This window comes from uncultured Desulfovibrio sp. (assembly GCF_944327235.1).
Lineage (GTDB): Bacteria > Desulfobacterota > Desulfovibrionia > Desulfovibrionales > Desulfovibrionaceae > Desulfovibrio.
In genome coordinates this window covers 1-44156 of the sequence record NZ_CALVHE010000012.1, presented here as the reverse complement: position 1 = coordinate 44156, position 44156 = coordinate 1, and the positions used below count along the sequence as shown (strand labels likewise).

53 protein-coding genes and 2 tRNA genes are annotated in these 44156 nt (G+C 62.2%); 11 read left to right on the top strand and 44 right to left on the bottom strand.

Annotated features, from left to right (window positions below):
• Positions 1-233: 233 nt before the first annotated feature.
• The 40 genes from lon to queF all read right to left on the bottom strand — a co-directional run bounded on the left by lon (position 234) and on the right by queF (position 28718).
• Positions 234-2681, bottom strand: coding sequence for an endopeptidase La (gene lon / locus Q0K00_RS03485; protein WP_297227390.1), 2448 nt, complete (start codon positions 2679-2681; stop codon positions 234-236).
• Between the two features lie 118 nt (positions 2682-2799).
• On the bottom strand, positions 2800-4080 hold the full coding sequence (gene clpX / locus Q0K00_RS03480; RefSeq protein WP_297227388.1) for an ATP-dependent Clp protease ATP-binding subunit ClpX: 1281 nt from the start codon (positions 4078-4080) through the stop codon (positions 2800-2802).
• A 2-nt stretch (positions 4081-4082) separates the two neighbouring features.
• Complete coding sequence (gene clpP, locus Q0K00_RS03475) at positions 4083-4691, bottom strand: ATP-dependent Clp endopeptidase proteolytic subunit ClpP (RefSeq protein WP_297227386.1); 609 nt, start codon at positions 4689-4691, stop codon at positions 4083-4085.
• 127 nt (positions 4692-4818) lie between these two features.
• Positions 4819-6159, bottom strand: a complete 1341-nt coding sequence (gene tig, locus Q0K00_RS03470; protein ID WP_297227385.1) for a trigger factor — start codon at positions 6157-6159, stop codon at positions 4819-4821.
• Positions 6160-6555: 396 nt separating this feature from the next.
• A tRNA-Leu gene (locus tag Q0K00_RS03465) sits at positions 6556-6639 on the bottom strand.
• A gap of 44 nt (positions 6640-6683) precedes the next feature.
• A complete protein-coding gene (gene selD, locus Q0K00_RS03460) occupies positions 6684-7742 on the bottom strand; it encodes a selenide, water dikinase SelD (RefSeq protein WP_297227384.1) in 1059 nt (352 codons plus the stop codon).
• Between the two features lie 64 nt (positions 7743-7806).
• Complete coding sequence (rplQ, locus tag Q0K00_RS03455; protein WP_297227383.1) at positions 7807-8208, bottom strand: 50S ribosomal protein L17; 402 nt, start codon at positions 8206-8208, stop codon at positions 7807-7809.
• Complete coding sequence (locus Q0K00_RS03450) at positions 8198-9241, bottom strand: DNA-directed RNA polymerase subunit alpha (protein WP_297227382.1); 1044 nt, start codon at positions 9239-9241, stop codon at positions 8198-8200. Before Q0K00_RS03450 ends, rplQ begins: the two co-directional genes overlap by 11 nt.
• Positions 9242-9253: 12 nt before the next feature.
• Positions 9254-9880, bottom strand: a complete 627-nt coding sequence (gene rpsD / locus Q0K00_RS03445; protein WP_297227380.1) for a 30S ribosomal protein S4 — start codon at positions 9878-9880, stop codon at positions 9254-9256.
• A gap of 34 nt (positions 9881-9914) precedes the next feature.
• Positions 9915-10304 carry a 30S ribosomal protein S11 gene (gene rpsK / locus Q0K00_RS03440; protein ID WP_296304666.1) on the bottom strand — a complete coding sequence of 130 codons (390 nt, stop codon included), beginning with the start codon at positions 10302-10304 and terminating at the stop codon, positions 9915-9917.
• 37 nt (positions 10305-10341) lie between these two features.
• The gene (rpsM, locus tag Q0K00_RS03435) at positions 10342-10710 is read right to left on the bottom strand and encodes a 30S ribosomal protein S13 (protein ID WP_297227379.1); all 369 of its coding nucleotides are present in this window, start codon (positions 10708-10710) and stop codon (positions 10342-10344) included.
• A 14-nt stretch (positions 10711-10724) separates the two neighbouring features.
• The gene (rpmJ, locus tag Q0K00_RS03430; RefSeq protein ID WP_005027799.1) at positions 10725-10838 is read right to left on the bottom strand and encodes a 50S ribosomal protein L36; all 114 of its coding nucleotides are present in this window, start codon (positions 10836-10838) and stop codon (positions 10725-10727) included.
• 147 nt (positions 10839-10985) lie between these two features.
• On the bottom strand, positions 10986-11780 hold the full coding sequence (gene map, locus Q0K00_RS03425) for a type I methionyl aminopeptidase (protein WP_297227378.1): 795 nt from the start codon (positions 11778-11780) through the stop codon (positions 10986-10988).
• Between the two features lie 16 nt (positions 11781-11796).
• Positions 11797-13110, bottom strand: coding sequence for a preprotein translocase subunit SecY (secY, locus tag Q0K00_RS03420; protein ID WP_297227377.1), 1314 nt, complete (start codon positions 13108-13110; stop codon positions 11797-11799).
• Between the two features lie 97 nt (positions 13111-13207).
• On the bottom strand, positions 13208-13672 hold the full coding sequence (gene rplO, locus Q0K00_RS03415; protein WP_297227376.1) for a 50S ribosomal protein L15: 465 nt from the start codon (positions 13670-13672) through the stop codon (positions 13208-13210).
• A gap of 25 nt (positions 13673-13697) precedes the next feature.
• Positions 13698-13874 carry a 50S ribosomal protein L30 gene (rpmD, locus tag Q0K00_RS03410; RefSeq protein ID WP_297227374.1) on the bottom strand — a complete coding sequence of 59 codons (177 nt, stop codon included), beginning with the start codon at positions 13872-13874 and terminating at the stop codon, positions 13698-13700.
• Between the two features lie 2 nt (positions 13875-13876).
• The gene (gene rpsE / locus Q0K00_RS03405) at positions 13877-14362 is read right to left on the bottom strand and encodes a 30S ribosomal protein S5 (RefSeq protein ID WP_297227394.1); all 486 of its coding nucleotides are present in this window, start codon (positions 14360-14362) and stop codon (positions 13877-13879) included.
• Positions 14363-14387: 25 nt separating this feature from the next.
• Positions 14388-14747, bottom strand: coding sequence for a 50S ribosomal protein L18 (gene rplR / locus Q0K00_RS03400; protein ID WP_297227371.1), 360 nt, complete (start codon positions 14745-14747; stop codon positions 14388-14390).
• Between the two features lie 13 nt (positions 14748-14760).
• On the bottom strand, positions 14761-15300 hold the full coding sequence (rplF, locus tag Q0K00_RS03395) for a 50S ribosomal protein L6 (RefSeq protein ID WP_297227369.1): 540 nt from the start codon (positions 15298-15300) through the stop codon (positions 14761-14763).
• A 10-nt stretch (positions 15301-15310) separates the two neighbouring features.
• On the bottom strand, positions 15311-15691 hold the full coding sequence (gene rpsH / locus Q0K00_RS03390) for a 30S ribosomal protein S8 (RefSeq protein ID WP_296304674.1): 381 nt from the start codon (positions 15689-15691) through the stop codon (positions 15311-15313).
• Positions 15692-15874: 183 nt separating this feature from the next.
• Entirely contained in the window at positions 15875-16060 is a 186-nt protein-coding gene (locus tag Q0K00_RS03385) for a type Z 30S ribosomal protein S14 (RefSeq protein ID WP_297227368.1), read from the bottom strand.
• A 9-nt stretch (positions 16061-16069) separates the two neighbouring features.
• Positions 16070-16609 (bottom strand): 50S ribosomal protein L5, encoded by a 540-nt coding sequence (gene rplE, locus Q0K00_RS03380; protein ID WP_297227366.1) that lies wholly within the window; start codon positions 16607-16609, stop codon positions 16070-16072.
• 9 nt (positions 16610-16618) lie between these two features.
• Positions 16619-16951: a 50S ribosomal protein L24 gene (gene rplX / locus Q0K00_RS03375; protein ID WP_297227364.1), complete on the bottom strand. Its 333-nt coding sequence runs from the start codon at positions 16949-16951 to the stop codon at positions 16619-16621.
• A gap of 9 nt (positions 16952-16960) precedes the next feature.
• Positions 16961-17329 carry a 50S ribosomal protein L14 gene (gene rplN, locus Q0K00_RS03370; protein WP_006008423.1) on the bottom strand — a complete coding sequence of 123 codons (369 nt, stop codon included), beginning with the start codon at positions 17327-17329 and terminating at the stop codon, positions 16961-16963.
• Positions 17330-17340: 11 nt separating this feature from the next.
• A complete protein-coding gene (gene rpsQ, locus Q0K00_RS03365; RefSeq protein WP_296304678.1) occupies positions 17341-17604 on the bottom strand; it encodes a 30S ribosomal protein S17 in 264 nt (87 codons plus the stop codon).
• Between the two features lie 11 nt (positions 17605-17615).
• A complete protein-coding gene (gene rpmC / locus Q0K00_RS03360) occupies positions 17616-17837 on the bottom strand; it encodes a 50S ribosomal protein L29 (RefSeq protein WP_297227362.1) in 222 nt (73 codons plus the stop codon).
• Positions 17837-18250, bottom strand: a complete 414-nt coding sequence (gene rplP / locus Q0K00_RS03355; protein ID WP_297227361.1) for a 50S ribosomal protein L16 — start codon at positions 18248-18250, stop codon at positions 17837-17839. The genes rpmC and rplP overlap by 1 nt, the downstream gene beginning before the upstream one ends.
• Entirely contained in the window at positions 18250-18891 is a 642-nt protein-coding gene (gene rpsC / locus Q0K00_RS03350; RefSeq protein ID WP_297227360.1) for a 30S ribosomal protein S3, read from the bottom strand. Before rpsC ends, rplP begins: the two co-directional genes overlap by 1 nt.
• Positions 18892-18894: 3 nt before the next feature.
• Positions 18895-19233 carry a 50S ribosomal protein L22 gene (gene rplV, locus Q0K00_RS03345; RefSeq protein ID WP_296304682.1) on the bottom strand — a complete coding sequence of 113 codons (339 nt, stop codon included), beginning with the start codon at positions 19231-19233 and terminating at the stop codon, positions 18895-18897.
• A gap of 9 nt (positions 19234-19242) precedes the next feature.
• Positions 19243-19527: a 30S ribosomal protein S19 gene (gene rpsS / locus Q0K00_RS03340; RefSeq protein WP_297227358.1), complete on the bottom strand. Its 285-nt coding sequence runs from the start codon at positions 19525-19527 to the stop codon at positions 19243-19245.
• Between the two features lie 9 nt (positions 19528-19536).
• Positions 19537-20367 (bottom strand): 50S ribosomal protein L2, encoded by an 831-nt coding sequence (rplB, locus tag Q0K00_RS03335; protein ID WP_297227356.1) that lies wholly within the window; start codon positions 20365-20367, stop codon positions 19537-19539.
• Positions 20368-20369: 2 nt separating this feature from the next.
• Entirely contained in the window at positions 20370-20660 is a 291-nt protein-coding gene (rplW, locus tag Q0K00_RS03330) for a 50S ribosomal protein L23 (protein ID WP_297227355.1), read from the bottom strand.
• A 2-nt stretch (positions 20661-20662) separates the two neighbouring features.
• Positions 20663-21295: a 50S ribosomal protein L4 gene (gene rplD, locus Q0K00_RS03325; RefSeq protein WP_297227354.1), complete on the bottom strand. Its 633-nt coding sequence runs from the start codon at positions 21293-21295 to the stop codon at positions 20663-20665.
• Positions 21296-21305: 10 nt separating this feature from the next.
• Entirely contained in the window at positions 21306-21935 is a 630-nt protein-coding gene (gene rplC, locus Q0K00_RS03320; RefSeq protein ID WP_297227353.1) for a 50S ribosomal protein L3, read from the bottom strand.
• A 12-nt stretch (positions 21936-21947) separates the two neighbouring features.
• The gene (gene rpsJ / locus Q0K00_RS03315) at positions 21948-22265 is read right to left on the bottom strand and encodes a 30S ribosomal protein S10 (protein ID WP_296304688.1); all 318 of its coding nucleotides are present in this window, start codon (positions 22263-22265) and stop codon (positions 21948-21950) included.
• 571 nt (positions 22266-22836) lie between these two features.
• A complete protein-coding gene (locus Q0K00_RS03310) occupies positions 22837-23913 on the bottom strand; it encodes a glycosyltransferase family 92 protein (RefSeq protein WP_297227352.1) in 1077 nt (358 codons plus the stop codon).
• Positions 23903-25387, bottom strand: a complete 1485-nt coding sequence (gene ftsY / locus Q0K00_RS03305) for a signal recognition particle-docking protein FtsY (protein ID WP_297227351.1) — start codon at positions 25385-25387, stop codon at positions 23903-23905. The genes Q0K00_RS03310 and ftsY overlap by 11 nt, the downstream gene beginning before the upstream one ends.
• 8 nt (positions 25388-25395) lie before the next feature.
• Positions 25396-26460, bottom strand: a complete 1065-nt coding sequence (locus tag Q0K00_RS03300) for a hypothetical protein (protein ID WP_297227349.1) — start codon at positions 26458-26460, stop codon at positions 25396-25398.
• On the bottom strand, positions 26457-28085 hold the full coding sequence (murJ, locus tag Q0K00_RS03295) for a murein biosynthesis integral membrane protein MurJ (RefSeq protein ID WP_297227348.1): 1629 nt from the start codon (positions 28083-28085) through the stop codon (positions 26457-26459). The genes Q0K00_RS03300 and murJ overlap by 4 nt, the downstream gene beginning before the upstream one ends.
• Positions 28086-28208: 123 nt before the next feature.
• Positions 28209-28718: a preQ(1) synthase gene (gene queF / locus Q0K00_RS03290; RefSeq protein WP_297227346.1), complete on the bottom strand. Its 510-nt coding sequence runs from the start codon at positions 28716-28718 to the stop codon at positions 28209-28211.
• 172 nt (positions 28719-28890) lie between these two features.
• Between queF and Q0K00_RS03285 the strand changes: the two genes are divergently transcribed.
• The 7 genes from Q0K00_RS03285 to Q0K00_RS03255 all read left to right on the top strand — a co-directional run bounded on the left by Q0K00_RS03285 (position 28891) and on the right by Q0K00_RS03255 (position 33451).
• On the top strand, positions 28891-29679 hold the full coding sequence (locus tag Q0K00_RS03285; protein WP_297227344.1) for a MogA/MoaB family molybdenum cofactor biosynthesis protein: 789 nt from the start codon (positions 28891-28893) through the stop codon (positions 29677-29679).
• A gap of 2 nt (positions 29680-29681) precedes the next feature.
• The gene (locus Q0K00_RS03280) at positions 29682-30545 is read left to right on the top strand and encodes a UbiA-like polyprenyltransferase (protein ID WP_297227342.1); all 864 of its coding nucleotides are present in this window, start codon (positions 29682-29684) and stop codon (positions 30543-30545) included.
• Complete coding sequence (gene yjgA, locus Q0K00_RS03275) at positions 30545-31093, top strand: ribosome biogenesis factor YjgA (protein WP_297227340.1); 549 nt, start codon at positions 30545-30547, stop codon at positions 31091-31093. Before Q0K00_RS03280 ends, yjgA begins: the two co-directional genes overlap by 1 nt.
• An 85-nt stretch (positions 31094-31178) precedes the next feature.
• Positions 31179-31254, top strand: a tRNA-Thr gene (locus Q0K00_RS03270).
• A gap of 53 nt (positions 31255-31307) precedes the next feature.
• Positions 31308-31655, top strand: a complete 348-nt coding sequence (locus Q0K00_RS03265) for a DMT family protein (RefSeq protein ID WP_297227339.1) — start codon at positions 31308-31310, stop codon at positions 31653-31655.
• A gap of 7 nt (positions 31656-31662) precedes the next feature.
• Positions 31663-32436: a TSUP family transporter gene (locus tag Q0K00_RS03260; protein ID WP_297227337.1), complete on the top strand. Its 774-nt coding sequence runs from the start codon at positions 31663-31665 to the stop codon at positions 32434-32436.
• 532 nt (positions 32437-32968) lie between these two features.
• Complete coding sequence (locus Q0K00_RS03255; protein ID WP_297227336.1) at positions 32969-33451, top strand: heme-binding protein; 483 nt, start codon at positions 32969-32971, stop codon at positions 33449-33451.
• A gap of 40 nt (positions 33452-33491) precedes the next feature.
• Here Q0K00_RS03255 and Q0K00_RS03250 read toward each other — a convergent pair whose 3' ends face one another.
• The 4 genes from Q0K00_RS03250 to Q0K00_RS03235 form a co-directional block, all read right to left on the bottom strand.
• Positions 33492-34193, bottom strand: coding sequence for a DNA-3-methyladenine glycosylase 2 family protein (locus tag Q0K00_RS03250; RefSeq protein ID WP_297227334.1), 702 nt, complete (start codon positions 34191-34193; stop codon positions 33492-33494).
• A gap of 526 nt (positions 34194-34719) precedes the next feature.
• Positions 34720-36105, bottom strand: coding sequence for a PFL family protein (locus Q0K00_RS03245; RefSeq protein ID WP_297227333.1), 1386 nt, complete (start codon positions 36103-36105; stop codon positions 34720-34722).
• Between the two features lie 72 nt (positions 36106-36177).
• The gene (locus Q0K00_RS03240) at positions 36178-37008 is read right to left on the bottom strand and encodes a hypothetical protein (RefSeq protein WP_297227332.1); all 831 of its coding nucleotides are present in this window, start codon (positions 37006-37008) and stop codon (positions 36178-36180) included.
• An 8-nt stretch (positions 37009-37016) separates the two neighbouring features.
• Positions 37017-37580: an ACT domain-containing protein gene (locus Q0K00_RS03235; RefSeq protein ID WP_297227331.1), complete on the bottom strand. Its 564-nt coding sequence runs from the start codon at positions 37578-37580 to the stop codon at positions 37017-37019.
• 272 nt (positions 37581-37852) lie between these two features.
• On the opposite strand from Q0K00_RS03235, the gene lysS reads away from it, so the two are divergent.
• From lysS to bamA, 4 genes are read left to right on the top strand one after another with little or no spacing between them, the layout of a single operon-like run.
• Positions 37853-39358: a lysine--tRNA ligase gene (lysS, locus tag Q0K00_RS03230; protein ID WP_297227392.1), complete on the top strand. Its 1506-nt coding sequence runs from the start codon at positions 37853-37855 to the stop codon at positions 39356-39358.
• A complete protein-coding gene (locus Q0K00_RS03225) occupies positions 39359-40594 on the top strand; it encodes a lipoprotein-releasing ABC transporter permease subunit (protein WP_297227330.1) in 1236 nt (411 codons plus the stop codon).
• A 5-nt stretch (positions 40595-40599) separates the two neighbouring features.
• Positions 40600-41283 carry an ABC transporter ATP-binding protein gene (locus Q0K00_RS03220; RefSeq protein ID WP_297227329.1) on the top strand — a complete coding sequence of 228 codons (684 nt, stop codon included), beginning with the start codon at positions 40600-40602 and terminating at the stop codon, positions 41281-41283.
• The gene (bamA, locus tag Q0K00_RS03215) at positions 41264-44023 is read left to right on the top strand and encodes an outer membrane protein assembly factor BamA (RefSeq protein WP_297227328.1); all 2760 of its coding nucleotides are present in this window, start codon (positions 41264-41266) and stop codon (positions 44021-44023) included. The genes Q0K00_RS03220 and bamA overlap by 20 nt, the downstream gene beginning before the upstream one ends.
• The last annotated feature ends 133 nt before the right edge of the window (positions 44024-44156 follow it).

Here is a 44156-nt window from a genome sequence, read left to right as displayed (position 1 = left end):
TTGTTGGTTTGTCTGCTAACTTCCAACTTACCGAATGAGGAAAGGGTGAACAACCTATCGGAACACAACACCTAGAGAGTCTGGCTGGCTTGCGGTCAGGCGACGCCTTCCCATGCTGCGAGGCTCTGCGTCTGGACAAGTAAGGTTTTTTGGAAGGGTGGGGATCGGGGAGGGGAACCTTTTGTCCACAAAAGGTTCCCCTCCCCGAAAAAAACGCAACGAAGGCTTATGCCTTACTGCGCGGGCTGGTGCTTGTCGCCGCTTTCGTGCTTCATGGCACCGGCGCGCAGCGACAGATAGAGCGGCTGCGCCGTGCCCTCGCCGGAAAAGATGGCCTCGCGCGGCGCGTCCAGCGCATGAGGCAGCACCTCGTCCACATGCTCCACAAAGATGATCTCCAGGTCCTTGAGCACCTCGTCCGGCACTTCCTTGAGATCCTTTTCATTGTCGCGAGGCATGATGACGCAGCGGATGCCGCTGCGCCGCGCGGCCAGCAACTTTTCCCGCAGGCCGCCGATGGGCAGCACGCGACCGCGCAGGGAGATCTCTCCGGTCATGGCCACGTCGTTACGCACGGCGATGCCGAGCAAGGCCGAAGTGATGGAGGTCGCCAGCGTGATGCCGGCCGACGGCCCGTCCTTGGGCGTGGCCCCTGCCGGCACATGCACATGGATGTCCACCTTGCGATGGAAACGCGGATCCAGCCCGAAGACCTCGGCCCGCGAACGCACATAGCTCAGGGCGGCGCGCGCCGACTCCTTCATGACATCGCCAAGCTGTCCGGTGGTCACCACCTGCCCGGAACCGCTCATGAGGCTGGTCTCCACCAGCAGGATCTCCCCGCCGCGCTGATTGTAGGCCAGACCGGCGCACACCCCCACCTGCGGCTCGCTTTCCCGCTCTTCGTGACGGTAACGCTTGACGCCCAGCATGGCGGGCAGACTCTGGCGGGAGATGGTCACGCACTTGTTCAGGTCGCCCTCTTCCACCAGTCGGATGGCCGTCTTGCGGCAAAGAGCGCCTATCTCACGCTCCAGATTGCGCACGCCCGCCTCGCGGGTATACGAGCGGATGATCTCCAGCAGCGCGTTCTCGGAAAGACGGATATTGTGCTCCTTGAGGCCGTGTTCCTCGATCTGTCGCGGCAGCAGGAAATTGCGGGCGATATGGCGCTTTTCCGTCTCCAGATAGCTGTTCAGCTCGATGATCTCCATACGGTCCAGCAGAGGGGCCGGGATGGAGTGCAGGGAGTTGGCCGTGGTGATGAAAAAGACCTTGGACAGGTCGTATTCCAGATCAAGGTAATGATCCATGAACGTGGCGTTCTGTTCCGGGTCCAGCACCTCCAGCAGCGCCGAGGCCGGATCGCCGCGATAGTCGGAACTCATCTTGTCGATCTCGTCCAGACAGAACAGCGGATTGTTGAACTTGACCCGCTTGAGGGACTGGATGATCTTGCCCGGCAAGGCCCCCACATAGGTACGGCGATGCCCGCGGATCTCTGCCTCGTCCCGCACGCCGCCCAGCGCCAGCCGCACATAGTCGCGCCCGGTAGCCTTGGCGACGGACTTGGCCAGCGAGGTCTTGCCTACGCCGGGCGGGCCCACGAGGCAGAGGATGGGGCCTTTCAGGCCGTTGGACAACTTCTGCACGGCCAGATATTCGAGGATGCGCTCCTTGGGCTTTTCCAGACCAAAATGGTCGCCGTCAAGGATGGCGCGGGCCTTCTCGATGTCGATATCGACTTCCTTGAGGTCGCACCACGGTAGATCCAGTATCCAGTCCACATAGTTGCGCACCACGGTATATTCCGCGGCGGAAGGAGGCATGGCACGCAGCTTCTTGACTTCGGAGAGGGCTTTTTCCCGCGCCTCCTCAGGCATGTTCCGCTCGCGCAGCTTCTGCTCCAGCTCGTCCATCTCGGCCTGCGGATCGTCGTCGCGGCCCATCTCCTTGTTGATGGCCTTGATCTGCTCGCTGAGGTAGTACTCGCGCTGGTTGCGCTCCATCTGCACCTTGACGCGGTTCTTGATGCGTTTTTCCATGCTGACGAGCGCCACCTCGCCCTGCAGCAGCTCATACACCTTTTCCAGCCGCTCGGTGACGTCCGTCAGCTCCAGCGCCTCCTGCTTGCGGCGATAGTCCACCTTGAGATGCGGCAACACGGCGTCCGCCAGCGCACCGGGATCGCGCTGGGCCAGGATGGCCAGTACGGCTTCCTGAGAGATCTTCTTGTTGCCCTTGGCATACTCTTCCAGCGACTCATGCACGGCCCGGACCAACGCCTCCCGCTCTTCGGGACGGCTTTCCGTCTCCGGCAGCTCCTCCACCTGCACGAGCGGGCAGGAAGCCGAATCCAGAAGGCTGCGCCAGACGGCCCGATTCATGCCTTCAAACAGCACCTTGATGGTGCCGTCCGGCAGGCGCAACATCTGCAACACCTTGCAGACGACTCCCACGGCATACAGATCGTCGCCGCCGGGGCGCTCCACCTCCGCTTCCTTCTGCGAGACCAGAAAGATATATTTGCCGTACTTCGCCTGCGCTTCCTCGATGGCCTTGATGGAAGCCTCCCGCCCCACGAAGAGCGGCATGATGGAGCGGGGGAACATCACCACTTCCCGCAGGGGCATGAACGGCAGGGTTTGCGCCGGGCCGACGCCGTACTGGAATGCGGACATAGATTATCCTCATGATCCCTCACGCTGCGGAAGGCTCCACGCCGTCCGCGCGTGTTCATCGCAACGGAAAAGCCACCGCGCCGGAGCCATGCTCACGCACGCCCCGGCGCAAAAGATGTCATACAGCCTGATCGTCCAGCGCGTCGGCAGGGAAATCGCCGTCATCCGCATACAGGAGGACGGGTTCCTTGCCTTTCTCGATGACGGCCTGATTGATGAGGCAGCCCTTGACGTTGGGCAGGGACGGCAGCTTGAACATGATGTCCAGCATGATGCGTTCCATCACGTTGCGCAGACCGCGTGCCCCCGTCTTGCGCTCGATAGCCTTGTGCGCGATGGCCTTGAGAGCATTGGTCGTGAAACGCAGCTGCACGTTGTCCAGCTCGAACAGCTTCTGATACTGCCGCACCAGCGCGTTTTTGGGCTCGGTGAGGATGCGTACCAGATCCGGCTCGTCCAGCTCGTCCACATGGGTGATGATGGGGATACGGCCCACGAATTCGGGGATGAGACCGAATTTCACCAGATCCTGCGGATGGATCTTTTCCAGCAGTTCCGAAAGCGGCATCCCCTTGCTGCTGCGCACATGCGCGCCGAAGCCCATGGCCCCGCCGCTCACGCGCGACTCCACGATCTTGTCGAGCCCCACAAAAGCCCCGCCCACGATGAACAGGATATTGCTCGTGTTCATGCGGATGAATTCCTGCTGGGGGTGCTTGCGGCCCCCCTTGGGCGGGATGTTGGCCTCGGTGCCTTCGATGATCTTGAGCAGGGCCTGCTGCACCCCTTCCCCGGATACGTCGCGAGTGATGGAAGGACCGTCGCTCTTGCGGGAGATCTTGTCGATCTCGTCGATATAGATGATGCCCTTGCTGGCCGCCTCCAGATCATAGTCGGCATTCTGCAGGAGCTGCACGAGGATGTTCTCCACGTCCTCGCCCACATAGCCCGCCTCGGTCAGCGTCGTGGCGTCCGCTATGGCGAAGGGCACGCGCAGCACCTTGGCCAGCGTCTTGGCCAGCAGGGTCTTGCCGCTACCGGAGGGGCCCACCAGCAGGATATTGCTTTTTTCCAGCTCGACGTCGTCGCCCAGAGCATCGGCGTAGAATACCCGCTTGTAGTGATTGTGGACAGCGACCGAAAGGATCTTCTTGGCGTCATGCTGCCCGATGACGTACTCGTCAAGGCGTTCCTTGATCTCCTGCGGCGAGAGCAGACGCTCCGGCGAATCGTCATGCTGCAGCCTGTCGCGGGCGATGAGCTCCCCGCAGGCCTTGATGCACTGATCGCAGATGCAGGCATGTTCCTGCGTGATCATGTTGCTGACTTCACTTTCGGGGCGGCCGCAGAAAGAGCAGCGCAGCTCCTGCCTCGTATCGGACGACGTGGTGTCGGACATGGCTAGTTCTTTTCCTCCAGATCGCGGCGGGAGACCAGCACGCGGTCGATGATGCCCAGCTCGAGCGCCTCCTCGGGCGTGAGGAACTTGTCGCGCTCCGTGGCGCTGACGATGGTTTCATAACTCTGGCCGGAATGCTCGGCCAGCAGTCTGTTGAGGCGTTCCTTGATGCGCAGGATCTCGCGGGCATGGATCTCGATATCCGTAGCCTGCCCCTGATAGCCGCCCAGCGGCTGATGGATCATGATCTGGCTGTTGGGCAGCGCGAAGCGCATCCCCGGCTTGCCGGCGGACAGCAGGAAGGCCCCCATGCTGGCGGCCCGCCCCATGCACACCGTGGTCACGGGCGAGGTGATGTACCGCATGGTATCGTAGATGGCGAGCCCCGCCGTCACGGAGCCGCCCGGCGAATTGATGTAGAGGTTGATCTCCTGCTCAGGGTCCTGCGACTCCAGGAAAAGCAGCTGCGCGCAGATCAGCGAAGCCACGGCATCTGTCACCTCGCTGCTCAAGAGGACGATGCGGTCCTTGAGCAGACGGGAATAAATGTCGTAGGAGCGCTCTCCCCTACCCGTGTTTTCGATGACAAAGGGAATTTGATAGGCCTGCATGAAACTTCCTCGCTCGTGGGAAAGTAGTGTCCGCCGGATACCGGGGCCGCTCCGCCGGAAGGCTGAAAACTCCGACAACGCCGCACCTTGCGGTGCGACGTTGTCTATACCGGTGCGGCACTGACGCCTAGTCGGCGGTCCGGGCCGTATCTTTCTTGACGGGGGTGATCTCCTTCATGGGCTCCACTTCCTTGACCGTCGCCTTGGCAAAGGCGGCATCCATGGCCTTGTCGGCCAGCAGGCGGTCGCGCATGGTGTGGATCATGCCGGTGCGTTCATAGGCTTCCCGGACCTTGCGGTAATCTTCGCCAGTCTGGATGCAGATGCGGTACAGCTGGTTGTCCAGCTCGCCCTGCGTGACGCTCAGACCTTCCTTGCGGGCGATGGAGAGCAGGAGCACCTGGATGCGCGTCAGCTCCTCGGCCTGCTTGTACATGTCCTTGCGGAGTTCGTCTTCGGTCTTGCCCAGATCGGCAAGCTTCCTGCCCTGCTGCTCGAGGCGGGCCGCCGTCTCAGCGATGAGCGTACGGATCTGCATGTCGAGCAGGCTTTCCGGCAGCGGGAATTCCAGACCGGACAGCATCTTGTCCAGCATCTTTTTCTGCGCGGCGCTGCGCACGGCGTTCTCACGGCTGTGGGCATAGCTGTCGCGGATGCTCGCGCGCAGCTTCTCCATGCTTTCCGCACCCACCTGCTTGGCGAGTTCGTCATTGGCTTCGGGCAGCTTGCGCTGCTTGATGGCGTGGACAGTCACCCGGATCTTCAGGGTCTTGCCGGCAAGATTCTCCGCCGGGAAGTTGGCCGGGAACGCGATATCGCCTTCGCCGGTCTGACCGGTCTTCACGGTCTTGACCAACTTTTCAAAATCTTCGAGCGCCTGCCCTTCGCCCAACGGAAGGTCGAAATTCTCGGTCTTGAGATCGTCGACCGGCTTGCCGTCCTCAAAAGCTTCAAAACTGATGCGGGCCACCTGGCCGTCCACGGCGGGACCGTCGCCTTCAGCGTCCAGCAGTTCGGCCCTGTCGCGGCGGATACGTTCGATGACGGCATCCACTTCCTCATCCGTCACGACGGCCTTTTCCTTCTCCACTTCCATACCTTCATAGACCGGAAGCTCGAAGGCGGGCAGCACTTCAAATTCGACGCTGAAGCTGAGTCCCTTGCCGCGTGTCAGCGCGCCGCCATCGTCGGCAAACTGGATGCCGGAGACCGGTTCCAGCGCGGCCTTGGCCAGCGCTTCACCGACCTTGGCATTGACCAGCGCCTGATGCGCCTCCTGATAGATATGATCGTGGAAGCGCTTTTCCACCACCGAAGCCGGCACCTTGCCCTTGCGGAAACCGTCGATCTGCACGGATTTGCGGTAGTAGGCCACGGAACGCGCTATGGCGTCATCCACGTCACTGGCTTCGGCGACAATGCTGATTTTCCTTTTTACCGGGGAAAGTTCTTCAATGGTGTATTCCACAGGGCGCTCCTTGGGCGATTTTTTCTCCCGTCTGCCACGCTCGCTGCGATCCCGCAGGTCTTGACGGCTTTCTGCAGAGGGAACCGTCTCTGCTACCACAAAGAGCAGGGCAACACAAGCCCACCGGGTAACGGCTCCCGGCGCGGCCTGCGACGCTCGTCGGAACCGCAGGACAAAGCGCGTCGTTCCCTTTCGTTACAAGGGAGGAGAGCCTTTCAGCAATAGCGTCCAGGCGTGGGAATCGGCGGAAAAGGATGGGGGACCGCTGTCGCTTACGAAGTGGACCGGCAGCTGATCTATGAAACAGAGGCAGCACACCAGCCGTGCGGACCGGAGTCTGGCGAAAAGCTTCTGAGGGGGTGGTATGAGGCAAGCGAGATTGCGGCCTCATGCGGCTGGTGCGAGAGGGGGGAATTGAACCCCCACGGATGAACCGCTGGATTCTAAGTCCAGTGCGTCTACCAGTTCCGCCACTCTCGCCCGCCCAAGACCTCTAGCACAGAGAACGCACGCTCGCAAGATTCTCAGCGCAGCAGCAACCCAGGCTGTACGTCGGCTGTCGGCAGGACTTCCCCGATGCAGGCTGCGAGATCGCCCGCAGCCAGCAATTCATCGCTTACCGCATCAAGCTGGTCAGCCGATACCGCCAGCACGAGCCCTCCCGAAGTCTGCGCGTCGAACAGCAGACTTTCGAGCGCCTCGTCCAGCTGCTGGGCGCATTCAGTATACGGTGCGCAGTACAGGCGGTTAGCGTGGCTCCCCGAAGGTATGAAGCCCAGCCGTGCATATTCGAGCGCCCTCGGCATGAGAGGGACGCTTTCCACGTCTATGGCGACCCGCACAGCCGACGCGCGGGCCATTTCCAAAAGATGCCCACCAAGACCAAAGCCGGTGATGTCCGTTGCGGCCGTCAGTCGGCGTGAGGCGATGATGCCCCCCCCCGTCTTGTTCAATTTTCCACACCAGTGAGAAAGTTGTGCTTCAGCCTCCTCCCAACCATCCCAAAGCGCTTTGACCGCTGTGGATAGAACTCCTGTGCCGATAGGCTTGGTCAAAAGAAGCTTCTGGCCGGGTCGCAACCCCGAGTTGACGGCAATATGCTCAGGGTCGATGAGTCCGCTCACGGCCAGACCAAACTTGAGTTCGTCGTCCTGCACCGAGTGCCCGCCAGCCAACACGGCTCCTGCCTCAATGATCGCATCAAGACCGCCCCGCAGGATGCTGGCCAGGATCTCTTCGGCGTCATCTTGCAGCAAGTAGGCAGGAAAACAGCAGATGTTCATTGCCGACCACGGCTCGCCGCCCACGGCGTAGACGTCGGAAAGCGCATTGGCCGCTGCTATCCGCCCGAATGCGTACGGGTCATTGACCACAGGCGCCAGGACATCCACCGTCTGCACCAGTGCACGCCCCGGGGGCAACCGCAGCACGACCGCGTCTTCATTGCGGGCCCGTCCGGCAAGCACACGCGATTCGAGATCGGGAGGCATGGCGGTCATCAGCCCGCAAAGGATACGCTCCAGAGCCTCTGGAGCCACTTTGGCTGCTCAGCCGGCGGCCTTGGCCTTGTCCAAAAGACGCATGATACCACCTGTAATAAAAAAAGGGGCCAAAAGGCCCCTTGAAGATACTCAGTTTTCCAACCGTCTAGGCATTGGCGGCAGCAGCTTCAGGAGCGGCCGCAGCTTCTTCGAGACGGGTCAGTTCAATGATCGCCATGGGGGCATTATCGCCCTTGCGGGGCATGGCCAGCTTCATGATACGGGTATAGCCGCCGGGGACACCGGCAAACTTGGGCCCGATCTCATCAAACAGGCGCTTGACAAGCGCATAGTCACACAGCACGCGGTAAGCCTGACGGCGAGCATGCATGTCGTTACGCTTGGCAAGGGTGATCAGAGGTTCCACCACGCCGCGCAGTTCCTTGGCCTTCATCTCCGTGGTGCGGATACGGCCATGAATAAGAAGCGCCTTGGCGAGATTGTGGAGCAGAGCCTTGCGATGCGACGGCGTGCGCGAAAGTTTTCTGCCGGAGTTGCTATGCCTCATTTTGCTGCTTCCTTTTCCATTCCTGGTATTTCTTCTCGAAACCGTCGACGCGCATACCGAAGTCAAGGCCCATATCGAGCAGCACGCTCTTGATCTCGTCAAGAGATTTGCGCCCGAAGTTCTTGGTCTTGAGCATATCGGACTCGCTGCGCTGCACCAGCTCACCGACAAGAGAGATGTTGGCACTGCGCAGGCAGTTGGTCGCACGCACGGAAAGTTCGAGATCATCAATGTTTTTGAAGAGATGCTCATTCAGCTCACCGCTGTCGGTGCTGCCTGAATGGCAATCGCCGGAAATCCGCTCATCAAAGTTGATGAAAACGGAGATCTGATCCTTGATGATCTTGGCGCTGTAGGCAATGGCATCTTCAGGCGTGAGAGAGCCATCCGTCCAAACTTCAAGGATGAGCCGGTCATAGTTGGTCATCTGACCAACGCGAGCCTGCTCCACCGTATAGGCAACCTTGCGCACCGGCGAAAAACTCGAATCCAACTTGATCAGGCCGATCTCGTCGGCAAGGCCCTCGTGCATGTCGGCAGGGACATAGCCCTTGCCCATACGCACTTCGAGCTCCATCTCAAGCGTGATGTCCTCGGTCAGGGTGGCAATGTGCTGTTCGGGATTCAGCACGGTAACGTGCTGGTTCTCCTGAATGTCGGCGGCTGTCACCGCGCCCTTGCGATCCACCCGGAGCGTGAGGCGCTGCGGTTCGTCGGTATCCATGCGCAGGCGTACCTGCTTGAGGTTGAGCACAAGATCCGTCACATCCTCAAGCACGCCGTGGATGGTCGTGAACTCGTGCTGTACTCCGGAAATCTTCGCAGAGACAAAGGCCGCTCCCTGAAGAGAAGCCAGGAGCACACGACGCATGGCGTTGCCGATGGTAGTGCCGTATCCGCGCTCCAGCGGCTCGCACACGAACTTGCCGTGGGAGCTGCTGGCCGTCTCATCCTCGCGCACGATCTGATCAGGCTTGACCAGTTCGTTCCAGTTACGCGAATTGATGAGGCGTTCGCCCTGTTTGTTAAGCATGGCTCACCCGCCTTATTTCGAGTAAAGTTCGACGATCAGCTGTTCGTTGACCGGGAACTGGATGTCATCACGCTGCGGCAGGGCTTTCACCGTACCCTTGAACGCGGCGCCGTCGGCTTCCAGCCAGCTGGGGCACCCGCGACGCGCCAGCACTTCCTGCGCTTCAGCGATCACGGGGATCTTGCGGTTCTTTTCGGGAACTTCAACCGTATCACCCACGCGGACCTGCAGCGAGGGGATGTTCACCTTGCGGCCGTTCAGCGTGAAGATGCCGTGACGAACGAGTTGGCGGGCCTGGTTGCGGGAATTGGCAAAGCCCATACGGTAGACGACATTGTCAAGACGACGCTCGAGGATGACCAGCAGGTTGGTACCGGTCACGCCCTTCTGCATTTCCGCCTTCTCAAAGTAGCCGCGGAACTGGCGTTCCAGAATGCCGTAGGTACGACGGGTCTTCTGCTTCTCGCGCAGCTGCACCGCGTATTCGCTCACTTTCTTGCGAGCGCGGCCATGCTGACCAGGCGCATAGGGACGACGATCCTGAGCACATTTATCAGTGAAGCAGCGGTCACCCTTGAGGAACAGCTTGCAGCCCTCACGGCGACAGATGCGACATTTGGCTTCGGTATATTTGGCCATGAATCAATCCTCTTGTAGCTGAAGCGTTCCGCAACTAGACGCGACGGCGCTTGGGCGGCCGGCATCCGTTATGCGGGATGGGCGTCACGTCACGAATGAAAGCCACACGGAAACCGACTGCGGCAATGGCGCGCATGGCGGCTTCACGACCGGAACCGGGGCCCTTCACATACACGCCGACGGTGCGCATACCGTTTTCCTGAGCCTTGCGGGCCGCGGTTTCGGCTGCCACCTGAGCGGCGAAGGGCGTGGACTTACGCGACCCCTTGAAGCCGCTCTGGCCGGAAGAAGCCCAGCTCACAGCGTTGCCGCGGGTGTCGGTAAACGTAATGATGGTATTATTGAAAGAAGCCTGGATGTGAGCGATGCCCACAGGAATGTTCTTCTTTTCCCTTTTCTTGACCGCTTTCTTGGGTCTGGCCATGACTACTATCCCTCAATCTCGTTTGCGCGAATCAATGTTACTTTTTCTTGCCCACAGCGCCGCGACGGGGCCCCTTGCGGGTACGGGCGTTGGTGTGGGTACGCTGACCGTGCACGGGCAGACCGCGACGATGACGAAGTCCGCGGTAGCAGCCGATGTCCATGAGACGCTTGATATTGCTGGAAACTTCACGGCGGAGATCGCCTTCCACCTTGTAGTTCTGTTCGAGTTCCTTACGGATCTCGTTCACTTCATCGGCAGAAAGATCGTCGATATTGCGTTCCCAGTTGACACCCGTGGTGTCGAGGATCTTGAGGGCCGTCGTACGGCCGATGCCATAAATATAGGTGAGAGCAATGTCCACCCGTTTGCCGCGCGGCAAATCAACACCTGCAATTCTCGCCACAGTACGTCTCCTGCCTAGCCCTGGCGCTGCTTGTGCCGGGGGTTTTCGCAGATAACTCGAAGAACGCCCTTGCGCCGGATAACTTTGCACTTGGGGCATATTTTCTTGACGGAAGGTCTGACTTTCATAACTCGTCTCCAATTGGCGGCAAGGCCTTGCCTTGCATGCCCGAATTTACTTGCCGCAATCCCGGCCAGAAATCCGGGCCAGTGGGCTGCTCCTCCCCCGGTTGGGGCGGCAGGAACAGAAACCTTTATCCATCTTTCGTTCGACTGTCAACTACCAATGGTCTGCCGGTTGAGTCCGCGATCCGATATGCTCAGGATGCGCGGGCCGTCATGGGTTATGGCGACGCTGTGCTCGAAGTGAGCGGCCCACTTGCCATCCCGCGTCACGGCAGTCCATTTATCTTCCAGAATGTCCACTTCATATGTGCCGATGGTCACCATGGGTTCGATGGCGATCACCATGCCGTTCTGCAGGGTAAGTCCCCGCATCCCGGGCTTGAAGTTGGGCACTTCCGGTTTTTCGTGCATCTTGGCGCCGACCCCGTGGCCGACGAAACGACGCACGACATTGAAACCGGCTGCCTCCACATAGGCCTGAACGGCAGCGCCGATGGCATAGACATCATTGCCTGCCCTGGCCTGCTCGATACCGACGTAGAGACTTTCTTCAGTCACCTGCATGAGACGGTGCGCTTCCGGGCTCACCTGACCTACGGGGAACGTCCGTGCGGCGTCACCCACGAACCCCTCATACACCACACCCATATCCACGCTCACAATATCGCCTTCCTCAAGCAGCCGCGGGGAAGGAAAACCGTGAACAACCTGCTCATTGACGGAACAGCAGGTGGCATAGGGGTAGCCGCAGTAACCGAGAAATGCCGGTTTCACCTTGTAGCTCGCGCACATATCGCGCGCGATCTCTTCAAAGCGCATGGTCGGCACCCCGGGGACCACAGCGTCCCCGATGGCGTCAAGAATATTGGCAACCATGCGGTTCGCCTCCCGAAGGCAGGCGATTTCACGGTCATTCTTGATAAATGCGCCCTGGTATTTTTTCATGTACGTATCCTTGGGCCTAGAGCCTGCCGGTCTTGCGTGCCTTGTTCATGAGTCCCTGATATTGCGTGGAAATCACGTGCGACTCGATCTGATTCATGAAGTCCATCGCCACACCCACAAGGATGAGCAGGCTCGTGCCGCCGAAATAGAACGGCACGTTGAACCAGCTGTACATGAGCATGGGCAGAACCGATACGATGGAAATGTACACGCCGCCCGAAAGGGTGAGGCGGGACAGGACCGTATCGATGTACTCCTGCGTCTTCTCGCCGGGACGAATGCCGGGGATGAAGCCGCCGTTCTTCTTGAGGTTCTCGGCCATGTCCTTGGGATCGAAGATGATGGCCGTGTAGAAGTAGCAGAAGAAGAAGATCAGGGCCACATAGATGACATTGTACATTATCGTATGCGGCGCAAAGAAGTCAGCGACACGCTTGACGTATTCATTGGTGGCAAACTGACCGACCGTAGCCGGGAACAGGAGCAGGGACGAGGCGAAGATGGGCGGGATCACCCCGGCCGTGTTCAAACGCAACGGCAAGTGTGTGTTCTGTCCGCCGAACATCTTGCGCCCGATCTGGCGCTTGGCATAGCTCACCGGTATGCGCCGCTGCGCACGCTCGATGAAGACGATGGCCGTCAGCACGACCGCCATGAGCAGCAGGACGGAAACCGCCACGAAAATGGACATGCTTCCCGAACTGATCAGCTCGACGGACTGCATGATGCCGCGAGGGATGCCCACGACGATACCGCAGAAGATGATGAGCGAGATACCGTTGCCGATGCCGCGTTCCGTGATCTGTTCGCCAAACCACATCACCAGCATGGAGCCGGTCGTGAAGGTCACCATCGTCATCATGCGGAACTGCCAGCCCGGATCCAACACGATGGACGCGCCGGACGGGCTGCGCATGGCCTCAAGCCCCACGGAAATGCCCAAACCCTGCACGAGGGTGATGAGTACCGTGAGGTAGCGGGTATATTGCGTGATCTTTCGCCGTCCGGCCTGGCCTTCCTCCTTGGCCATACGCTTGATGTCAGGGCTGACCACCTGCAGGAGCTGCATGATGATCGACGCCGAGATGTACGGCATGACGCCAAGGGCAAAGACCGACACGTTGGACAGCGCACCGCCCGAAAACATGTCGAACATGCCGAAAAGCGTGCCCTGCATACTGTCGATGTAGGCCTTGAGGGCTTCGGTGTTCACGCCCGGCACCGGCACGTGAACGCCGATGCGGTAGCAACACAGAAGCAGGAACGTCCAGCCAAGACGTTTGACGAGCGAACGCTGCCCGTCCATGTTGTTCACGGTTCCAGATGCCATGCAATACTCGTTCTTTTTGCTCCCGGAGTGTGAATGCGCCCGCCATTGCCCTCTCCGGGCAATGGCGCGGCGCGTACTCGCGGTCGGACGTGTTTACTTAGTTATTCGCGGAAGCCGCTTCCAGTTCGATCACTTCGCCGCCGGCGTTGCGGATCTTTTCCGCGGCAGCCTGGCTGAACTTGTGCGCCTGCACCTTGACGGCCACGCTGACTTCGCCGCGGGAGAGCACCTTCACAGGAGCACCCATGCGGGCGAGGCCGCGAGCGTAGATGTCGTCAAGCGTGATCGCGCCCCTGCCGGCAAAGGCTTCCAGCAGACGGTCAAGATTGACGACGTCGTAGGTCACCTTGAACAGGAAGTTCTTGAAGCCGTGCTTGGGCAGACGGCGCTGCAAGGGCATCTGACCGCCTTCGAAGCCGGGACGCACACCGCCGCCGGCGCGGGCATTCTGGCCCTTGTGGCCCTTGCCCGAGGTGCAGCCAAGGCCGGAACCGGCGCCACGGCCCACACGACGGCGGGTTTTGCGCTCTTCCGGGAAGGGAAAGAGATTGTGCAACTGCATGATCTATACTCCTCCGGTTCCGTGACTACTCGACCACGGCTACCAGGTGCGAAACTTTGGCAATGATGCCCCGGATGGCCGGGGTGTCCTGGAACGTCCTGACCTTTTCGCGACGCTTGAGGCCAAGGGAGTCCAACAGCTTGCGCTGCGCAGGGGTGCTGCCGATGCGCGAACGCACGAGTTTGACCTTGATTTCCGCCATGACTACTTCCTCGGGGCTTCCAGCTTCTTGCCGCGCAGCTCGGAGACTTCGTCAGCGCTCCGCAGGGAGACGAGGCCCTGCATGGTCGCACGCAGCACGTTGTGGGGATTGTTGGTGCCGATGGCCTTGGCGAGCACGTCGCGCACGCCCACGGCTTCCATGACGGCGCGCACGGCACCGCCGGCAATGATGCCCGTACCTTCGGAAGCCGGCTTGAGCATGACGCGACCAGCGCCGAAGCGGCCCAGCACTTCGTACGGCAGAGTGCCGTCCACCAGCGGGATCTGCACGCGGCTCTTGCGAGCGCGTTCAGTGGCCTTGCGCAGGGCCTCAGGCACTTCCTGCGCCTTGCCCAGGCCAAAGCCCACGCCGCCCTTGCCGTCACCGACGACCACAAGCGCGCTGAAGCTGAAACGGCGACCGCCCTTGACGACCTTGGCCACGCGATTCAGGGCGACGATCTTTTCGATTTCGCCCAGTTCGTTCATCGGGGTTTCGGTATTTTCACGCATATTAGAACTCCAGGCCGCCTTCGCGCGCGCCGTCTGCCACGGCTTTCACGCGGCCGTGGTAAAGGTAACCGTTGCGATCGAACACCACCTGGCTGATATTCTTTTCCTTGGCCAGACGGGCGATTTCCTTGCCGACCTTGGTGGCGCCTTCAAGATTGCAGTGCACGCCGGCTTCGGTCTTGGCAAGCTGCAGGGTGGAGGCGGAAACAAGGGTCGCGCCTTCGATGTCGTTCACGATCTGCGCATAGATGTGCATGTTGGAACGATACACCACGAGACGCGGACGTTCAGGCGTACCGTTGACCTTCTTGCGGATGCGGATCTTGCGGCGCTGACGGGATTCATTCTTGGAAAGTTTCATGTGCGCCCCCTACCTACTTCTTGCCGCCCGACTTGCCGACCTTGCGGCGAATCGTCTCGGTGGTATACTTGATGCCCTTGCCCTTGTAAGGTTCAGGCTTGCGGATACGGCGGATCTTGGCGGCCATTTCGCCCACGAGTTCCTTATTGACGCCGGTGAGCGTAAGGACCTGACCTTCCGCGCTGGCCTTGATGCCTTCGGGCAGCTCAATGATTACGGGGTGGGAATAGCCCACGGAGAGCTCGACCATATTTCCCTTGACGGCAACGCGGTAACCCACGCCGACGACTTCCAGGGACTTGGAAAAACCCTTGGTCACGCCCTCGATGCAGTTGGCCAGCAGCGTGCGGCGCAGCCCGTGCTGCGCACGGCACTGACGGGTCTCTTCACGGCGGGTGATGACCACATGCCCGTCGGCCAGTTCATAGTTGAGCAGGCTGCAGATAGGCGTGCTGATGGTGCCCTTGGGTCCCTTCACTTCCACAACGTCCGTGCCGATCTTGACTTCAACGCCGGAAGGCACGGCAATAGGCTGTTTTCCAATACGAGACATGGTGCACCGCCTACCAGATTTCACACAGAAGTTCGCCGCCCACCTTCTTTTCGTGAGCGGTCATGCCGTCCAGCACGCCGCTGGACGTGGACAGAATGCAAATGCCGAGGCCGTTCTGCACCTTGGGGATGTGATGGGCGCCCACGTACACACGACGGCCGGGGGTGCTCACACGCTTGAGGCCGGAAATGGCGGCCTTGCCCTTGAGGTACTTCAGGGTGATGGTGATGTTCCGCTCATCCATGGCCACGTCTTCGACGTAACCTTCCCGCTTGAGGATGTCGGCCAGAGCCACTTTCATCTTCGAGCGCGGCACATTCACTTCCTTGTGCAGGGCCAAATGTGCGTTGCGGATACGGGTCAGCATATCCGCAATAGGATCTGTCATCATCGATAGCTCCTAACTACATGTTTTATCGTCGGGGTTACCGGCCCTATACCGGCACTTCCCGACGTGAATCTGTAGTCTTTACCCCAGGAATGCAGAAAAGGCAAGTCCTGAGCGCCGGGGCCAGCACAGCAAAAAGGGGACGGACCGGAGTCCGTCCCCTTGTCGTCGATACGGGCGAGAGACTTACCAGCTCGACTTGCGAACGCCGGGAAGCTCGCCACGAAGGGCCATGTTGCGGAAGCAGATACGGCAGATGCCGAACTGGCGCATGAAGGCGCGCGGACGACCGCAGATGGGGCAGCGATTGTAGGCGCGAGAGCTGAACTTGGCCTTGCGCCGAGCTTTGACTTCAAGAGAGGTGCGCGACATAGCTTACTCCTACTTGCGGAAGGGCATACCCAGCTGATCAAGAAGGAACTTGCCTTCCTTGTCGGTGCTGGCGGTGGTCACGATGGTGATGTTCATGCCCTTGGGATTTTCCACACGGTCCACTTCCAGTTCGGGGAAGATGGTGTGTTCCTTGATGCCGAGGGTGAAGTTGCCGCGACCGTCGAAGCCGCGATCCGGGATGCCGCGGAAGTCGCGCACGCGGGGCAGGGCAAAGTTCATCAACTTGTCCAGGAAGTCCCACATGCGATCCTTGCGCAGGGTGACGCGAGCACCGATGGGCATACCTTCGCGCAGCTTGAAGGAAGCGATGGACTTCTTGGCACGGGTCACCACGGCCTTCTGACCGGCGATGGCGCTCAGTTCGGCCACAGCTTCTTCCATCAGCTTGTTGTTCTGGCTGGCGGCGCCCAGACCGATATTCAGAGAGATCTTCTGGATCCCGGGCAGTTGCATGGGGGAGCTGTAATTGAACTCCTTCTGCAGTACCGGAATCACCTTCTCCCGATAAATCTTTTCAAGGCGGGTCATCGTATCACCTTATTCCATGACTTCGTTGCACTCTTTGCAGAAGCGCACTTTCTTGGTTTTGCCCTCGGACTCAATGTACTTGTAGCCCACGCGGGTAGGCTTGGCGCACGCCGAGCAGACCACCATCACATTGGAAACGTGGATGGGCATTTCCTTTTCCACGATGCCGCCGGGCTGCTGCGCGTAGGGGTTGGGGCGCATATGGCGCTTGACCATGTTCACCTTCTCCACCAGCACGCGATCCTTCTTGCGCAGGATCTTCAGCACCTTGCCGACCTTGCCCTTGTCCTTGCCGGTGATGACCATCACCTTGTCGTCCTTGCGGATGCGATACGCTTTCATAGTCATCTCCTACAGCACTTCCGGAGCAAGGGAAATGATCTTCATGAAGTTGGCGGCACGCAGCTCACGGGCCACGGGTCCGAAGATACGGGTACCCACGGGCTCGCCCTGGTTGGAGAGCAGCACGGCGGCGTTGCCGTCAAACTTGATGTAGCTGCCATCCATGCGGCGCACTTCCTTGGCGGTACGCACGATGACGGCCTTCATCACGTCACCTTTCTTGACCTTGCTGTGGGGCATGGCTTCCTTCACGGACACAACGATGATGTCGCCCACGGAAGCGTAACGACGGTGCGAACCGCCGAGCACCTTGATGCAGGCCACCTTTTTGGCGCCGGAATTATCGGCAACCTGAAGCGTAGATTCTACCTGGATCATGGCGATTACCCTTACACAGCCTTTTCAATGATGGAGACCAGATGCCAGCGCTTGTTGCGCGACATGGGACGGAACTCCACGATCTTGACCTTGTCACCCATACCGCATTCGTTCATGGGGTCATGAGCCGTGAACTTTTTGCGGCGCCTCACATACTTCTTGAGCAGAGGATGCTTCACCAGCGTCTCAACGCGCACGACAATGGTCTTGTCGTTCTTGTCGCTGACCACGATGCCGGTAAGCGTTCTGCCCTTGCGATCTTCCAGAGCTTGCATGGTTCAGCCCTCTAGTCCTTTTCGTTCAGTACGGTGGAAATGCGCGCCACCAGTCGGCGGGCAGCCTTGAGCTCGGAGGTCTTCTCAAGCTGCGCGGTGGCGTGCTTGAAACGAGCCGTCATCAGGGCTTCGCGCTCTTCGGCCAGCTTGGAACGCAGTTCCTCGGCGCTCAGCTTGCGCAGATCGGCAGCCTTGAGCACAGTGGCCTTCTTTTCGGTCTTCTTGGCAGCCATTACAGCCCCTCCCTCACCACGATGATGGTCTTCACGGGCAGTTTGTGGGCGGCGCGGGTCAGAGCCTCGCGGGCCAGCTCAAGGCTGACGCCCTTGATTTCATAGAGGACGCGGCCGGGCTTGACCGGCGCGCACCAGCCCACCGGGGCACCCTTACCGGAACCCTGACGGGTTTCCAGAGGCTTGGCGGTCACAGGACGGTCGGGGAAAACGCGGATCCACACTTTGCCGCCACGCTTGATGTGACGCATCATGGCAATACGGGCGGCTTCGATCTGCTGGCTGGAGAGCTGGCCGTGCTGCACGGCCTTGAGGCCGATATCGCCAAAGGCAATGGTGGCGCCACGGGTGGCGAGGCCGCGCAGACGGCCCTTCTGCCATTTACGGAATTTTACTTTCTTGGGCGCGAGCATTACTGATCAACCTCTTTGTCAAGGATTTCACCCTTGTAGATCCAGACCTTGACGCCAATGATGCCATAGGTGGTGCGCGCTTCGGCAAAGCCGTAGTCGATGTCGGCGCGCAGGGTCTGCAAGGGCACGCGGCCATCACGGTACCATTCGGTACGGGCGATTTCCGCACCGGCAAGACGGCCGGCGCAGGTCACCTTGATGCCTTCGCCGCCGAATTTGCGGGCCATGGTCACCGTGCGCTTCATGGCGCGACGGAAGGCCACGCGGCGCTCCAGCTGCTGGGCGATATTTTCGGCCACCAGCTGGGCTTCGATCTCGGGACGGCGGATTTCATTCACTTCCAGCGAGAATTCGCGACCGAACTTCTGGCGCAGGTCATTGCGCAGCTTTTCGATTTCCACGCCCTTGCGGCCGATGACGATGCCGGGACGAGCGGTGGAAAGAATCAGGCGCACCTTGCCGCCGGCGCGTTCGATCTCGATCTTCGCCAGGCCCGCATGGTAAAGGAGCTTCTTGACGAAGGCGCGAATCTTGCTGTCCTCGTAGACAAAGGCAGGGTATTCCTTCTTGCTGAACCAGCGGGACTGCCAGTTCTTGTTATACCCAAGCCGGAAGCCAAACGGATGTACTTTCTGACCCATAGCCTATTCCTGCCCTTCTGCGAGTATGACGGTAACGTGACTGGTACGCTTGTGAATCTTGGTGGCGCGGCCCTGAGCGCGGGGCATGAAGCGCTTCCAGGTCGGGCCTTCGTTCACGATGACTTCCTTGACCACCATGGCGTCCACATTCACGCCGCCGAGCTGGGAGGCATTGGCCAGCGCGCTTTTCAGCACGTTGAGCAGCACACCAGCGGGCTTGTTGGGGGTGAAGCGCAGGATGTTGAGCGCCTCTTCCACACCGCGGCCCTGCACGTTCTTGGCCACAAGACGGGTCTTGCGGGGCGACACCCGCTGGAACTTTGCGATAGCTTTCGATTCCATATCCCTACCCTACTTCTTGCCGGCCTTGGCCTTTTTGTCGGCAGCATGACCATGGAAGGTACGGGTGGGCGAGAATTCGCCCAGCTTATGGCCCACCATGTTTTCGGTCACGAACACCGGCACAAACTTCTTGCCATTGTGCACCGCAAAGGTCAGCCCCACCATTTCGGGCAGGATGGTCGAGCGGCGCGACCAGGTCTTGACGACGCGGCGGTCATTGTTGGCCACGGCGGTTTCGACCTTCTTCATCAGATGGCCGTCAACGAACGGCCCTTTTTTCAGCGATCTGGGCATGTGCTACTCCTACTTCTGGCCGCGGCGCTTGATGATAAGACGCGAGGACGCCTTGTTGCGGTCGCGGGTCTTGAAGCCCTTGGCAGGCATACCCCAGGGCGACACGGGGTGACGACCACCGGAGCTGCGGCCTTCGCCACCGCCCAGGGGATGGTCGATGGGGTTCATGGCCACGCCGCGAACCTTGGGACGGCGACCGAGCCAGCGATTGCGGCCGGCCTTGCCCAGCGAGATGTTCTCGTGCTGGATATTGCCCACCTGGCCCACGGTCGCCACGCAGGCGGCGAGCACCTTGCGCACTTCACCGGAGGGCAGACGCAGCAAGGCGTACTTGCCTTCCTTGGCGATGAGCTGGGCGTAGGTACCGGCGGCGCGGCAGAGCTGGCCGCCCTTGCCGGGGTAGAGTTCCACATTGTGGATGACCGTACCCACGGGGATGCGGGCCATCTGCATGGCGTTGCCGGGCTTGATGTCCGCGCCTTCGCCGGAGATGACCACATCGCCCTGGTTCAGACCCACGGGGGCGATGATGTAGCGCTTCTCGCCGTCGGCATAGTGCAGCAGGGCGATGCGGGCAGTACGGTTGGGGTCGTACTCGATGTGCGCCACCTTGGCCTGGATGCCCAGCTTGTTGCGCTTGAAGTCGATGATACGATACAGGCGCTTGACGCCGCCGCCGCGACGGCGGCTGGTCACGCGGCCACTATTGTTACGGCCGGCCTTCTTGGTCAGGCCGACAGTCAGCGACTTCTCCGGAGTGGAGCGGGTGATTTCCTCAAAATCGGAAACCGTCTGGAAACGGCGCCCCGCGGAGGTCGGTTTCAGCTTGCGGACAGCCATGGTTACACTCCCTCGAAGAACTCGATTTTATCGCCCTGACGCAGGGTCACGTAGGCTTTCTTGTAGCCGGGCTTGCGACCGACCACGCGGCCCTGGCGCTCACGATCGGAGGGCGCCTTGCGAACCACGTTGACGGATTCCACTTTCACATTGAACGCCTTTTCCACAGCCTGCTGGATCTCCAGCTTGTTGGCCTTGGGATGGACGTAAAAAGCCACCTGATTGGACGCTTCCTTGAGCAGGGTCGTCTTTTCGGTCAGCAGGGGCTTGATAAGAACCTGAGTATATTCCATGACTACGCCCCTTTCTTCTCGAAGCGGGCCTGCACGGGGCTGACGGCGCCTTCCAGCAGCACGAGCTGCTTGTGGCGGAGCACTTCCAGCACGCTCAGGCGGTCGGGAGTGGTCAGCGTGAGGCCGGGGATGTTGCGGGCCGAACGGGTCAGCGCCTCGTTGTCCTCGGGGGTCACGATGAGCGCCTTGGTCAGGCCCAGGGTGTCAGCCACCTTGGCAAAGTGCTTGGTCTTGGCTTCGGGCAGTTCGATGGCCTTGACAACCATGAGGTTCTCGGCAGCCAGACGGCTGGAGAGCGCCATCTTCAGCGCCAGAGCACGGACCTTGCTGTTCACCTTGAAGCTGTAGTCGCGGGGCTGAGGGCCGAACACGATGGCCCCGCCGCGCCAGATGGGCGAACGGTTGGAGCCGGAACGGGCACGACCGGTGCCCTTCTGCTTCCAGGGCTTGTTGCCGCCGCCGGAAACGAAGGCGCGGGTCTTGGTCTGATGCGTACCGGCGCGCTTGGCGGCCATCTGGGCGCGCACCACGAGATTGAGGATCTCGGGGCGGGCCTCCACTTCAAACACTTCGGGAGCCAGCGTCACTTCGCCGGCTTTCACCTTGTTCTGGTCAAAAACTGTAATGGTAGCCATGCTGCTTCTCCTACTGCTTGCGGATCAGCACCAGCCCGTTCTTGGGGCCGGGCACGGAACCTTTGACCAGAATGACGTTATCCTCGGGACGCACGTCAACAATCATAAGGCCCATTTCCGTCACGGTTTCATTGCCCCAGTGGCCGGCCATCTTACGGCCCTTGAACACGTGGCCGGGGAAGGTGTTGTTACCGATGGAGCCGTTGTTGCGGTGCACCTTTTCGCAGCCGTGCGTGTCCTTGGAACCGGCAAAGTTCCAGCGGCGCATCCGGCCCTGATAGCCCTTACCGAGGCTCGTGCCGGTCACTTTCACCTTGTCGCCGGCGGCGAACATCTCAACGGTGAGCTGCTGCCCGGCTTCCATTTCCGGGGCGCCTTCGAGACGGATCTCGCGCAGGTGCCGGTACAGGCCGGTGCCGGCCTTGGCAAAATGGCCGCGCATGGCCTTGCCCACGTGCTTTTCCTTGGCTTCGGTCAGCGCGATCTGCAACGCGTTGTAGCCGTCCTTTTCCACCGTTTTCACCTGGGTGACGGGGCAGGGGCCAGCCTGTATCACGGTAACGGGCACAGCGGCGCCGTCACCGGCGAAAATACGGGTCATGCCAAGCTTGCGACCCAAAATTCCCATTTTCTCAGCCATGACTGCCTCTCACTAGAGCTTGATTTCCACGTCCACGCCGGCGGGCAGAGAAAGCTTGCCAAGGGCGTCGACGGTCTGCTGCGTGGGTTCAAGAATATCCATAAGCCGTTTGTGGATGCGCATTTCAAACTGCTCGCGGGACTTCTTGTCCACATGCACGGAACGCTGGATGGTATATTTATGGATGTTGGTGGGCAGGGGGATGGGTCCCGCCACACCGGCACCGGTATTGCGCGCCGTGTCCACGATTTCCGCAACAGCCTTGTCCAGGATGCGGAAGTCGTAGGCCTTGAGCTTGATCCGAATGCGATCGCTGCCAACTGTCGTCATGTTGCCTACTCCGTTTGAAAAAACATCCCGCGCCGGTTGGGTGCAACGCAGGTTCCTTCACAACTTACAACGAGCCATACCCATGGCCCGATGGGCCGCCTACCCGGCGGACGTCGTAGGGCTTTCAACGAGGGAGATGCGCTTGATCAGCGCTCATCACAGGACCGGTTTCCCGGAATTCGGAGGAGTGAGGACGCATGAGCGTGCCGCATCATCCGTGTGATGCTCCCCGGCGTCGCCCATGCCTGCCGCTCCAGGAAGGAGCAGCGAGGAGGTCCCGCAGGGTCACCAAATGGGGGTATCCCCCCTTACCTTTACAGCCCCGGGTCGCTGCACGCGGCAGCGGGATCCGTCATCGGGCTGGAACGGCTCGACATTGTCCGGCATCTGGTAACGCCTGCACATGTCAAAGTCTCCCCTTGCGGGGAAATACAGCAGGACAGACTCGATCTGCCCTTCCCTGCCGTCCAGGGATTTGCCCCGTATGTGGGGCAGGGGTCTTAAATAGCCTTATCACCGAAAAAGGTCAAGCCTTTTCTCCGTTCATTTCGACCGAAAGCGCCCGGCCTGCCTATCCCTTGCCGGTCAGCTCCCGCCAGTAGGCCGACGCCGCGCCGGCGGCCTCCCTTACCCCGCGCGCGACATACAGGCGGCAGAGCTGCTGCCACAAGCGCTGCCGGAGCGGAAACACGGTCTCTTCCGGCACGCCCCGGCGGCAAAGCTCGTCGATCTGCTGCCACAGCTGCCGCAGGGCCTGCATCTCGGGGCAATGGCCCAGACGGATGGGCGAGCCGGCGGAAGCGCCCTCTTCCGGCAGGGACTGGGACGGATAGTCCCAGCCTGCCTGAGCGGCCCATGCCGCGCCGACCTCCAGCCAGCGCAGCGCCGCCGTGTCCCTGGCGGCAGGCAGGCGGCTGCCCGCATAGAAGATGTCCAGCGTACGGAAACCACCCGGCACAGGCGTGGCCAGACCGCGCGCGATCTTGGCCTCGAAATCCTGCTGCGACTTGTAATAGTAGTGATTGATCCGCAGATGACGGGCCGTGGGATAGGAACAAGGTCCGGGCACGGGAAAGCCGTCCTCATTGACCGCGAAGGCTCCTTCCCGGTAGGCGAAGTGATGCGGGGACAGCGGCCGGGCAGCCAATTCGGGCCGGACGATGCTCTTGACGTGGCTGTCCAGCCCCAGCGCCTCGTCGTAGTTGGCCAGCGTGCCGCCCGGCGGCCGCCGCAGATGCCCGCCGCTGCCCATCATCATCCAGTGCAGGACGACGCCGCCGAAGCGTTCGTAGGGACGGAGCAGACGGCTCAGGGCCTGACCGGAAGCATCGGGCACGATCCCGGCCAGCGGCACGAGGAATTCGTCGATATCAAGGAAGGCCAGCCAGAACACCCGGCCGCGCCAGAGCCTGAGGGCGTGGAAATAGGCGGACAGCTGCGGCGCGTCCCGCAACGGGATATCCGTCACGCTGACCACGCCCCGCGCCACGAGGGGCGCAAGGACCTCCCGCAACGGTTCGCGGCTGCCGTTGTCATAAAGGGCCACATGCGAGAAGCCGAGCCCCAGATGGTAACAGACCCACTCCCGCACATCGGCCGCCGCTTCATCCCGGGCGATGCCGCAGAGACAGGCCGTCCTAAGCGTCACGCGAACGCCCGCCCACCGGCTCGCTTTCTCCGAGCAAGGCCCGGGCGTAATCTTCGCCATTGAAGGGGCGCAGATCTTCCAGCTTCTCGCCCAGGCCCACATAGGAGATGGGCAGATGCTCCTGCATGGCCACAGCGATGGCCACGCCGCCCTTGGCGGTACCGTCCAGCTTGGTGAGGATGAGTTCGTCCACGCCCGCCGCTTCCTTGAAGAGCTTGGCTTGAGAAAGGGCGTTCTGTCCGGTGGTGGCGTCGATGACCAGCACCGTGCGGTGCGGCGCACCGGCGTGCTTCTTGCCGATGACCTGCCGGATCTTGGTCAGCTCTTCCATGAGGTTGACCTTGGTCTGCAGGCGTCCCGCCGTATCCACGAACAGGATGTCCACATTTTCCTTCAGCGCGCGGTCCATGGCCTCGTAGGCCACCGAGGCCGGATCCGAGCCCGCGGCCCGGGAGTGGAAGAGCGCACCCACGCGCTCGGCCCAGACCTGGAGCTGTTCGATGGCCGCCGCGCGGAAGGTGTCCGCCGCCGCGATCATGACCGTCTTGCCCTGCATACGGGCACGATGGGCCAGCTTGGCGATGGTGGTGGTCTTGCCCACGCCGTTGACCCCGATGAACAGGACGACCTCAGGCGGATTGATGGCCGTGATGCGACGCGGGGCCTGGAAGATCTCCGCCAGCTCGCTCATGAGCAGGCCGCGCACGTCTCCGGCGCTGGTCACGCCCTCCTTGCGGGCACGTTCGCGCAGGCGTTCCACCAGTTCCAGAGCGGGTTCATAGCCCAGGTCGGCCATGATGAAGAGCTCTTCCAGCTCTTCCCAGAAAGCGTCATCCAGCTCACCATGCGAGGCGAACAGCGCATTGAGGCCACGGGAGAACTGTTCCCGCGTCCGGCTCAGGCCCTGACTGATCTTGAGGAAAAGACGGCTGCGCTCGTCCTCTTCATCCTCCATGTCCAGCGCCAGCGCCAGCCGGTATTGCAGTTCGGAGCGAAAATCAGCCACATAACGATAGTCCATGCGCCGCGCCCACTGGCGGAAATCCTCCACGAAGGAGGACGCTTCCGCTGCGGGCGTTTCCAGCGCCGAGAGCAGGAACGTCAGCCGCTGCCACAGCAGATCGTCGGCCGTCTCCACACCGTCCAGCACGATATCCAGCCAGACGGAAAGGCGCGGCTCGGCCTGACGCAGACGCAGAGTGAGGGCCTGCATCCCTTCACCGTCAGCGGCGACGGCAGCCGGAGCGGCATCGGCGGATGGCGGGACGGACGCTTCGGGAGCGGGTCCCCCGGCTTGTGCGACGGCCGGAGAGGCGGCAGAGCCCTCCGGCTGGGGGCGTTCCTCCCGCGCTGCGTCCGCTCCGGAGGAGACCGTGCCGGACGACGTCTCCGGCGCGGCAGCGACGTCGGGCGTCTCCGTTTCCGGAGCGGCGCCGCCGCCGAACAACTTCTTCACAGCAGAGAAGAAACCCATACGCAGCCTCACTTTACATTTTGCGGCGCGGCCAGCGCCGTCAGCACCTCACGCAAGGCCACGGAACAATTCTCCACGGCCGTGGCGTGCGTTTCACACTGGGGATCATTGAGCGCCGTCTGCATGGCGCGGGCCGTTTCCGACAGACGTTCCGCCCCCAGACAGGGAGCGGCCTTTTCCAGCGTCTGTCCCAGACGGCAAAGCCCGGCCAGTTCGTTCTCTTCATACAGACGGGTCAGCACCCTCGGGCCACGCTCGAACGTCTGACGGAACAACCCGGCCGTGACGCGCCAGCTTTCGGGATGGGTACGCTGATAGTTCCGCCCCAGTTCGGCGCTGATGACCACCGGACCTTCTTCCACCGGCTGCGCGGGGTCGCTGCCGCTCTCGCCCTTCGGGGCCGCCTCGTCATCGACCGGGCTCAGGCCCAGTCTGATGGAAGACGTACGGGGGACGGCGGCAACACTCTCCTCCGCCGGAGCGGATTCATTCCCGCGCAGCTGTTGCCAGCAGGCAGAGGCCCAGCGCCGGGCATGGGCCAGATCCCCCCAATACCAGTAGAGGGCCAACAGAGCTGCCGTCAGATAGACCAGCCAGAGCCCTCCCTGCCAAAGTTCCCGGTCGCGCCCGGCCCGGATCTCGGCCGCCGCTTCGCGACGGGAAAGGTAGACCTCCACCTTGCCGATGAACTGCCCTTCCATGCTGAGCTGGCTCATGCCCTGTACCGCGTGCTCAGTGATCTCGTCGTCCCACGGCACAGGCTCCCACTGATAATTGCGGCGCATCCCGTCAAAAAATCCCTGTCGCGTCTGCACCATGATACCGTAAATGCGCGTATCTTCCATGATGCTCATGATCACCGTGCGCACGCCCAGTTCGTCCATCTCCCAGGCCGGCTGACTCAGCAACCCCGCCACCTGCGCGGCCGCCCGCCCGGCCTCGCTGATCAGGCGGCTTTCCACATCCCGCCGCACAGCGGACACGCCCCAGACGACCTGCAGCACCAGCAACAGGACACCCAGCCCCCAGATGCCGAGGGCCGCCAGACGACGCCATTTCCTTCGTTCACTCATAATGAAGCTCTTGAATCGTCATTGCGCCGCAGGAGCCGCCGCCCCAATCGACATATATCCCTGTCGCGCACAAGCAGCAGTGCCGGAGGCCAGATCAGCAGGCCCGCAGCCACGGAAAGTCCCAGACGCCCCCAGGAAGGCAACGCTCCCGCCAGCAGACTCGTCGCCCCCGCGGCCAGTCCCACCAGCGCGGCGACACCGACCTGCGAACAACAAAACCGCAACGCCCACCGACGGGCGTCACCGGATGCGGCGGCATCGCGCCCCATCCGCCACAAAAGCCCCGTCTGCACCCAGAGGGCAAGGCTCGCCGCAGCAGCAGCGCCCGCCCCACGCACGGGCGCATCCAGCCCACGGATCAGGAGAAGGCCCGCGACGAGCGTCAACAGAGGCGTCAGCAGCCCGGTCAGGGCCGCCTGCCGTCGGCGTCCGGCGGCATGACAGCTTGCCAGCAGACAGCGGCTCACGGCACAGGCCGGCAAACAGGGCACATAGGCGAGAACGGCCAGCGCCGTCAATCGTACCGCATTTGCGTCAAAAGCGCCATGCCCCAGCAGACAGTCCACCAGCGGCCCCGATACCGCCGCAAGACCGGTCGCCGCGGGCAGGGAAAGGCGTATGGCCCAGCGCAGGGAGGCGTCCCGCAGCAAGGCAAAATCCCGCCAGCGGTCCGCGCGGGCCAGGCGGGTCAGGTGCGGCAGGGCGGCCATGCCCAGACAGGCCCCCACCAGTCCGATGGGCAGTTCCAGCAAGCGTTCGGCATAATAGAGGGCGGCCATATTGCCCTCACCGGCCAGCGAAGCGGGCCACATGGCCGCCAGCATGGCCAGTTGCGGCGCCGACGCCGCCAGCGCCCCGGCCGGGAGCTGGATCAGGAGCCGCCAGGCCTCGCGCGACGGCAGGGATGAACGGGCGATCGTGCGCCCCGCGCGACGGCGGGGACGGCGCAACAGACGCGCCACGGCCACCTGTTGCAGCAGCCACTGGGCACAGCCGCCGCAGCTCATGCCCAGCGCCAGCGCAAAGGCCGTCCGCGTCGCATCCGCCCCGCAACCGACAGCCAGCACGGCCGCCGTCAGGACACAGATATTGAAGAGGACAGGCGAGAGCGCCGGGACGAGGAAACGTTCGCGGGCATGGAGCACCGCCATGCACAACGCGGCCATGCCCGCCGCCGGGACATAGGGCAGGCAGGCCCGCAAGAGCTGACCGGCAAACTCCGCCGACGCCGCGTCCAGCCCCGGCGCGAGCAGCCGCATGAAAGGCGCCGCCAGGACGGCCGCAGCAGCGCACGCCGCGAGCAGCACCGCCCCCAGACGCCAGGCCAGCGCCCGGACGGCCGCGGCCGTCTCTTCCGCATCGCCGCGTCCGGCGAAACGAGCGGTCAGGCTCATGGAAAGGGAGCCCTCTGCCAGCATCCGGCGCAAGATGTGCGGCAGCCGCATGGCCGCCGTCAGAGCATCCGCCACGGGCCCTGCCCCCAGCAGCCATGCCGTGGCCGCATCCCGTGCCAGCCCCAGCAGGCGAGACAGCACGGTACAGCCGCCCAGGGCAGCGGCGGCGGACAAGATGCCGCCCGCGCTCCGTCCGGACTGGCTCCGCATCTTTTCCGGGCGCGGCTTCACTCTTCCCCCCGCCACGGACGGAAGGGGGCGTACGCCCGCCATCGCGTCGTCAGCCGTTCGTTCCGCCGCACCGGCATCATGCCTCCTCATCCACGCGCATTCCCCGCTCCGTGAAGGCCGCGGCTACGGCCGGTGCGGGTCGGGTTCTGTCTTCCAGTCGCGTACCAGCTCACGCACGCTCGCGGCTCGCGGCTCGGGCAGCTGCTTGAAATGCTCGGCAAAAACATGGATCCGGGTCGCTCCGCGCGGCGCGAACAAGCCCTTGACGCGGATCCAGCAGGGCGCCAGCAGACTGTTCAGATCGTCCAGCACCGTATTGGTGATGGTCTCCATGAACGACTGATGGTTACGGAACGCGAACATATAGAGTTTGAAGCTCTTGGACTCCACGCACAGCTCGTCGGGGATGTATTCCACGCTGATGGTGCCCATGTCCGGCTGCCCGGTCACGGGACAGAGGGACGTGAACTCCGGGAAACTGATGCTGATGACATAGGGCCTGTGCGGGAAACGATTGGGGAAGGCTTCCAGCAGGGACACGCTCGGCCCGCCCTGCGGCGTGGGCAGCTTGCCCGTGCCGAGGGCATGGAGATGGGCCGTCTGGTCCTGACTGTGGGTCGGTTGTTGCGACATGGTGGCTCCTTGCGGAAAGATTTCGGGACAGCCCCGCGGCCAGACTTGTAACGTAATGTGCTTGCCGCTACAATAGTTCCTCCCGGAGCGGATGCCGCACGCACGTGACGGCGCGCCCGCCGGCGTTCTCCGCAGCGGGAAGGCCCGCTCCCGCAACCGTCTGGAGGCGTACATGATCTGGAAACTTTCCCTGCGGGCCTGCTCGGCGGAAGACTGCCTGCCGCTTGCCCCGGCGCAAAGCGGCGGCCCCCTCGGGCTGCCCGCCCATCTCTTGCAGGATCCTCCGCTGCGGGATGTCCCCTTCCTTCCCGTGGGGACTACTCTGTATGCGGAAGATACCCCCTTTGCCCGCGTCACGGGCCATGTCTGGCTGCCGGCCTGCGACGACGGCCATGCGCTGCGCTGTCCCCTGCTCACCGCTTTGACGGACCTGCCTGTGGGCGACATCCGTCTTGAGCCGCGCAAAAGCGGACGCAGCCTTGCCTGGGTCACGTTGTCGGACAAGGGCTCGCTCGGCCTGCGCGAAGATACCAGCGGTCCGGCGCTGGCGGAAATGGTGGCCGAAGCCCTGCCCCTCTGCCACAGTCAGGGCTTCATCCTGCCCGATGAGCCGACCGAGTTGCGCGCCCTGCTGACGGAGCTGGCCCTTGGGCAACAGTACGACCTCATCCTGACCAGCGGCGGCACGGGCATCAGTCCGCGGGACATCTCCCCGCAGGTCACGCGGGCTTTGCTGGACTACGAACTCCCCGGTTTTGCCGCGGCCATGCTGGCCGCCAGTCTGGCCGTCACGCCGCGGGCCGTCATCTCCCGCGCCACAGCGGGCGTTCTGGACCAGAGCCTGATCATCAATCTGCCCGGCAGCCTCAAGGCCGTACGGGAAAATCTGGCCGCCGTCCTGCCCGCCCTTGCCCACGCACTCGACAAACTGCACGGCGATCCCGCCGATTGTGGAGGTTAACCATGCTCCCCAGCCGCACGACGGCAGCCACGTTTTGCCGCATGATCAAGATCGAACATTCCATCTTTGCCCTGCCCTGGGCCTGGGCGGGCGCGGTACTCGCGGCCGGTGGGATGCCGCCCCTGCTGCCCCTCGTCATGCTCACCGTGGCCATGGTCGGGGTCCGCTCCTTCGCCATGGGCATCAACCGCATCGTCGATCTCCCCTTCGACCGGGAAAACCCCCGCACCTGCGAGCGCGCCCTCGTCACCGGAGAGATCACCCTGCCGCAGGCCTGGCTCTTCTGCGTGGTGTCGGCGCTGGTCTTCATCGCCGCCTGCGCCTGCCTCAATTCGTTCTGTCTGTCGCTGGCCCTGCCGACGCTGATCGTTACCGGCGTCTACAGCCTGCTCAAGCGGCTGACGCCCTACTGCCACTACTGGCTCGGAGCCTGCCTCGGCCTTGCGCCGCTGGCCGGCTGGCTGAGCGTCACGCCCACGAGCCTCGGCCTTGCGCCGCTGCTGCTGTTCTGCGCGGTGACGCTGTGGGTGGGCGCCTTCGACATCTATTATGCCTTCCAGGATCTGGACTTCGATACGGCTTTCGGGATCCATTCGCTGCCCGCTGACAAGGGCCCGGAAGCGGCCCTGACCATCGCCGGCTTCTCGCATGTGCTGACCTCGATCTTCCTGCTCCTGTTCGGTCTGGCCGCACAGCTTTCGCTGATCTGGTACGCCTTCTGGCTGGGCATCTCCCTCCTGCTGCTGGTGGAACACCGCATCATGCGTACGCGGGATCTCTCGCGCGTCAACATGGCCTTTTTCACGCTCAACGGCATCGTTTCCCCGCTTGTCCTGCTGGGCATCATCCTGGGACTGGTGTTCTGATGGCCCCGCGCAAACGCTATCAATGGCAGGACGGGGCCCTGCGCGAAGCTGACGACAGCCCCAGCCGCTCGGAAAAAAAGCGGCGCAGCACCGCCCTGCAGGAGCTGGGAGAAGCACTGGCCGCCCTGCCGCCCACCGCGCAGGACGACATGCCCCTCAGCCCGGACATGCGCGAAGCCCTTTCCCTGCTTGCCCGCATAACGGACAGAGAGGGCCGACGCCGCCAGATGCAGTTCATCGGACGCCTCATGCGGGAAGAGGATGCCGACGCCATCCGGGAAGCCCTCGCCGCCCGTTCCGCCGGACATCAGGCGGATACCGCCCGCTTCCATCGGGCCGAGCAATGGCGGGACCGTCTCCTGCGGGAACCTGACGCGACGCTGCCCGCCTTGCTTGCCGCCCTGACCGAAGCCCTGCCCGACGCCGAGCCGGCCCTGCGGGAACGCCTGCTCGCGCTCGTCCCTCGTGCCCGGGCCGAACAGGGCGCGCCCCATGCACGCCGGGAACTGTTCCGCCTGCTGATGCAGGGCATGTCCGCCTCCGCCTGACCCGCGTCAGAAAAAAATAAAAAAAGTTTGAAAAAATGCTTGACCCCGGAGAGGCTTTCGCGTAGAAATCAACTTCGTCAGCGACGCCCTTGTAGCTCAGTCGGTAGAGTGCATCCTTGGTAAGGATGAGGTCACCAGTTCAATCCTGGTCAAGGGCTCCACTAAAAAACAAACGCCTATCTCGCATAGGCGTTTTTTTATGCCCGGTGAACGTATGAATCTGCCCATTCCCGTAATGACCATTGGCCTGCTGACCCTTTCCAACGTCTTCATGACGTTCGCCTGGTACGGTCACTTGCGCTACAAGGGGATGGCCCTGCCCATCGTCATCCTGACGAGCTGGGGCATCGCCCTGTTCGAGTACATGCTCCAGGTCCCCGCCAACCGCATCGGTCACGGCTACTTTTCCGCCGCGGAACTGAAGACCATCCAGGAACTCATCTCCCTCAGCGTGTTCACGCTCTTCTCGGTCTTCTATCTGCACGAATCCCTGCGCTGGAACCACATCGTGGGCTTTGCCCTCATCGTGCTGGCCTGCTGGGTCATCTTCAAGGAATGGTAGCTCCGTCGTGGTCTCATTGAGCGTCGTTCTCATCTGCTCCGGGGCGGCCCTCGTAGCCGGATTCATCGACGCCATCGCGGGCGGCGGCGGTCTCATCACCCTGCCCGCGCTGCTGCTGGCCAACGTCCCCGCGCACAACGCCCTTGCCTGCAACAAGATCAGCGCCGCCCTGGGTACGGCTACGGCCGTGGGCACCTTCGCCCGCAGTCACCTCATCCAATGGCGCGTGGCCCTTGTGGGCCTCGTCTCGGCCCTGCTGGGCTCGGCCGTCGGATCCCAGATCTCCCTTCTGTTCGACAATGCCGTTCTGGGCAAGATACTCGTCTGTCTGCTGCCCTTCGGCATGGCCGCCACCCTGCTGCCCAAGAAAGATATGGCCCACGATCTCAATGTGGACAGCGGGCCGCGCCTCTGGCTGCTGACGCCGCTGGTCTGCCTGTGCATCGGCCTCTACGACGGGTTTTACGGTCCGGGCACGGGCAGCTTCATCATCCTTGCCCTACACTTCATCGTCCGTGTGGGCCTCATCCAGGCGTCGGCAACGTCCAAGGTCATCAACCTTGGCTCCAATATCGCCGCCGCCGTCAGCTTCGTCCTGGCCGGCAAGGTGCTCTGGCTGCTGGCCCTGCCCATGGCCGCCGCCTCCATCACCGGCAACTGGCTCGGCAGCCGCACCGCCGTGCGCGTGGGACCGCAGGCCGTGCGGCGCTTCCTGACGGTATCGCTGGGCCTGCTCTTCTGCACCCTGCTCTATGAATTCTTTATCCTCGAGGCATTCTAACCCCGGCAAGTCGCCGTATCCCCGGCCGTTCCCGGCATGATCCGACTGCCGTACGGAGTCCGCACATGAAACGCCTTCGCCCGCTGCTCTTCCTGCTGTTGCTTGCCCTCAGCGCTTGCTCAAAATTCTCCGCTTTTTAGAGCATTTTCCGTTTGAAACGCTTCGCGTTCCAAACCATACGCCCTGTCGTTTCGCGGAAAAAACGCGGTTTTCCGCTCGGTTTTGCCCGAGCGACGTTGTGCCGCATCGCGTCTCGCCCTTTCTAGAGCGGATTCGCATTGAAATTGTGTCCGATCTCAACGCTGGCGCTGCCCTCACACTACGGAAAAAGCTTGGTTTTTCCGTATGTTCGGTTGCTGGTAGTCGCTCTCGCGACTACCAGAGCGATCCACATTTTCAATGTGGAATCGCTCTATGGCAAAAGGCTCTGAGCCGTTGCTCCACCCGCTTGCCCCGCATGGTCGCCGGTGCTATGTTCATCGGCAGTTCCTCTCCGGCAATCCCGCCGCGAGGCACGCAAGGAGCAAACATCATGAAACGTGTACTGTTGCTGGCCCTCGGTCTTCTGCTGCTCACGTCCACAGCCTTTGCCAAGGATGTGCAAAAACATTTGCCCGGCGATCTGACGCTGGACGAAGCGCGTACCGTCCTTGACGCCGCACTGGTCAAGGCCCGTGCGCAGGGCGTGCCCATGAACATCGCCGTGGTCGATGCCGGCGGCAACCTCAAGGCTTTTGTACGTCAGGACGGCGCCTTTATCGGCAGCATCGACGTTTCCACCAAAAAAGCCATCACCGCGCGCTATTTCAATATGTCCACCGCTGATCTGGGCGCTGCCGCCCAGCCCGGCAAGGAACTTTTCGGCATCGAAGCCACCAACGGCGGTCTGGTCATCTTCGGCGGCGGCGAGCTGCTCATCCGCAATAACGTCATCGTGGGCGCCATCGGCGTCAGCGGCGGCAGTGTGGCCGAGGACACCAACGTGGCCAAGGCCGGAGCGGCTGCTCTGAAGTAAGCCGTCCCGTCCCCCTCTCAGCCTCCCGGCCCGTTCCGTCTCAGGCGGAGCGGGCCTTTTTCGCGGCATCGTCCCCGCTACGTCGTGCAGTCTTGCGTTCCGATGTGCGTAGCGGCTCGGACGGGTCCCGTAATTCGGGCAGCGCCCCACCCGCCACAGCCCACAAGTACAACGAGGCCACGCTCCCATACGGCGAAAAACGCCGCCGGTAGCGCTCGAAACGCTCCCGATCAATATCCTTATGCCGGTAGAGCATACGCAAGCCCCGCCGGATGGCGAGATCATCGAAGCTGAACACGTCCTGTCGTTGCAGCGAGAACAGCAACAGCATCTCCGCCGTCCACACTCCCACACCACGCAATCCCACCAGCGCGGCGCACACAGCGGCATCATCCATCTCCCGCAGGGCCTCCACATCCAGCCGCCCGTCCGCCACCGCCTGTGCCGCCTCACGGACATATTCCACCTTGCGCCCGGAAAGCCCCAGGCTACGCAGCTCCTCCGGCGCGACCGCCAGCACGCTTGACGATGAGACCTCCCTCAGCCTGTCGCACAGGCGCTGCCAGAGCGTACGCTGCACCGTCATGGATACCTGCTGCCCCACGATGGCATGGACCAGCGCGGCAAACAGATCGGGGATGACCTCCCTCCGCACTGGCCCCAGTCGCTCCATCACTGCCCCAAGCCGCTTGTCCCTCCGGCTCAGATACGCTACCGCCTGCTCGTCGTAGGTGAAGTACATGGCTTGTCCCCTTTTTGGTGGGGCAGAGTTTTTGCGGGGGAGGGGAACCTTTGCAAAGGTTCCCCTCCCCCGCGCCCCCTCCCCTCGAAAATCTTGCTCGGGTCGCTCGAAATATCCGTGACGCGACTGCCGCCGCTTTGCCTGCCGGTCCCCAAGCTGCATGACGAAAAGACAGGAAAAAAGCTACGCCGGATAGCGGCGGAAAAAAAGAGGAGAAGTTTCCCTCCCCTCGATAACTTCACGCTGGTTGCTCGCCCGCCGCCACTTCGCCCCACCAGTTCCCGACGTTATGACAGAAAAGACAGGAAACGGGAGAACACCGAGAAACGGCCGAAACGACGGCGACAGCGATCGTTACGTTACGCCTTATGTCAAGGAAGGAAAGCCTGAGCGATACGACGCCGAGGCATTGCGCCTGCAAAGCGCGCGGGGGAGGGATGGGGGGCGTGGGGGGAAGGGGACACCGCCCGCGCCAGGCGCGGGGTCCCCTTCCCCCCACAACACATCGATCCGACAAGGGAACCGACTAATTTTTCAGACTGTGGATAGGCGCGGGGATGCGGCCGCCGAGGTTGATGAAGCCGGAGGCGTCGCCGCGGGGCACGGGGATGATGGCGGCCTTGCCCAGGAGGCCGCCGAAGGAGACTTCCTCACCCACTCCCTTGCCGGGCACAGGGATGACGCGCACGGCGGTGGTCTTGTGGTTGATCATGCCGATGGCCATCTCATCAGCGATGATGCCGGAGATGCTGCTGGCGGGCGTATCGCCGGGGATGGCGATCATGTCGAGGCCCACGGAGCAGACGCTGGTCATGGCTTCCAGTTTTTCGAGACTGAGCAGGCCGGAAGTGGCGGCCGCCTCGATGCTGGAGTCCTCGGAGACAGGGATGAAGGCCCCGGACAGGCCCCCCACGGACGAGGAGGCGAACGCGCCGCCCTTTTTCACGGCGTCATTGAGCATGGCCAGCACAGCGGTGGTGCCTGGTGCGCCGATGCTGGACAGGCCCACGGACTGGAAGATCTCGCCCACGCTGTCGCCCACGGCGGGGGTGGGAGCCAGCGAGAGGTCGGCCACGCCGAAGGGGAGCCCAAGACGATGGGCCACCTCGGTGCCGATCATCTCGCCCACGCGGGTGACCTTGTAGGCGGTGCGCTTGATGACTTCGGCCACGTCCAGCAGGGTCATGGGCTGACCGCGGTTGTTGCGCCCGGTCTCCAGAGCGCGGTCGATGGCCTTTTTCACCACGCCGGGGCCGGAGACGCCCACGTTGATGACCACGTCCGGCTCGCCCACGCCGAGGTAGGCTCCGGCCATGAAGGGCACGTCCTGCGGGATGTTGGCAAAGACCACGAGCTTGGCACAGCCGAGACCGCCACGGTCGCGCGTGGCTTCGGCCACCTTGAGGATCTGGCGGCCCATGAGGGCCACGGCGTCCATGTTGATGCCGCTTCGGGAGGAAGCCACGTTGATGGAGGAGCAGATGCGGTCCGTGGAGGCCAGCGCTTCGGGCAGGGCTTCGATGAGCGCGCGGTCCCCCTTGGCGAAGCCTTTTTCCACCAGAGCGGAAAAGCCGCCCAGAAAGTCCACGCCCGCCTCCTTGGCGGCTTCGTCCAGCGCGCGGCAGACGCGCACCATGCCGTCCGGCCCGAAGGGCGCGCCCACCACGGCGATGGGGCTGACGCTGATGCGCTTGTTGACGACGGGGATGCCGTACTTGTCGCCCACTTCATCGCAGACGCTCACGAGCTGGGCGGCGTAGCGGCGGATCTTGGCCCGCACGTTGTCGGTGAACAGTTGCAGGTCGTGGCTCACGCAGTCGAAAAGACTGACACCCAGCGTGACGGTACGTACGTCAAGGTGTTCGTTGCGGAGCATGTTCAATGTACTGGTGACTTCGCGTTCGGAAAGCATAGTGTATCTCCAGAAAGAGCGCCTCAGGGGCGCCGTTGATTGCGGGATGAAAGGTGACGCCGTGGGGACGGGTCACCAGACAAAGGCGGTCAGTTCGCGCATGGCCTGCCGGATCGCCTCGGTAGTGTCCACAGACTCCCCGGTGACCGCCATGAGCAGGCAAAGCGCCCGGCCGTCGGAGGAAAGCGCGGCGTGGCGCTTCGGTCCGGCCGTCCAGTGCCCGCCTTCCGGCGCAAGCTCTCCCCAGAAACCTTCCAGAGCCGCCAGCAGTTCCGGCTTGTCCAGCCAGGCGGCATTGTAGGGCAGGATGGCCGCCAGCAGTTTGCCGTCGGTGTCGCCCGGCAGCGCACGCACATGGACCGTGCAGCCGAGTTCCTCTTCCCTCCCCTGCTCCTCGGACGGAAACGTCCCCAGATAGCTGGACGGATCGACGGGAGGGGCCAGCAGTTCACCCGGCACGGCGAAGGTCCCGGCAAAGGCTGCCAGCATGGGCGCGGCCTCCTGCCGTCGCCAGACGGATCCCGGCTGTCCGAGCAGGACGAAGAGCCCGGCCCCCTTCCCCTGTTTGCGGGGAGCGAGCAGCAGGATCCCTTCCTCGCCGCCGCGAACAAGGGCATCTCCCAGCCGACGGTAGCCTTCATCCTTGTTCTCGGAAAGGTCGATATCCTCGGCGCAGGCCATCAGGGCAAAGAGCCCGTCCGAGCGAGAATAGCTCCGACAGCCCGCGAACATGCCCTCAGGGGCTTCTGTCGACAGGCTCCAGCCCTCGGGTGGGGCAACTTCCAGAGAAGCCGCGTCCGGTGAAGGCCGCTGTCCGGCCTCGGCCCCGTTCGGCTCGGCAAAGGCCGGATACGTCGGACAGGCAAGCCAGACCGCCAGCAAAAACAGTGCGGCGCGACGCATGACGATCCTCAGAACGAAGCCACGCGGTGCACGGCTTCAAAAATGTCCCGATGCTGCACGCTCACGCGCAGGTCATGCTTCTTGCCTTCCACCATGAGCTCACGGCGCAGACGACCGAGGTCCACATCCTCCGGCACCATGACCTCGAACACGAAGAGCGCATGATTGGGCCCGCCCTCACCAAGGATGGCCTTGAGGCTTTCGATATTGATGCTGTGCTGGGCAAAGATGCGGCTCATGGCCGCGATCTGTCCGGTATGATCCGGCCCGTCGGCCGTCACCACGAAGGGCTCGCAGACGAGCCCGGTGCCCCACTGTCCTTCCACGGCCGGGCGCACCAGCACGGACAGGTCCTGTCCGGCGGCCTCCAGCCCGGTCAGCAGCAGACGCCGCAGCTCCTCCTGTTCCAGCGTGTCGGGAGCCTGGACAATAAAGATAGCCGCAAATTCTCCGGCCAGGATGGTCTGCGTCACTTCCACGATATTGCAGCCGCTCTGGCCGAGGATCTGACTCACCGTGGATACGGCTCCGGGGCAGTCCCGCCCCAGAAAAGAAATACTCAGTTTTTTCATCTGCGCCTCGTTTGTAATATGACACCAAGGGGAGCACTATGGCGTATCGCGTCAAGAAAGACAAGCAGTCGACATATGCCGGACGCGCGAAGAAACGCCGGTCCGGCGCAGGCCGGGTCCTTGACTGCCGCCGAGGCTTGGACTAGGCTGCTCCAGCAATTATCGGCGCGTACGCCGCGAGGAGATGTATTGTGGAAGATCGGGAAAAGAGTCCGCAGAAGCCCAGGGTGAAACTGAACACCAAGTCCGCCCATGCCGCCTATTTCATGCCCATGCTGGAAGGGCTTGCCAAACGCGACGACCTCAACGAGGTGGTCAAGAATCGCGTGGTCAAGGCCTGTGACCTGCTGGACGCCGGCGTGCCGCTCTTCCCCAACGACTTCCGCAAGGAGCACGCCATCGGTGAAGTGCTCGACGAGTTCGGGGAACTGGAAGGCGAGGCGCTGGAGCAGGCCGGGGACGTCTTCGCTCTGGCCGGGCGCATCGTTTCGCTGCGCAGTTTCGGCAAGGTGCTGTTCTTCCATCTCATGGATCAGAGCGGGCGCATCCAGTGCTACGCCAGCCGCGACGAGCTGCCCGAAGATGTCTTTGCCGTGGTCAAGAAACTGGATGTCGGTGACATCGTCGGCGTTTCCGGACATCTGTTCCGCACCAAGACCAATGAGCTGACCATCGCCTGCCGCAGCCTCAAGCTCATCACGCGCTCCATGCGTCCCCTGCCGGAAAAATATCACGGCCTGAAGGACATGGAGACGCGCTACCGCCAGCGTTATGTCGATCTCACGGTCAATGAGCGCGCGCGGGACATCTTCCGCAAGCGCAGCCTCATCGTGAGCGAGTTCCGTTCCTTCCTGCAGGAAAAGGGCTTCATGGAAGTGGAGACCCCCATGATGCAGCCTCTTGCCGGAGGAGCCACGGCCCGCCCCTTCATCACGCATCATAATGCGCTCGACCTGCAGCTCTACATGCGCATCGCGCCCGAGCTCTACCTCAAGCGCCTGCTGGTGGGCGGCTTTGAGAAGGTTTTCGAGCTCAACCGCAATTTCCGCAATGAAGGCATCGACACCCGCCATAATCCCGAATTCACCATGTGTGAATTCTACTGGGCGTATGCCACCTTCCGCGACCTCATGGACCTGACCGAGGAGCTGTTTGCCCGGCTGGCTCAAAAGGTCTGCGGGAGCACCGTCATCACCTATCAGGGACAGGAGATCGACCTGACGCCCGGCCACTGGAAGCGGATGACCTTCCATGAATCGCTGGAGCAGGTCGGCGGCCATGCGCCGTCCTTCTACACGGACTACAACAAGGTCAAAGCCTATCTCAAGGAGCGCGGCGAAAAGGTCGCTGAGGGCGAGGAGCTGGGCAAGATGCAGGCCAAGCTCTTTGATCTGGATGTGGAAGAAAAGCTCATCCAGCCGCACTTCATCTACCACTATCCCACGGCCATCTCGCCGCTGTCGCGGCGCAACGACGAGAACCCGGAGATCACGGACCGTTTCGAGCTCTTCATGACCGGCAGAGAGATGGCCAATGCCTTCTCCGAGCTCAATGATCCCATGGATCAGCGCAATCGTTTCGAGGCGCAGGTGCGAGAAAAGGAAGCCGGGGACGACGAGGCCCATTGCATGGACGAGGATTACCTCCGCGCTCTGGAATACGGTATGCCTCCCGCTGCCGGGCAGGGCGTCGGCATCGACCGGCTGGTCATGCTGCTGACGGATTCGGCCTCCATCCGCGAGGTCATCCTCTTCCCGTTGCTGCGTCCGGAGTACTAGGTGGGCCGATCCTCTTTCGCCTTTTTCGTGGCCCGGCGCTACCTGTTCTCGCGCCGCAAGCAGACCTTCATCTCGGTCATCTCGCTCATGTCCATCCTTGGGGTGGCTCTGGGGGTCGGCGCGCTGGTGGTCGTCCTGGGGGTGTACAACGGTCTGACCACCGACATGCGGGACAAGATCCTGGGAGCCAATGCCCACGGCATCGTCATGTCCTATCAGCCGGCGGCCTTCCAGCGTATGCCCGACTTGCGCGAGAGGACGCTCAAGGTCCCCCACGTCACGGGGGCGACGCCCTTCATCTATACCGAGTGCATGGTCTCCGCCAACGGCAGCGTCAAAGGCATCGTGCTGCGCGGCGTGGACCCGGCCACGGCGCCCGAGGTGGTCACCATGCTGGGCAAGCTGCGGCAGGGTTCTGTGGACGACCTCGTCCGGGAGGGCCTGCCGGGCATCATCATCGGTGACGAGCTGGCCCGACGGCTCGGTGTGGTCCTCGGCAGCCGGGTCAACCTGCTCACCCCCTCCGGAAAGAAGGGGGCCGCCGGTTACCAGCCCGACGTCAAGCCCTTTGTGGTGGTCGGCACCTTCAAGACCGGCATGTTCGAGTACGATTCCTCTCTGGCGTTCATCGCGCTGGATGTGGCCCGCAGCACGCTGGGACTTCCTGAAGGCTACCTGACCGGCATCGAGATCACCGTGGACGACCTGTTCCGGGCCGACGTCATCGCCAACGAACTGGCCGGGGAGCTGGGCAGCCCCTTTTATGTCCGTCACTGGATGGAGATGAACGCCAACCTCTTTGCGGCCCTCAAGCTGGAAAAGGTCGGCATGTTCATCCTGCTGGCTATGGTGGTGCTCATCGGTTCCTTTTCCATCGTCACCTCGCTGGTCATGCTGGTCATGGAAAAGACGCGCGACATCGCCATCATGATGTCCATGGGAGCCACCGGCCGCATGATCCGCAACATCTTCATGCTCCAGGGCACCATCATCGGTCTCGTCGGCACTCTTCTGGGGTACGGCATGGGACTTACGCTCGGCTGGGCCCTGCGCAAGTACCGCTTCATCAAGCTGCCGGAAAACGTCTACACCCTCGACCATCTGCCCATCATCATCACCGTCCCCGATGTGATCATCGTGGGCGCCAGCGCCATGCTGCTCTGCTTTCTGGCCACCCTCTACCCGGCACGGCAGGCCGCCCGGCTCGTCCCGGCCGAAGCTTTGCGCTACGAATAAACGCCATGTCCGAACTTTACCGATTCCACGATGTGAGCAAACATTTCGACGGCCCGGGAAATCTAGAGATTTTCAAGAATATCAATATGGTAATTGATGAAGGAGAGTCTCTGGCCATAGTGGGGGCCTCCGGTTCGGGCAAGTCTACCCTCTTGCATCTTATGGGCGCTCTTGATACTCCCTCATCAGGACGTATCCTGTTCGACGGTAAAGACATGGCCGCCATGAACGCGGACGAAAAAGCGCGCTTCCGCAATGCCGAGCTGGGCTTTGTCTTTCAATTCCATCATCTGCTGCCGGAATTCACAGCAGTGGAGAACGTGGCGATGCCCGCCTTTGTGGCCGGGCGTCGCCATGCCGACGTTTTGCCGCTGGCGCAGGAGATGCTGGACAGGGTCGGGCTCTCACACCGTATGCGGAGTTCAGTCGCCACCATGTCCGGCGGCGAGCGGCAACGTGTGGCCATCGCGCGCGCCATCCTCATGCGCCCTCGTGTGCTGCTGGCCGACGAGCCCACAGGCAATCTGGACGAGCACACCGGTGCGCAGATAGGCGAACTGCTGACAGAGCTGAACAAAGAACTGGGCATGACGCTCGTGGTGGTCACGCATAATGCGGATCTTGCCGCCACCATGCAGCGCAGTCTGGAACTCAGAGCGGGGATATTGTATGAAAAAGTATTTGCGTAGGCTCTCCTCCCTCTTTCTCTTGCTGGCGCTCCTGCTGTTGTGCGCCGTCACGACGGCGGACGCCGCCGGGCAAAAGGTGCTCGTGCTGCCCTTCCAGGCCAGCACCGGTCCGGAAATGCCCAACGCTTCGCAGGATGTGCCCCAGCTTATCTGTGACCAGCTCGCGCAGAACGGACTCAGCCCCATCCCCATGGACAAGGCCCGCGGTCTGCTGGCCCGTGGCGGCAACGGCTCTGTGGACCTTGCCGAGGCCCGGCGTCTGGGCCGCATGGCCAGCGCCGATCTGGTCGTGTACGGCAGCTTCAATGAGCAGGGGACGGGGTTCAACATGGACACCCGTCTCGTGCCCGTGGAAGAGGGGCAGGCCGTCCCCGCCCGCTTTGAGCGGGAATCGCTCATCGCGCTGTCCGAATGCGCGAGCGATCTGGCCGGACGCGCGGCCAGCGTCATGGGAGCGGGGAGCGCCACCCCCGCCGGAGCGCCCATAGCCGCTCCGGCGACGGCGCAGGCCCCGAGCTTCGTGCCCATGCAGGGCACGACCAAGGGACTTGCCGACGTGCAGGTGCGCGGCCTCCAGGTCATGGATCCGGACGTGGTGCTGACGCGCCTGACCATCCGTCGCGGCGACAGCCCTGACGCTGACGCCATCAACGAAGAAGTCAAGCGCATCTGGGAAATGGGCTACTTCAACGACGTGCGGGCGACCCTTGAAGGCAACGTGCTCGTCTTTACGGTCAGCGAGAAGCCCCGCATCGAAAACATCATCGTCGAAGGCTCGGACGCTGTGGACGCCGACGACGTGCTGGCGGCCATGGGCACCCGCAGCGGCAACGTGCTCAATGAGCAGCTCATTTCCGACGACCTCCAGAAGATCAACGAGCTCTACCGCAAGGAAGGCTACTACCTTGCCAAGGCTTCCTACCGACTGGAATCCCGTCAGGGCGGCAAGGGCGCCGTCCTCGTCATTTCCGTGGAGGAAGGCAACAAGCTCTACATCAAGGAAGTCAAGATCGACGGCATCAAGGATCTTGACCGCGGCGGCCTCGACAAATATCTGGCGCTGCGCCCCCGCACCATCCTGTCCTGGTTCACCGGTACCGGCGTGCTCAAGGACGAATACATCGAACGTGACACCAATGCCATCGCCGCCTACGGGCTGAGCCAGGGTTTTGTGGACATCCAGGTGTCCGCGCCTGACATCCAGTACAAGGACGACGGCATCTACATCACCTTCCTCGTCAATGAAGGGCCCCGCTACAAAGTGCGGGACGTCAAGTTCGGCGGTGATGTCATCGACACCGAAGAAGCCATGCTTGCTCAGGTGGAGATGGACAACTGGCGTGACGACAACGATTATTTTTCCGTTACCGTCATGCAGGAGGACACCAAGCGTCTGACCAACTATTATGCCGATCAGGGCTATGCCTTCGCGGAAGTGGATACCCGCATCCTCAAGGTGGACGGGGACGAGCCTCTGGTGGACGTAGGCTATCAGATCAGCAAGAAGCAAAAGGTCTTCATCCGGCGGCTCATCGTCGAAGGCAACGTGAAGACCCGCGACAACGTCATCCTGCGTGAGATGCGTCTGGGCGACGGCGACATGTACGACGGCGCCAAGTTGCGGCGTTCGACCGAACGCCTCAACCGCCTGCGCTACTTCTCCGCCGTGGACACGGAACTTGTGCCTACCGGCAAGGACGACGAGGTCGACCTCAAGGTCAAGGTCAATGAGACCAACACCGGCGCGCTCATGGGCGGTATCGGCTACTCCACTTATTACGATGTGGGCGTTTCCGCCTCCATCATGGAGCGCAACCTGTTCGGCCGCGGCTACTGGCTGCAGCTGCAGGGCTTCTTCTCCTGGCGTCGCACGTCGGGCATCTTGTCCTTCACCAATCCGCGCGTCTACGATACGGACCTCAGCATCGGCAACGATCTGTACTATATCCGCGACTACTGGGACGACTTCACCAAGGAGACCATGGGGGATACCATCAACTTCTCCTACCCTGTGGGCGAGTACACCTCCGTCGGCATCGGTTACCGTCTGGAACGCTACTATCTCTCCGACGTAGGGGATGACGCTTCGCCCTATATCACCGACTACAAGGGCTACAACTGGACGAGCGCCATCAATGCCCGCATCCTGCGCGACACGACCGACGCCCGCGACAGGCCCACCAAGGGCACCATCGCCCGTCTCTGGGCTGAATACGGCGGCGGCGGCCTCGGCGGCACGGACAACTTCATCAAGGCTGTGGCCGACTGGCAGGGCTTCTGGTCCTTCAATCCGGAAAACACCATCCACCTCCGTGCGCGTGTGGGCGGCGTCTTCCAGAATACGGACAATCGCGTCCCGGTCTTTGAACGCTTCTGGGTAGGCGGTATGGATACCATCCGCGGCTATTCCTACTCCGACCTTTCGCCCCGTGACGTCAAGTACGGTGGCGACCAGATCGGTGGCGACCGCATGGGCGTGGTGAACCTCGAATATGTCTGGACCTTCCAGAAGGATATGGGCCTGGCGCTCGTCCCCTTCATAGATGCCGGTTTCAACATCGACTCCAAGACGCAGGCTGACGAGCTGTACGACAAGATCGTCTACTCCGCCGGTGTGGAACTGCGCTGGCGCTCGCCCATGGGCGATTTGCGCATAGCCTACGGTATCCCGCTCAGCAAGGACTACGACAATGAGCGCGAGCCCGGAAGACTGGAATTCAGCATGGGCCAGTTCTTCTGATCCAGAGAAAAAAATGACTCAAAAAAGGCGCCCTTTGAACGGGGCGCCTTTTTTATTTAGGGTCATGACTAGCAGAGAGGATTCTCTCTGAGCATCTTGAGGAGGAGTTTGTAGATATCCTCATGACGGTGAT

Bases quoted from the DNA above. Each gene is read 5' to 3' on its own strand.
- lon (WP_297227390.1), bottom strand. From the start codon at position 2,681: ATGTCCGCATTCCAGTACGGCGTCGGCCCGGCGCAAACCCTGCCGTTC.
- clpX (WP_297227388.1), bottom strand. From the start codon at position 4,080: ATGTCCGACACCACGTCGTCCGATACGAGGCAGGAGCTGCGCTGCTCT.
- clpP (WP_297227386.1), bottom strand. From the start codon at position 4,691: ATGCAGGCCTATCAAATTCCCTTTGTCATCGAAAACACGGGTAGGGGA.
- rplQ (WP_297227383.1), bottom strand. From the start codon at position 8,208: ATGAGGCATAGCAACTCCGGCAGAAAACTTTCGCGCACGCCGTCGCAT.
- Q0K00_RS03450 (WP_297227382.1), bottom strand. From the start codon at position 9,241: ATGCTTAACAAACAGGGCGAACGCCTCATCAATTCGCGTAACTGGAAC.
- rpsD (WP_297227380.1), bottom strand. From the start codon at position 9,880: ATGGCCAAATATACCGAAGCCAAATGTCGCATCTGTCGCCGTGAGGGC.
- rpsK (WP_296304666.1), bottom strand. From the start codon at position 10,304: ATGGCCAGACCCAAGAAAGCGGTCAAGAAAAGGGAAAAGAAGAACATT.
- rpmJ (WP_005027799.1), bottom strand. From the start codon at position 10,838: ATGAAAGTCAGACCTTCCGTCAAGAAAATATGCCCCAAGTGCAAAGTT.
- map (WP_297227378.1), bottom strand. From the start codon at position 11,780: ATGAAAAAATACCAGGGCGCATTTATCAAGAATGACCGTGAAATCGCC.
- secY (WP_297227377.1), bottom strand. From the start codon at position 13,110: ATGGCATCTGGAACCGTGAACAACATGGACGGGCAGCGTTCGCTCGTC.
- rplO (WP_297227376.1), bottom strand. From the start codon at position 13,672: ATGCAGTTGCACAATCTCTTTCCCTTCCCGGAAGAGCGCAAAACCCGC.
- rpmD (WP_297227374.1), bottom strand. From the start codon at position 13,874: ATGGCGGAAATCAAGGTCAAACTCGTGCGTTCGCGCATCGGCAGCACC.
- rpsE (WP_297227394.1), bottom strand. From the start codon at position 14,362: ATGAACGAACTGGGCGAAATCGAAAAGATCGTCGCCCTGAATCGCGTG.
- rplR (WP_297227371.1), bottom strand. From the start codon at position 14,747: ATGAAACTTTCCAAGAATGAATCCCGTCAGCGCCGCAAGATCCGCATC.
- rplF (WP_297227369.1), bottom strand. From the start codon at position 15,300: ATGTCTCGTATTGGAAAACAGCCTATTGCCGTGCCTTCCGGCGTTGAA.
- rpsH (WP_296304674.1), bottom strand. From the start codon at position 15,691: ATGATGACAGATCCTATTGCGGATATGCTGACCCGTATCCGCAACGCA.
- Q0K00_RS03385 (WP_297227368.1), bottom strand. From the start codon at position 16,060: ATGTCGCGCACCTCTCTTGAAGTCAAAGCTCGGCGCAAGGCCAAGTTC.
- rplE (WP_297227366.1), bottom strand. From the start codon at position 16,609: ATGACCCGCCTTGAAAAGATTTATCGGGAGAAGGTGATTCCGGTACTG.
- rplX (WP_297227364.1), bottom strand. From the start codon at position 16,951: ATGAAAGCGTATCGCATCCGCAAGGACGACAAGGTGATGGTCATCACC.
- rplN (WP_006008423.1), bottom strand. From the start codon at position 17,329: ATGATCCAGGTAGAATCTACGCTTCAGGTTGCCGATAATTCCGGCGCC.
- rpsQ (WP_296304678.1), bottom strand. From the start codon at position 17,604: ATGCAAGCTCTGGAAGATCGCAAGGGCAGAACGCTTACCGGCATCGTG.
- rpmC (WP_297227362.1), bottom strand. From the start codon at position 17,837: ATGGCTGCCAAGAAGACCGAAAAGAAGGCCACTGTGCTCAAGGCTGCC.
- rplP (WP_297227361.1), bottom strand. From the start codon at position 18,250: ATGCTCGCGCCCAAGAAAGTAAAATTCCGTAAATGGCAGAAGGGCCGT.
- rpsC (WP_297227360.1), bottom strand. From the start codon at position 18,891: ATGGGTCAGAAAGTACATCCGTTTGGCTTCCGGCTTGGGTATAACAAG.
- rplV (WP_296304682.1), bottom strand. From the start codon at position 19,233: ATGGAATCGAAAGCTATCGCAAAGTTCCAGCGGGTGTCGCCCCGCAAG.
- rpsS (WP_297227358.1), bottom strand. From the start codon at position 19,527: ATGCCCAGATCGCTGAAAAAAGGGCCGTTCGTTGACGGCCATCTGATG.
- rplB (WP_297227356.1), bottom strand. From the start codon at position 20,367: ATGGCTGTCCGCAAGCTGAAACCGACCTCCGCGGGGCGCCGTTTCCAG.
- rplW (WP_297227355.1), bottom strand. From the start codon at position 20,660: ATGGAATATACTCAGGTTCTTATCAAGCCCCTGCTGACCGAAAAGACG.
- rplD (WP_297227354.1), bottom strand. From the start codon at position 21,295: ATGGCTACCATTACAGTTTTTGACCAGAACAAGGTGAAAGCCGGCGAA.
- rplC (WP_297227353.1), bottom strand. From the start codon at position 21,935: ATGGCTGAGAAAATGGGAATTTTGGGTCGCAAGCTTGGCATGACCCGT.
- rpsJ (WP_296304688.1), bottom strand. From the start codon at position 22,265: ATGACGACAGTTGGCAGCGATCGCATTCGGATCAAGCTCAAGGCCTAC.
- ftsY (WP_297227351.1), bottom strand. From the start codon at position 25,387: ATGGGTTTCTTCTCTGCTGTGAAGAAGTTGTTCGGCGGCGGCGCCGCT.
- Q0K00_RS03300 (WP_297227349.1), bottom strand. From the start codon at position 26,460: ATGAGTGAACGAAGGAAATGGCGTCGTCTGGCGGCCCTCGGCATCTGG.
- queF (WP_297227346.1), bottom strand. From the start codon at position 28,718: ATGTCGCAACAACCGACCCACAGTCAGGACCAGACGGCCCATCTCCAT.
- Q0K00_RS03285 (WP_297227344.1), top strand. From the start codon at position 28,891: ATGATCTGGAAACTTTCCCTGCGGGCCTGCTCGGCGGAAGACTGCCTG.
- Q0K00_RS03280 (WP_297227342.1), top strand. From the start codon at position 29,682: ATGCTCCCCAGCCGCACGACGGCAGCCACGTTTTGCCGCATGATCAAG.
- yjgA (WP_297227340.1), top strand. From the start codon at position 30,545: ATGGCCCCGCGCAAACGCTATCAATGGCAGGACGGGGCCCTGCGCGAA.
- Q0K00_RS03265 (WP_297227339.1), top strand. From the start codon at position 31,308: ATGAATCTGCCCATTCCCGTAATGACCATTGGCCTGCTGACCCTTTCC.
- Q0K00_RS03255 (WP_297227336.1), top strand. From the start codon at position 32,969: ATGAAACGTGTACTGTTGCTGGCCCTCGGTCTTCTGCTGCTCACGTCC.
- Q0K00_RS03250 (WP_297227334.1), bottom strand. From the start codon at position 34,193: ATGTACTTCACCTACGACGAGCAGGCGGTAGCGTATCTGAGCCGGAGG.
- Q0K00_RS03245 (WP_297227333.1), bottom strand. From the start codon at position 36,105: ATGCTTTCCGAACGCGAAGTCACCAGTACATTGAACATGCTCCGCAAC.
- Q0K00_RS03240 (WP_297227332.1), bottom strand. From the start codon at position 37,008: ATGCGTCGCGCCGCACTGTTTTTGCTGGCGGTCTGGCTTGCCTGTCCG.
- Q0K00_RS03235 (WP_297227331.1), bottom strand. From the start codon at position 37,580: ATGAAAAAACTGAGTATTTCTTTTCTGGGGCGGGACTGCCCCGGAGCC.
- lysS (WP_297227392.1), top strand. From the start codon at position 37,853: ATGCTGGAAGGGCTTGCCAAACGCGACGACCTCAACGAGGTGGTCAAG.
- Q0K00_RS03220 (WP_297227329.1), top strand. From the start codon at position 40,600: ATGTCCGAACTTTACCGATTCCACGATGTGAGCAAACATTTCGACGGC.
- bamA (WP_297227328.1), top strand. From the start codon at position 41,264: ATGAAAAAGTATTTGCGTAGGCTCTCCTCCCTCTTTCTCTTGCTGGCG.